The organism is Rubrivirga litoralis (assembly GCF_031846415.1).
In the GTDB taxonomy this organism is placed as follows: domain Bacteria; phylum Bacteroidota; class Rhodothermia; order Rhodothermales; family Rubricoccaceae; genus Rubrivirga; species Rubrivirga litoralis.
Genome location: NZ_JAVRHT010000008.1, coordinates 1 through 57671, shown reverse-complemented (window position 1 = coordinate 57671; position 57671 = coordinate 1). Strand labels below are relative to the sequence as shown.

The window sequence follows — 57671 nt, the reverse complement described above, 5'->3', positions numbered from 1 at the left end:
GCGTGCGCCCCGAGCGCCGCCGCGGCCACGTCCATCGACGTCCGCGTGCGCAGCGACGGGTTGAAAAAGAGGAGCCCCAGCGCCCGCCCCGCCGCCGCGCGCGTCCACGCGGGATGCGCCCGGTGCCACCGCGCGCGGTCGAGGCACGCCTCCCACACGGCGTCGGGCAGGTCGGTCCAGTCAGTCAGGTGGTTCAAAGCGGGTGACGGGTGACGGGTGACGGGTGACGGGTGACGGGTGACGGGCAAGATGCGCGGGCGGGGCGGGCGATGTCGTAGGGACACGGCTTGCCGTGTCCGGGCGGGGGGGTCGGTGAGGCCGGGGCGGTCAGGTCGAAGTCGTAGGGACACCATGCATGGTGTCCGCATTCCGGGCGGCGCGGCGCCACCCCGCCCGCGTCACGCGAGGACGGCGGCGAACCGTTCCAAAAAATCGTCGACCTCCGCGTCCGTCATCGTCAGCGGCGGCATGAGGCGGAGCGTGTCGGCCCGCCCCGAGCCCCCCACGAGCACGCCCGCCTCGCGGAGCGCGTCGCGAACGGGCGGGGCGGGGCGGTCCAGCGTGACGCCGACGAGGCCGCCCCGCCCGCGCACCTCCACCACCCCGCCCGTCGCGCGGAAGCCGGCGGCGAGGCGCTCGAACAGGGCGGCGGCCCGCGTCATCAGGTCATCCTCCACGAGCTGCGCGAGCGTGGCGCGGACGGCCGCCATGGCGAGCATCCCGCCGCCGAACGTCGTCCCCTGGTCGCCCGGCCGGACCGTCTCGGCGATGGCGTCCGACACGAGTACGGCGCCGACGGGGACGCCCGCGCCGAGGCTCTTGGCGAGCGTCACGAGGTCCGGCGTCACGCCGACGTGCTCGCCGTAGAGGAACGCGCCCGTCCGCCCGACACCCGTCTGGACCTCGTCGAAGATCAGGACCGTGCCGGTCCGGTCGCAGATCTCGCGGAGCGCCTGGTAGAAGCGCGGCGGCGCCTCAGTGATGCCCGACATGCTCTGGATCGGCTCCAGGATGACGGCCGCCACGTCCTCGCCGACGAGCGCTTCCTCGACGGCGCCCTCCCACCCGAACGGCACCCACGTCGTCTCCGGGAGGACGGACGCGTAGGGCGCGTGGTATTTCTCGCCCCAGGTCGCCGCGAGGCTCCCGAGCGTCCGTCCGTGGAAGCCGCCGGCGAACGCCACGACGCGGCTCCGGCCGGTCGTCGCGCGGGCCAGCTTGAGCGCCGTCTCGTTGGCCTCGGTCCCCGAGTTGCACCAGAACACGCGGCCGAGCGCGTCCGGCGCGAGCGCCACGAGCGCCGCCGCGGCCTCGGCGCGGACCGGGCTGTAGACGGCGTTCGAGTAGAACAGCAGCCGCCCCGCCTGCCGGCGGACGGCCTCGACCACGCGCGGCGGGCAGTGCCCGAGCAGCGCCACGCAGTGCCCGCCGTAGACATCGAGGTACTCGCGGCCGTCGGCGTCCCACACGCGCGTCCCCTCACCGCGCACGAGGGCCACGGGCGGCTTGGCGTAGGTCGGCAGCGTGACGGCGTCTTCGAGGGCGAGCCAGTCGGTCATGGGGGTGACGGGTTACGGGTGATGAGTGACGGGTAATGCGGGGCGAGCGGGCGGGGCGGTCTCCGGGTTCTGTTGCGTGTCGCGTGTCGCGTGTTCTGCGTGGTGCTGGATGCGCGACACGAAGCACGCCGCCGGCACCGCTACGCCGTTACCTCCACCGCCCCGCCCGGCAGCAGCCCCGCTGTCTCGGGCAGGCCGAGCGCGAGGTTCAGGTTCTGGACCGCCTGGCTCGCCGCCCCTTTAAGCAGGTTGTCGAGCGCGAAGCCGACCACGAGGTGCCCGCCCCGCTCGACCCAGCCCAGGTCGCAGAACGGCGTGCCGACCGTCGGGAGCAGTTCGGGCAGCGCGTCCGGCCAGAGGCGGACGAACGGGCGCCCGCCGTAGGCGGCCTCGAACGCCTCGGCCACGGCGCCCGGCGCGGGCGGGGCGGCGAAGGTGACGTGGGCGGTCCCCCAGATGCCGCGCGTCCACGGGCCGGAGGCCGGGACAAAGTGGACGGCCGCCCCGCCCTGCCCCGCCGGGTTGCGGTCCGCTGGGTTGCGACCCGCCCCGCCTAGCGTCTCGTCCACTTCGGCGAGGTGCCGGTGCGCGAGCACCTTGTAGGCGCGGACGTTCCCGTCGCGGCGCGGGAAGTGCGTGGTGTCGGACGGCCGCGCGCCCGAGCCCGAGGCGCCGGTGAGCGCCGTGACGTGGGCCTCCACCCCGCCCGCCCCGCCCAATTCCCGCAGCGGCCACAGCGCGAGCGTGATCCCGGTCGCGAAGCACCCCGGGTTGGCCACGAGCCGCGCGCCCGCCACGCGGTCGCCGTTGACCTCAGCGAGCCCGTAGACCGCCTCGCGCATCGCGTCCGGGGCGGGGTGGTCCAGGTCGTAGACCGCGCGGTAGGTGTCGGGGTCGTGCAGCCGGTGGTCTGCGCTGAGGTCGATGATCAGGCCGTCGAACCCGCGCGCGCGGAGGTCCAGGACGGTTTGGGCGCCCTGGCCGTGTTCGGCGCACACGAACGCGGCGTCGAGACCGTCCAGGTCGAGGTCGTCCGGCGCGGTGTAGGCGAGGTCCGTCTGCCCACGGAGGCGCGGGTGCGTGGTCCAGACCGCCCCGCCCGTCTGGCTCCGGCTGGTCACGGCGGCGAGCGCGACGGCGGGGTGGCCCAGGAGGAGCGCGACGAGCTCGCCGCCGGCGTAGCCGGCGCCGTGGAGGGCGGCGACTCGGGAGGGATGGGGAGGGATCAAGGGATGGAAGAGGGATGAGCAGAGGGCGGGGCGGCCGGGCGGGGCGGTTTGCCTTTCGTAGGGACACGGCTCGCCGTGTCCGGGCGGAGCGGGGCGGTCGGGACCGGCGGGTCTGCCCATCCCTCCATTTCCCTATCCCCCATCCCTCACCCCCACGAGAGGCCGGCGCGGGCCGTTGAACGAGGGGAGCGGGCTGGGCGAGGCCGCCCACGCCTTCGCGTCGCGGACGTCGTCGGCCACGAGCGCCGCCAGCGCGTCGGGCTCGGACCGCGCGTTGACGGCCGGGATGCCCAGCGACGTCTGGATGTAGCGGCGGCCCACGTCGGTGTCCGTCGCCGGCCCGACCACGACGCCGATGCCGGCCCGATAGCGCGAGCGGAACAGCTGGTCGCACGCCCACACGCCGGCGAGGTCGGCCGCCGCGAGCACGTGCGTGGCCGTGAGCCGCTGGAGCTCCATGTCCTGCAGGATCTGGTCGACCCCGTACGGCCCGATCACGCCGTCGCCCAGCTCGAGCACGAGCACGTCCGGCACCGCCCCGCCCTCGGTCTCCACCCCGCCCTCGCCTTCCGTGCCGTCGCGGAGCGGAGCGGGGCGGTTCAGGTGCGCGATGAGGCCCTTGGCGATCGGCACCATGTCGCGGCCCGTCGTGGCGACCGCGCCGGCCTCGACGAATGACGCGCTCGCCACCGCCCCGCCCTCGACCATCGCGCGGACGTCGCGCTGGAGCGCGGCGCCGGTCAGCTTGGCGGCGGCCACGCGGAGGCCGCGCGCCGTCAGGCCGGCGACGAGCGCGGCGGCGGCGTAGGTCTTGCCCGTGTTCATGGCCGTCCCGCTCACGAACACGAGCGGGGCGGAGGCCGCCAGCGTCTCGACCGGGTCGATGGCCGTGTCCTGGATGCGCGCGTGGCGCGGCGGGTCGCCCAGGAGGACCGCGCCGAGCACCTCGACGCGGAGCGCCGGCCCGAGGTCGGGGTGCGGCTGGGCCACGCGGCCCAGGATGCCGCCCATGTTCTGGACGTGGAGCGTGTCGCCCGGCGCGACGTGGCGCGGGATGCGCCCGGAGTAGCCCTTCAGCGCCTGCCGCTCGCCGAGCGCGCCCACGATCACCTCGCCGGCCACGACCGTGCGGAACACGCCGTCGGCGCCCTCGATCTGGTTGTACACCTCCTTCGTGTCGAGCGCCCTCGCGGCGAGGCAGTACCCCTCCTCGGCGACGACGTAGGGCGAGACGCGGACCTCGTGCCCCAGCGCGCAGGGGCCGGTGCTGGAGGCGACGTGGTCGGCGGTGAGCGTCGTGATCGTTTGCGTAGGCATGGCGGGTGACGGGTGACGAGTAAAGGGTGACGGGCGGGGTGGGACCGTGAGCACAGCGCGGGCGGGGCGGCCCATCACTCGTCACTCGTCGCAGCCGCCGCGAGGAGGCTCTGCAAGCCGTAGATCCGCGTAAAGCCCTCGGCGTCGCGGCCGTCCCACAGCGCCGTCTCCTCGCCGTACGTCGCCACGCCGGTGTCGAAGAGCGAGTGCGGCGACGAGACGCCGCGCACGCGGTGGGCGCCCTGGCGGAGCGCGACGGTCGCCACCCCGCTCACGCGGCGCTGCGACGAGTCGAGGAACGCTTCGAGGTCGCGCATGACGGGGTCGAAGTAGAGGCCCTCGTGCATGAGCGCGCCGTAGAGGTCGCCCAGCGCCGCCTTCTGCACCAGCTGGAGCTTGGTCAAGACCACCTTTTCCAGCTCGCGGTGGGCGTCGATGAGGACGAGCGCGGCCGGCGCCTCGAACGCCACGCGGCCCTTGATCCCCAGGATCGTGTCGCCCACGTGGACGCCCCGCCCGACGCCGTGCTCGGCGCCGATCCGGCCCAGCGCCTCGACGAGCGCGACGGGCGCCATCGCCTCGCCGTCGAGCGCGACCGGCACGCCCCGCTCGAACTGAACCGCCACCTCGCGCCCTGCGGGCGGGGCGGCGTCCGGGCTCGCCGTGTCCGGCCACGCCGACTCCGGCAGCACGCCGTCAGTCCGGTGCGTCTCCTTACCCCCGATCGTCGTGCCCCACAGGCCGCGGTTGACCGAGTAGTCCGTCGTCGCCGGGTCCACGTGGACGCCGCGCTCGGCGAGGTAGGCCGCCGACGCCTCGCGCGTGAGGCCCAGCGTGCGGATGGGCGCCATGACCTCGATCTCCGCCCCGCCCGTGCCGTCGCTGGCCGCCCCGCCCCGCCCGCTTGCGGTCTGCCCGGCGAGCAGGCGGAGCGCCGTGTCGAACCGGACTTGGTCGTTCCCGGCGCCCGTCGAGCCGTGGGCGACGGCCGTCGCGCCAATCTCGCGGGCGGCGCCGACGAGCGCCTGCGCCTGCACCACGCGCTCCGGCCCCACGCAGAGCGGGTAGACGCCGCCCCGCAGCACGTTCCCCTTGACGAGGTAGCTCAGCGCCCGCTCCCACAGGTCCGCCCGGGCGTCGACCGTCGTATGACCGGCGGCCCCGAGCGTTTTGGACCGAGCCTCCACCTCCTCCAACTCGTCGGCCGAGAACCCGCCCGTGTCGACGGTCACGGTCCACACGTCGCGGCCGGTCTCCTCCTTCAGGTAGGGGACGCAGAACGACGTGTCGAGGCCGCCGGAAAAGGCGAGGGCAATCGGGGAGGACATGAGGAGGAGGGGGACGAGAAGAAGCGGGGACGAGAAGAGGGGGCGTCTACCTCCTGACCTCTTCTCCTCGACCTCGGGCGGGGTGGAAAACGAAAAACGCCGACCCTCAACGAGAGTCGGCGCGACAAAACGGACGATCCGCTGGGCTCAGCGGGACCCGCAGGTCAACCCTCCTCTCGGCTGGCGAGCCGGTCGGCGTCGGAGACGTCGCAGGGAGGGGAGCGGGCGCATCGTGTTGGGAGGATAGGGGACGCCGCCCCGCCCGTCAATGCGTGGAGCGTCCGGGAGCGCTTCCAGACGTCAGAAAGGCGCCCGCCCCGCCCGATCCTCTACGGGGCGGGGTGGTCCTGGGCGGAGCGCTCCTGGGCGGGGCCGATCTGGGCGGGGCGGCCGAGGTGCTCGCCCAGGAAGTCCAGCACGCGGCGGCGGTAAGCGTCGGGCGCCGCCTCGTACAAGTCCTCGTGCTTCGCGCCGGGCACGATCCACAGCGCCTTCGGCCCGGTCGCCGCGTCGAACAGCGCGCGCGTCTCGGCCTCGGGCGTGAACGCGTCGTCCGCCCCGCCCATCACGAACGTCGGCGCGCGCACGCGGCCGACGGCGTCGACGGGGCGGAGCGAGTCGGCCGGCACGCCGATGCGGTCCCGCGTCTGCGCGAGGAGCGCCGCGGCCACGGACGGAGCGAGCGGCCCGAGCAGGCGCCGCGCGCGGTTGCCGACGGCGGCCTCGAACGTCGGGTAGACGGACTCCAGCACGAGCGCGTCCGCGTTCAGGGCCGGCCCGGCGAGCGCCGCCGCCGCCCCGCCCAGCGAGATCGCCACGACGCCGACGCGCCCGTGCGGCCGGCTCCGCCGGAGGAAGCCCACGGCCGCCGCCGCCGCGTGACGCTCCGGCCACCCGTAGCCGATGCGCTCGCCCGGGCTCTCGCCGTGGGCGGGGAGGTCGACCAGGAGCACGGCGTAGCCCGCGTCCGCGAGCAGGCGCGCGCGGGGCAGGAGGTCCACCCGGTTGTCGCCCAGCCCGTGCAGGAGGACCACGGCCGGCGCCTCGGGCGGGGCGGCGGCGATCCACGCGGCCAGCGGACCGCCTACGGGGATGGGCACGACGACGGCCTCGAAGCCCGGCGGCGGCGGCCCGACGCGGGCGGAGAGCGGGGCGGTCGCGATGTCGCCGACGTAGGCGCAGCCGCCGAGCAGGGCGGCCAGGACCGCGAGCAGGCCGCCCCGCCCGGACCTCACGACGACGGCGGGCGCGGCAGGTCGTCCGAGGGCGTGCGCGGGCGGAGGTCGGCCTCGTGGAGCCGGTAGGCCAGCGCCTTCAGGTGGTCGGCGTCGCGCTGGACGACCGAGAGGGCGAGCCCGTAGAGGTCGGTCGCCGTGCCGTCCACGACCACGCCCCGCCCCCACGCCTCGGGCGGGACGGCGGCGAGCGCCGTGCGGAAGTCGGCGCGGGCGGCGCGGAGGTCGGTGAGGAGGGCGTCGAGCGCACGGCCGTTGGCGCCCTCGACGCGCGGGAGCGGGTCGGGCGTCGCGACCTCGGGGGCGTCCTCGTCCTGGAGCCGGGCGAGCCACACGGGGTAGACGTCGCGGTCGAGGGCCGTGAGCGCGGCGAACGTTTCCTTGGCCGAGAGGTCCGTTTCGAGCGGGGCCTCGTCGACGGCCCACGCGGGCAGGTCGGCGAGGAGCGGGGCGAGCGCGGCGGCCTCGTCCTCCAGCCACCCGAGCTGGTCGAGCAGCGCCTCGCGACGCGTAGCCAGCGTGGCGGCGTCGCGGGGCGGGGCGGCGTAGCGGTCCAGGTCGGGCATGGAGAGATGCGGAGAGATGCGGGATGAGAAAAGGAGGAGGGAAAGGCGGAGCGGTCGGTTCTGCTCATCCCTCCATCCCCCGTCCCTCCATCCCTACACCGCGTCGACGTCTTCGGCGAGCGGCTCCTGCGGGTCGATGGCGTTGACCGTCGCCTCGGCGTCCTCCAGCCGGGCGAGGTAGTCGAGCCGGTTGCGGAGCGTGTGCACGTTGTTCTCGGGCTTGTGCTGCCAGTCGCCGGCGGGCTGCCCGTTCCGGCGGCGCTCCAGGAACTCCAGGCGGTCGACCAGGCGCTCCTTGGGGACGAGCAGCTTGTCCAGCCCGAAGTGGGCCTCGTCGCGGTGCTGGAACGTGAGGTCGTACTCCTTCGACATCACGATGGCCTCCTCGGGGCAGACCTCCTCACAGAACCCGCAGTAGATGCACCGGAGCATGTTGATCTCGAACCACTCGGGCTCGCGCTCCTTGATGTCGTCGGTGACCTCGTGGGCCTGCATCGAGATGGCGAGCGGCGGGCACGAGCGGGCGCAGAGCCCGCACGAGACGCACCGCGGGCGGCCCTGCTCCTCGACCAGCACCGGCCGGCCGCGGTACGAGTCCGGCGGGTACCACTGCTCCTCGGGGTACTCGAAGGCGTAGCTCTCGAGCGACATCTTAGAGGCCGAGTAACCCAGGCCCTTAAAGATCTCGGGGAGGTACAGGTTTTCCCAGAAGGTGAGCGTCCGCTCGTTGGGCGTGGACTTGACGACGGGCGTTCCGGGCATGGCGGACCCGCAGGGCGGGGCGGTTCGGGGGACCCGGAAGCTACGCCCGCCCCGCCCCTTGGGTCCGCCCCAGAGTTCGGCGCGCGGGCGGACCCAAAGGGCGGGGTGGCGGGCTCTCCGCACAACGGACCGCCCCGCCCCGCTCGCGCGCGGTGCCTGGGCGGGGAGGGACCGGCCGCGGCGCCGCCGGCCGGACACCCGGGCAGGCGATTGGTCCCGCTGACCGCCCCCGCGTCACCGAGCGGGGCGGCCAGCCTCGGCCTCGCCCGCCCCGCTCGGGCAGAGGCCGCCCCGCCCTACGCCCGCACCAGGCCGTTCTCCCACGCCCACGCCACGGCCTCGCGCGCCGAGCCCACGCCCAGCTTCGAATAAACGGCCGCGAGGTGGTTGCGGACCGTGTTCTCGGCGATCCGCAGGCGGTCCCCGATCTCGGCGTTGTCGAGCCCGCGCGCCATCGCTACCAGCACCTCGTGCTCGCGGCCCGTCAGCGGCGAGAGCGTCTCGGGCCGCTTCGGGATGGGCACGAACCAGCGCCCCTCGCCGCGGTGCACGGCCAGGACCGCCTCGCGCACGGCCGCCGGGTGCTGGTCCTTCGTGATGTAGCCGGCCACGCCGGCGTCGAGGAGCCCGTGGATCGTGGCCGAGTCGTTGTACGCGCTGAGCGCGAGCACGCGCGGCGCGTCGGGGTCGGTCTGGAGCGCCTCGGCCACGTCCAGCCCCGTCACGGCCGGCATGTTCATGTCGAGGAGCAGGACGTCGGGCCGCAGGCGGCCGACGAGCTTGAGGGCCTCGTCGCCGTCGGCGGCCTCGCCCACGACCTCGACCGCCCCGCCCTTTTCGAGCGCCCCGCGGATGCCGGCGCGGAAGGCGGGGTGGTCGTCGGCGAGCACGACGGTGACGGCGGAGCCGTCGCGGGGAGCGTCAGTGGGCATCGGGGCGGGGCGGGGCGGCCGGCTGGGGCGCGGCGAGCCGGTGGGCGGGGAGGGGGACGTCGAGGGCCACGCGCGTGCCGCCGAGCGGGCCGCGCGAGACGGCGAGGTCGGCGCGGAGCAGGACCGCCCGCTCGTGCATCCCGAGCAGGCCGTAGTGGCCGTCGGCCGCGTAGTCGAGGGCGTCGGCCTGGGGCGGCCCCACGCCGTCGTCGTCGACCGTCAGGCGGAGCGCCGCGCCGTCGAGCGCGAGGGCCACGTCGACGCGCCGGGCCGCCGCGTGCTGGACGGCGTTGTTCAGCGCCTCCTGGGCGATCCGGTAGAGGGCCAGCCGGCGCTCGTCGCTGAGGGCCGGCCCGTCGGCCGCCGCCCCGGCCGCGGGCTCGACGCGCAGGCGGACGTCGAGGTCCGCCCCGCCCTCGCGGTTTTCGCCCTCGGCCGCCCGATCTACGAGGCCCGCGAGCGCGGCCGCCAGCCCGAACGCGTCGAGCGCCTGCGGGCGGAGCTCGTCGCACAGCGCCCGGATCTCGCCGACGACCGCCGTCACGGCCCGCCGCGCGCCCTCCCCGCCCGGCTCGGCCGCGAGCGCCACCTGGACGGCGCACAGGTCCTGGACCGGCCCGTCGTGGAGCTCGCGGGCGAGGTGCGCCCGCTCGGCCTCGCGGGCCGCCGCCAGCCGCCGCCGGAACTCGGCCCGGAGCCGGCGCGCCCGCCGCGCGCGCCGCTCCCACACGACCGCCCCGCCCACGAGCGCGATGAGCCCGAAGCCGAGCACGCCCAGCGCGAGCGTCCCCACCGGGACGGCCGTCGCGAGGCGCACGACGGCTCGGTCGTCGACGGCGAGCGCGAATGGGAGCGACGACGGCCCGCGCAGCGTGTCGGGCGCGAGCGCCCCGGCCCGCGCCGACCGCCCGAGCACCTCGACGAACGCCGCGTACGGGAGCACGACGCGCGGCCGCCCCTCGGCGCCCTCGCCCAGCACGACCACGCTGTCGCGGACGACCTCGAAGTACGTCAGCCGTCCGCCGGCCTCGACAAAGCCCGACGCGCGGGCGTCCGCCCCGCCCGGGAGCGCCCCGCCCTGCGCCGCGGCCAGCGCGGGGAGGACGGCGAGGAGCAGGACGCAGCGACGGACCACGGGCGGGGCGGGGTGGCGCCGCCAAGCTAGGCCGTCCGCCCCGCCCCGCCCTGGTGCAGACGGACCAGCCCGGGGCCGCGCATCCGACCGCCCCGCCCGCAACGCACCGGGCGGGGCGGCGGCGAGGACCGCCCCGCCCAGATCGGACACGGCAAGCCGTGTCCCTACGGACGCCTCCCGTGGGCGGGGTGGAACAAATCCGGTGCGTCGAGGCCAAGCGGCCACTTTCCACTTTCCACTTTCCACTTTCCACTTTCCACTTTCCACTTTCCACTTCCCACTTCCCACTTTCCACTTCCCACTTTCCACTTCCCTCACTTCTGCTTAAAGCTCAGCGTCAGCGGGACGCCCTCGAAGCCGAACGCGGCGCGGAGCTGGTTCTCGAGGTACCGCCGGTAGCTCTCCTTGACGCCCTGCGGGTGGTTGGCGAAAAAGGCGAAGACCGGCGGCTCGGTGCGGATCTGGCTCGCGTATTTGATGCGGACGTAGTTGTTGCGGTAGCTCGGCGGGCTCTGCCGCTGGACCGCCTTCTCGACCACCTCGTTGAGCCGCGCCGTCGGCACGCGCTTGCGGCGCTCGTCGAACACGCGGAGCGCGATGTCGAGCACCCTCCCCGCCCGCTGGCCCGTCTCGGCGCTCGCGAACACGACCGGGACGTAGTCGAGCAGCCCCATCTTTTCCCGGATCCCGCGCTCCATGTCGCGGGCCGTGTTCGTCTCCTTGTCCTCGATCAGGTCCCACTTGTTGACGACGATGACGAGCCCCTTGCGGAGCGCCGCCGCCTCGCGGAGCACGCGGGCGTCCTGGCCTTCCAGGCCCTGCTCGGCGTCGACGAGCAGGACGGCCACGTCGCACGCCTGGAGCGCCCGCTGCGTGCGGAGCGTCGAGTAGAACTCGACGTTCTCCTTCACCTTCGCCTTTTTGCGGAGCCCGGCCGTGTCGACGAGGACCACCTCGCGCGGCTCCTCGTCCTCGCCCCCGGACGGCCACGCGACGCGGGCGTCGACCGAGTCCCGCGTGGTCCCAGCGATCTCGGTGACGATGGACCGCGTCTGCCCCAGGAGCCGGTTCGCCAGCGACGACTTGCCCACGTTGGGGCGGCCGATAAAGGCGATGCGGGGCGCGTCGTCGCTCTCGTCCCGCTCCGGCTCGTCGGGGAGCGCGGCGACGACGGCGTCGAGGAAGTCGCCCGTGCCGGTCCCGTTGACCGAGCTGAGCGGGAACATCTGATCGAACCCGAGGCCCCAGAACTCGGCCGCGTCGTTCTTGCGCCCCTCGGTGTCGGCCTTGTTGGCGACGACGATGACGGGCTGCTCGGCGCGGCGGAGCATCTTGGCCACCTCCTGGTCCGGCTCCGTCGTCCCCGTCAGCGTGTCGACGACGAACAGGATGACGTCGGCCTCGCCGAGCGTGAGGACCACCTGCTCGCGGATGGCCGCGTCGAACCGCTCGGCCGAGCGCGGCACGAGCCCGCCCGTGTCGACGAGGTCGAACGTCCGCCCCGTCCACTCGACCTCGCCGAACAGCCGGTCGCGCGTGACCCCGGGCTGGTCGTCGACGATGGCCCGGCGCTCCTCGGTGAGCCGGTTGAACAGCGTGGACTTGCCGACGTTGGGACGGCCGACGATCGCGACGAGAGCCATAGAGCTAGGGCGGGGGCGGGGTGGGCAGAACCGGGCGAACGGCCCCGCCCCGCCCGGGGGTCCACTGCGGGCGGGGCGGGGCGGACCGTACGTGTGGGCGGGGCGACCAGAGACGAAGAGGGCCGCCCCGCCCGTCCTACAGCTGACCCGCCCCGCCCACCCATGCGCACCGCCCCGCTCCTCGCCCTCCTGCTCCTCGCCCCGCTCGCGGCGTTCGCCCAGGCGGACACGCTCTACGTCGGCGTCCAGCGGCCGGACGGCGAGCCGGTCGTGGGCGCCACCGTCCAGCTCGGCGAGCGCGGGGCCTCAACCGACGCCGAGGGGCTGACCGCGTTCGAGGACGTCGCTCCGGGCGAGCACACCGTTCGCGTGTCGTTCGTGGGCAGCCTGCCGGTCGAGCTGGAGATCGAGCTGACGGCGCCCGGCCCGTGGGCGCTCGCCGTGAACCTGGAGGACGCGACGGGCCTCCTCGGCGGCGTCGTGGTCGAGGGCAAACAGCTCGAGCGCTCGCGGATGGCGCGCGACGGGTTCTTCCGGCGGCAGCAATCTGGGTTCGGGACCGTCCTCGACGCCGAGGACCTCGCGCGCCGGAACCCCATCGTCCTCTCCGACGCGCTCCGCGGCAGCGTGCCCGGCGTCCTCGTCCAGCCGGGCGCCTTTGGGACGGGCGTCGTGTCGACGCGCGGGCGGTGCCGGATGGGCGTCTACCTCGACGGGTCCTATTCGCCCGCCCTCACGGAAGACCTGGACATCGTGCCCGCCCAGGACGTCGTGGCCATCGAGGTGTACCGGGGCGCGCAGGTCCCGATCCAGTACCGGCCCGTCGGGCGACCCGGGGCCGCCTGCGGCGTGGTCCTCGTGTGGACCACGTTCAGCGCCACGAATCCTCGGTGAGACCCCGGGCGGGGCGGCGGGCGGCGAAAGAACGAGCGCCCTCTGCACGTCTTAGAACGTGAACCACCCCGCCCCGCCCGTGCGCCGACCGCTCCTCACGCTGTTCCTCCCCCTCGCGGCCCTCGTCGTGCTCGGCGCCGCCTGCGCGGGGTCCGAGCCCGCCGCCCCGCCCGTCGCGCTCGACATCGACCCGGCCGTCGCCGACACGGCCGTCTTTGCCGGCGGGTGCTTCTGGTGCATGGAGAAGCCGTTCGAGGAGCTCGACGGCGTGGCCGGCGTGATCTCCGGGTTCGCGGGCGGGACCGTCCCCAACCCGACCTACGACGAGGTCTCGTCCAAGACGACCGGCCACTACGAGTCGGTCGAGGTGATCTACGACCCGACGGTCGTGAGCTACGACACGCTCCTCCAGGTCTACTGGCACAACGTGGACCCGCTCGACGGCGGCGGCCAGTTCTGCGACCGCGGCTCGCCCTACCGCCCCGCCATCTTCGCGGGCACGCCGGCCGAGCGCGAGGCGGCCGAGGCCACGAAGGCGGCGCTGGAGGAGCGGTTCGGCCGCACGGTCGAGGTCCCGGTCCTCGACGCGGCCCCGTTCTACGCCGCCGAGGGCTACCACCAGGACTTCTACCGCACGAACCCGGTCCGCTACCAGAGCTACCGCGTCGGGTGCCGCCGCGACGCGCGCCTCGACGAGCTCTGGGGCGAGAGCGCCGGCGGCCTCGGACCCGCGCTCTAGCCCGCCGCCCCGCCCCGCTGTGGGCGGGGTGGTCCGTCTCCACCCGACAGACCCATGAACAAGATCCTCCTCGCCCTCGCCGGGCTCGCCGTTCTCGCCGCGGTCGGCTTCGCCGTTCTCCGCCCCGCCCCCGCCGCAGCCGGCTCCGACGACGCCGCGCTCCAGGACCGGCTCACGCGGATGCAGTACTACGTGACGCAGCAGGACGGCACCGAGCCCCCGTTCGCGAATGCCTACTGGGACAACAAGGCGCCCGGCCTCTACGTCGACGTTGTCGACGGGACGCCGCTGTTCGCCTCGACGACGAAGTACGAGAGCGGGACCGGCTGGCCCAGCTTCTGGGAGCCGCTGAGCGAGGACGCCGTCACGACGCAGCCCGACCACTCGCTGCTCATGACGCGGACCGAGGTCCGCTCGCCGTCGTCGGACTCGCACCTCGGCCACGTGTTCACCGACGGCCCCGAGCCCACCGGGCTGCGGTACTGCCTCAACTCGGCCGCCCTCCGCTTCGTCCCGGCCGACCAGCTCGACGCCGAGGGCTACGGCGAGTACGCCGACCTCTTCGAGTAGGGCGGAGGGCGGGGCGGTCCGTGTGGCCTCCCCGCTCCCGCCCCGCCCGCGCCTCCCCGCCCCGACATGCCCCGCCTCCCCGCCCTCCTCCTCCTCGCCGCACTCGCCGCCCCGCTCGCGCACGCCCAGTCCGACGCCGAGCTCCGCGAGCGGCTGACGCCCGTGCAGTACCGCGTGACGCAGCAGGACGGGACGGAGCCCGCCTTCCGCAACGCCTACTGGGACAACGAGCGGCCGGGGATCTACGTCGACGTGGTCTCGGGCGAGCCGCTGTTCTCGTCCCAGGACAAGTTCAAGAGCGGGACCGGCTGGCCCAGCTTCGTGCGCCCGATCACGAACGGCGCCGTCAAGAAGGTCGCGGACCGCTCGGCGGGCATGACGCGGACCGAAGTCCGCTCGGCCCGCGCCGACTCGCACCTGGGCCACGTCTTCCGCGACGGCCCCCGGCCGACCGGCTTGCGGTACTGCATGAACTCGGCGGCCCTGAGGTTCGTCCCCGCGAGCCGGCTCCGCGCCGAGGGCTACGGCGAGTACGCGGAGGCGTTCGGGGAGTAACCGCCCCGCCCCACCCTACCCGGCCGCTCCGAGCGCCGCCCTCCACCGGGGGCGGCGCTCGTCGTTGTCAGGGGCCTCCTGGGGCGGGGCGGCCCCGAACCTGCCTCGGGCGGGGCGGCGTACGCGCCGGGCACCCGCCCCGCCCCCATGCGCCGCGCCCCCTGGTGGACCCAGAACGACGTCCGGTTGAGCGCCTCCCCCGCCCTCGCGGCGGCACTCGCCGACCCCGCCGAGTGTCAGGGCGGGGCGGCCACCTCCCTCTGCCCGTGACCGCACAGTCTGCCCTCGACCTCCGCACGCGGAAACTCACCGACCGCTACATCATCTCGCGCGGACGCGACTACGTCCTGTGCTGGCTTATGCAGGCGCTCCGCGCCGACGAGAACCCGGCGATCGACGCGGCCGTCGCGCTGGGCAACGACCGCGGGCTCCCGGTCGTCGTGCTCCACACGCTCGACAACACCTACCCGTACGCCTCGCACCGGCTCCACCGATTCATCCTGGAGGCGAGCCAGGAGCTGGAGGGCGGGGTGGAGGCGCGCGGGCTCCGGTTCGTCCGCTACGTCCGCCGCGCGGCCGGGGCGCAGACCGCCGGGGCGCAAACCGCCGGGGCGCAAACCGCCGGGGCGGCGTCGGTGGACGTCGCCGCGCGCCTTGCCGAGCGGGCCGCGGCCGTCGTCGTGGACGACGTGCCCACGTTCGTGACACGCGAGTACGCGGACCGTCTGGCCGAGCGGCTCGACCGGGCTGTCCTCGCCGTCGACGCCTGCTGCGCGGTCCCCATGAACGCGTTCGAGGCGCCGCTCACGACGACCAAGGCGTTCCGCGCCGCGCACACCCCGCTCCGCGACGAGCACCTGGACACCGACCTCCGCCAGGAGCCCGCCGCCCCGCCCTTCGACGGCGACCTCGACGTGGAGCACGAGCCGCTGGACAGCGATCTCGACGCGATCATCGCCGCGTGCGGCGTCGACATGACCGTGCCCCCGGCGCCGGGCTGGGCGGGGCGGCGCTCGGCCGCGCTCGACCGGCTGCGCCACGCTGTCGAGCACGTGGTCCCCCGCTACAAGTGGACGCGCAACAACCCGGCGCTGGACGACGCGACGGCGGCGATCTCGCCCTGGATGCACTTTGGCGTGCTCTCGCCGCGCGAGGTGGCCCGCGCCGTGCTCGACGCCGAGGCCGCCGGCGACGTCCACCCCGCCGCCCGGTGGAAGTTCTTGGACGAGACGCTGACGTGGCGCGAAGTCTATCACCACCGCTGCCGCTGGGAGCCCGACTGGGCGGGGTGGTCCGGCCTGCCCGCCGACGCCCGCGAGACGCTGGAGGCCCACGCCTCGGACCCCCGCCCCGCCCTCTACTCGCTCGACGAGCTCGCGCGCGGCGAGACGGACGACGAAACGTGGAACGCGGCCCAGAAGCAGTTTTTGCTGGACGGCTGGATGAACAACAACCTCAGGATGTACTGGGTCAAGCAGATCCTGAAATGGCGCGAGACGCCGCAGGACACCTTCGCCACGGCGTGCTGGCTCAACGACCGCTTCAGCCTCGACGGCCGCGACGCCTCGACCTACGGCGGCATCCGCTGGGGCTTCGGCGACGCGAAGCTGTGGTCGTCGGAGCGGAAGATCTACGGGCACGTCGCCTCCAAGTCCGACCGCGCCCTCCGCAAGCGCGACGACGTGCCGGCGTGGCTGGCCGAGCAGGCGGCGCGCGAGGCGTTCCACCCCGCCCCGCCCGCCGACGAGGCCGCGGCCCTCGCACGCTATCGGTAGGGGCGACCGGCCGCCGCCCTGGGCGGGGCGGCCCGCCCGGTCAGCGAGGGCGGGGCGATCAGGGCGCTCTCGCCGCGTGCGCGGGCGGGGTGGGCCGGCCTCCGGACGGGGAGGTCAGGGCGCCGCCCGGCTCTCGCCGGCGACGGCCTCCAGGCGGAAGCGCCAGATCCGGTAGCCGTCCTCGCCCGTGGCGGGGTGGTAGTCCGTCACGCGGTAGAGGCCGTCGTAGCGGTAGCCCTCAGCGGGCGGGTCCCAGACGCGCCGCCCCGCCCCGCGGCTCACGCGCACGGGGAGGCCGCGGCGGGCGCTCTGGGCGAGCGCGAGGTTCGAGCGCGTCAGCGTCTGGTCCCCGATCTGGCGGCCCGTCTTCGGGTGGCGCGCGCCGGAGCCGGTGTAGAGGACGATGTCGCCGCGGTCCTCGTCGTCGACGAACGCGCAGTTGAGGATGACGGACTCGGCGCCCTCGGCCGCGCGCCCGCAGATGCCGGCCCGCCGCGGGCGGTGGACGCCGGCGACGGCGAGCGCGACGCGGTCAGGGAATAGGTCGCCGATGGAGACGCCGGGAACGTGGCCGAACATAGTGGGCAGAAGATGCACCACCCTGCCCGCGCCGGGGCAGCCGTCGTAGCGGCGTTGCATGCAACGCCGTCGGGCACACTGGCCGAGCCGTGGCACGTGGGCGGGGTGGCCGTCGTAGGGGCGACCGGCGGTCGCCCGTACGGGCGGGGCGGCGGTCTGGGCGCGGTTCGCCCGTGGCACCAGCGGTGCGTTCGATGTTGGGACCAACGGGGGCGGGGCGGCTGTCCTGCCCCCGGTCTACAGCCGCTCCTTCCGCTCCAGGTACAGCGCCCGGCTGAGCATGGCCGCCGCCTGCGCCGTCTGGTCGGTGAACCAGTAGTTCACGCCCGCCCCGACCGCCGCGCCCGCGATCGGGATCGTCTGGGCCAGCTTCTGCGCGCCCAGGTTCTTGGCGATCTCGCGGGGGACGTGCCCGAGCTGCTCGCGGAGTGTCCCGTCGGCGCGGCGCCCGCGGTAGCCGCCGCCGTCGACCGACGCCGCGGCCACGGCCAGCTCGCGGCGCACGTCGGACTTCGCCTCGCGGCTCCCGGACGCCGCCACGTTGAAGATGCCGACGACGAGCGGCAGGTAGCCCGGCCCCTTCAGCGGGAACCCATAAGCCGCCGCGACCTGCTGGATCAGGCGGAAGTTGACCGTGAACAGGACCGGCACGTCGGCCGCCAGCAGCAGGCCGCCGCCCAGGCCCGCCCCGCCCCCGGAGAGCGCGGCGAGAACCGCGTTCTGCGACGTGAACGACCGGGCCAGCGCGTCGAGCCGGTCGAGCGGCTCGTCGCGCAAGTCCTCGACGGACTCGGCTTCGATCCCGACCGCGCGCGCCTTCTCCAGAACCTCGGCCTCGTCGTAGGTCCAGGCGCTGGCGTCGTTGAGGGCCGCGAGCGCCTTCGTCAGCGCGTCCGTGAGCGCGTCGACCACGGCCTCCGGCACGAACTGGTCGAACGCCCAGTCGACCGGCCGCATGGCGAACCCGAGCGCCTGCTGGAGGAACGTCTCGCCCCGCTCCCAGCGGTCGATCTCGCGGAGGACGGTGCGATCGTAGTCGGTCAGGCGCATGGGTGCTGTTTCGTGTTGCGTAGGGTCGAGGTGCGCTACGCAGCACGAGACGCGCAACACGCACTATTCGGTCGAAATGTCGTACTTCTTGAGGAGCCGGTAGAGCGTCGCCCGGCCGATGCCGAGCTCGCCGGCCGCCCGCTCGACGTTCCCCTCGCAGATCGCGAAGGCCCGCTCGACCGCCTGGCGCTTGAGGTCGTCGAGCGGGACGATGAGGTCGTCCGGCGCCAGGGCCGCTATACCGTCCACCCCGCCCCCGGGTTGCGCCTGCGGCGCGTCCTGCGGCGTGGCTGACGAGTGCGCCTGCGGCACGCCCTGTTCCGCCCCGCCCCGCCCGTACACCTCGGCCGGGGGCGGGGTGGCGAACCCGGCGAGCGGGGGGAAGTCGCCCGGCCCGCCCTGGCCGTCGCCGGAGGGCGCGGGCGGGGCGGCCGGCTCGGCGGGCGCCGGGGCGGGAGACGGAACCGCGGGCGGGGCGGCGGGCGCGGGCGGGGCGGCGACCGGCGCAGCCCCGGCGCGCTCGGCCCACGGACGGATCGCGTTGGGGCCGTTGATGAGCAGGTCTTCCTCCTCGATCTCGTCGCCGTCGGCGATGAGCACGGCCCGCTCGACGGTCGACTTCAGCTCGCGCACGTTGCCCGGCCACCCGTAGTCCAGGATCGCGCGGACGGCCGCCCCGCTCAGCCGCTTCCCCTTAAACCGCGGGTACGCCTCGACGTAGTCCTCGAGGAAGCCCTGGGCCAGGAGCAGCACGTCGTTGCCGCGCGCGCGGAGCGGCGGGAGGGCGATCGGGAACTGGAAGAGCCGGTAGTAGAGGTCCTCCCGGAACGTCCCCTTGCGGACCATCTCGAGCACGTCCTTGTTGGTCGCCGAGATCACGCGGCACTCGAACGTGATGGTGCCCGCCCCGCCCACGCGCGTGATCTCGCGGTTCTGGAGCGCGCGGAGCAGCTTGGCCTGGAGCCCGAGGTCGAGCTCGCCCACCTCGTCGAGAAAGAGCGTCCCGCCGTCGGCCTGCTCGAACTTGCCGATGTGGCGGGCATGGGCGCCCGTGAACGAGCCTTTTTCGTGGCCGAAAAACTCGCTCTCCATGAGCTCGGCCGGGATCGCCGCCGAGTTCACGACGACGAACGGGCCGCGCTCGGGCTTGCCCGGGAGCGGGTCGGCGTTAAAGTGGATGGCCCGGGCGACGAGCTCCTTGCCGGTCCCCGATTCGCCCTGAACGGCGACCGTTAGGTTGCCGCGGAGCGTCTTCTGCACGAGCTGGTAGACGCGCTCCATCGCCGGGCTGTCGCCGACGATCTCCTCCATCCCATACTTTTTGGCGACCTCGGCGCGGAGCTGCTCGACCTCGCGGGCCAGCCGCACGCGGTCCTTCAGCCGCTTGACGACTGTGTCGAGCTTGACGAGGTCGTCCTGGCCCTTCGTGATGTAGTCCGTCGCCCCGCCCTTCATGGCCTCGACGGCCACGTCGGCCGTCCCCTGCGCCGAGATCATGACGACGGGCAGGTCGGGCTCGAACAGCTGGAGCCGGCGGAGCGTCTCCATGCCGCCCAGCCCGGGCATCATGATGTCGAGGAGCACGAGGTCCGGGCGGACCCGGTCGAGCGCGTCGAGCGCGTCCTCGCCCGAGTGGAACACGTGGACCTCGTGGTCCTTGGCCTTGTCGATCCGGTACGAGAGGAGGCGGGCGTAGTGCCGGTCGTCGTCGACGACGAAGAACCTGGTGGTCACGGGCGGGGCGGGGCGGTGGAGGCCCGGTATCGGCCGCCCCGCCTCCGAGTCAAGGGCGGGGCGATTTCCCGCGGCGTGGCGGCCACCCCGCCCCTACGGCTCTGCCATGCGGCTCCTGCCGGGCGGGGCGGACGCTGTCGTCGGCCGAGACGCCCCTCTTCTGGAGCAGGAGAGGCCAGGGGCGCTAGCCTGCCTCGTCGTACTCGGCCTGCGCGAGCGGGACGACCGTCTCGCCGACCGTCCGCGCGATGATCCGCTGGCCCTCGGGCGTCGGGTGGACGCCGTCGGCCTGGTTGAGGCGCGGGACGCCGGCCACGCCGTCGAGGAGGAAGGGGACGAACGCGGCGTCGTACTGCTCGGCGACGTCGGGGAAGACGGCCCGGAAGCGGTCGGCGTAGTCGGCGCCCATGTTCGGGAGCGCCTCCATGCCGGCGACCACGACGCGGGCGCCCGGAGCCGCCTCGCGGACGTGGTCGAGGATGCCTTCGAGGTTGTCGCGCATGGCCTCCGGGTCGATCCCGCGGAGCCCGTCGTTGGCCCCGAGCGCGAGCACGAACACGTCCGGCGTCGTCTGGCGGAGCGTCCACTCGATGCGGCCGAGCCCGCCGGCCGAGGTCTCCCCGCTGTTGCCCGCGTTGACGACGCGGACGGGCACGCCGGCCTCGGCGAGTTGGGCGCCCACGAGGGCCGGATAGGCGTCCTCGTCGGGGCGCGCGAGCCCGTAGCCGGCGGTCAGGCTGTCGCCGTAGAACAGGACGGTCACGGTGTCGGAGTCGGCACGGACGCCGGCGAGGGGGACGTCGGGCGTGGTCCGCGAGGGCGGCGTCGCGGTCGCGCCGGGCGGGGCGGGCGCGTCGATGGCGCGCGTAGGCGCGTCGTCCTGGCAACCGGCGGCGGCCAGGACGACGAGGGCGGCGAGGGCGGGGCGGAGGACCATGCGGAGGGAGTTTCGGAGTCCACCCGAACGGGCCGGGCCGGTTCCGCCGTGCGCGGCGGGCGGGCGGGGCGGGAGGAGAAGAGGAGGGGACGAGAGGAAGAAGAGAGGAGGAGAGGCGGAGTCCGGGCGGGGCGGGACCCGACCCGGGTGGGGCGGCCGGGAAACGCTCTGCCCTTCTTCTCCTCCCCGACCTCTTCTCCTCCGTTCTCCACGGGCGGGGCGGTGAACTCGGCGCGCAGGGCACCGTACGGACGGGCCGCGCGCGTTGCGTCGGCTCCTCGCCGCCCCGCCCGGCGCTCCCCCCACCCCGCCCTCTCTTGCCGTGGAAGGCCCCGTCCTCTCCGTCCGCGACCTTACCAAGACGTTCACGAGCGGCGGCCGTCCGTTGACGGTCCTCGACGGCGTCTCGTTCGACGTGGCCGCCGGCGCCACGTGCGCCATCGTCGGGCCGTCGGGGAGCGGGAAGACGACGCTGCTCGGGCTGGCCGCCGGGCTCGACCGGCCCACGCGCGGGACCGTCCGGCTCGTGGGCACCGACCTCGGGCCGCTCGACGAGGACGCCCGCGCCGCGCTCCGCTCGCGGTCGGTCGGGTTCGTGTTCCAGGGCTTCCGCCTGCTCCCCACGCTGACCGCGGCCGAGAACGTGGCCGTCCCGCTCGAGCTCCGCGGCGAGGGCGGGGCGGCGGCGACGGCCCGCGACCTCCTCGACCGCGTGGGCCTGGCCAACCGGGCCGGCCACTACCCGTCGCAGCTGTCGGGCGGCGAGCAGCAGCGCGTGGCGCTCGCGCGCGCCTTCGCCGGCCGCCCCGCCCTCCTCTTCGCCGACGAGCCGACCGGCAACCTCGACGCCGAGACGGGCGCCCGCGTCGAGGCCCTCCTGTTCGACCTCAACCGCGAGGCCGGAACCGCCCTCGTCGTCGTCACCCACGACCCCGAGCTGGCCGCGCGCTGCGAGCGGACCGTGAGCCTCCGGGGCGGCCACGTCGTCGAAGACACGGCCCGCCCCGCCCCCGACGTTCGCCCCGCCCGCGTCGCGTGAGGCGGGGGGGAACCCGTCGGGCGGGGTGGTCCCGCCCTGCCCCTCCTCGCTCCGCCCAACTGCGAGGGCGGGGCGGGGCACGCACTGACCGACCGATCGTCCTGACCCACTGACCCACCGACTGCGTGGCCCTCTCTCCGTTTCGATTCGCCTGGCAGGACAGCCGCGGGATGCGGCGCCGGCTCGTGCTCTACGTCTCCGCGATGGCGCTCGGCGTGGCCGCGCTCGTGGCCATCCGCTCGTTCGGGATCAACCTGGAGCGGGCCGTGGCCGAGCAGTCGAAGGAGGTGTTCGGGTCCGACCTGGAGGTCCGGCGGAGCGCGGCGTTCCCGGACTCGACGGCGGCGCTGCTCGACTCGCTCGAAGCCGAGACCGGCGCCACCGTCGTCCGCGAGGTGTCGTTCCCGTCGATGGCCCGGTTCCCGGCGTCGGCGGGCGGGGAGGGCCGCGCGCGGCTGGCCCAGGTCCGCGCGCTCGATGGGCCGTACCCGCTCTACGGCGAGGTCCAGACGACGCCCGCGGCGGCGGCCGAGCGGATCGGGCGGGGCGGCGGGGCGCTCGTCGACGCCACGCTCCTGCTCCAGATGGACGCCGCCGTCGGCGACTCGGTCCAGGTCGGCGGGCGGGCCTACCCCATCGTCGGGCGCGTGGACGGCGTGCCGGGGCAGGCCGAGATCGCGAGCCTCGTCGGCCCGCGCGTGTACCTCCCGCTCGCCGAGGTCGACTCGACGCTGCTCGGGTTCGGGAGCCGCGCGCGCTACGCGGTCGGGTTCCGGTTCCCCGACGCCGAGGCGGCCACGCCGGGCGTCGCCTCGCGGCTGGACGACTACGAGGTCCGCTACGAGACGGCGGGCGAGGAGCAGCAGGAGATCACCGAGGCGTCGGGGTACCTCACGCGGTTCCTGTCGCTCGTCGGGTTCGTGGCGCTCCTGCTCGGCGGAATCGGCGTGGCGTCGTCGGTGAGCGTGTACGTGGGCGAAAAGGCCGAGACCGTCGCCACGCTCCGGTGCCTCGGCGTGTCGTCGGGCCGCGTGCTCGCCGTGTACGCGCTCCAGGCGCTCGCGCTGGGGCTGGTCGGGGCCGTGCTCGGGGCGACGCTGGGCGTCGGCGTGCAGCGGCTGCTCCCGCTCGTGCTCCAGGGGTTCTTGCCCGTCGACGTGCAGAACGACGTCGTGCCGCGGGCGCTCGTCGAGGGACTGGGCGTGGGGCTCGTGACGGCGCTCCTGTTCGCGCTCCTCCCGCTCGTCGGCGTCCGCCGCGTGCCGCCGCTCCGGGCGCTCCGGGCCGACGCCCGCGCGGGCGGCGTAGACCCGCTCCGGTGGCTGCTCGTGGCGCTCTTGGTCGCGGCCGTGGGCGGGTTCGCCTACCTCCAGACGCAGTCGTGGGGCGGGGCGGCGGCGTTCGTGGGCGGGACGGCCGCCGTGTTCGCGCTCCTCGCGCTCGCGGCCGTGGCCGTCCGCGGCGTGCTCCGGCGCGTCGTCCGGCCCGGGCTCCCGTACGCGTGGCGCCAGGGGCTCGCGAACCTGTACACGCCGGGCAACCAGACGCTCGTGCTGCTGCTCACGATGGGGCTGGGCGTGTTCCTGGTCCTCGCGCTGGCGCTCGTGCAGCGGTCGATCCTGGAGCAGGTGGCGGTCCCGACCGGCGACGACCGGAGCCCCGACGTCATCCTGTTCGACGTGCAGCCGTCGCAGCGCGACAGCCTCCGCGCGCTCGTCGAGTCGCAGGGGCTCCCGGTGATCCAGGAGGTCCCGCTCGTCCAGATGCGGATCGCGGCGGTCGACGGGGTCCCCGTCGACACGCTCCTGGAGACGGCCGACGACTCGTTCGCGGGGACCGAGGGCGGGCCGGAGCGGTGGACGCTCACGCGCGAGTACCGCTCGACGTACCGGACGCACACGGTCCCGACCGAGACCGTCGTCGCCGGCGCCTTCGAGGGCACGGCGCCCGAGGACGCCGACGTCGTCCCGGTCTCGATCGAGGCCGAGCTGGCCGCCGACCTAGACGTCGGCGTGGGCAGCCGGATCACGTGGAGCGTGGGCGGGGCGGACGTCGAGAGCGTGGTGACGAGCCTGCGCGACGTAGACTGGGCGCAGGTACAGCCCAACTTTTTCGCCGTCTTCGCCGCCGGCCCGCTCGACGCGGCGCCGCAGACGGCGATCGTGCTCACGCGGGCGGGCTCACCGGAGCGGAGCGCGCGCGTCCAGTCGGCGGCCGTCGAGGCGTTCCCGAACGTGTCGGCCGTCGACGTGCAGCTGGTGCTGTCGCTGATCGACCGGGTCCTCGCGCGCGTGGCGTTCGTGCTCCGGTTCATGGCGCTGTTCGCGGTCGCGACCGGGCTCGTGGTCCTCGCCGGCGCCGTCCGCGTGGCGCTCGGGCAGCGGACGCGCGAGGTGGTCATGCTGCGGACGCTGGGGGCCAGCCGCGCGCAGGTCCGCCGCATCCTGGTCGCCGAGTACGCGCTGCTTGGCGTGCTCGCCGCGCTCACGGGCGGCGTCCTGGCGCTCGCTGGGGCGTGGGGGCTGGCCGCGTTCGTGTTCGAGATCCCGTTCCGGCCGGACCTCACGTGGCTCGGGTGGGCGCTCGTCGTGGTCCCGCTCCTGACGGTCGCGGTCGGGCTCTTGGGCAGCCGGGGGGCGCTGCGGCAGCCGCCGCTGGCCGTGCTCCGCTCGGAGTAGGCCGCCCCGCCCGCTTGGGGCGGGGTGGGGGCGGTGTCGGCTCTGGGGCGCCCGGGCTCGGGCGACTCGCCGTGCACCGCCCCGCCCTTTGGGGTTCCCTCTCCCCGTGGGAGAGGGACAGGGTGAGGGGCGTTCGGGCGGGGCGGACGGCGAATGCCAGACGAACCCGTGTTAGGCCGTCGGAGCGCCGTGCCTGCCCGTCCACCACCCCTGTCCCCTCCTGACCAGGAGGGGGACTCCTCCCACCCCGCCCCGCCCGGTTTGAATGCGGGTCACGCAGACGACCGCCCCGCCCAGACGCCCCGCCGTGCGCGGGCGGGGCGGCGTGTTTCGCGCGGCCTTGCCGGGGGCGGGGCTGTCGGGGCCGTACCCTCGGCGTCCACCCCGCCCCGCCTTGGGGCCTGCTTCCGTGCCCCTCACGTTCGAGCTCCAGGCCACGTGCCCCGACACCGGCGCCCGCGCCGGCCTCCTCCACACCGACCACGGGACGGTCGAGACGCCCCGGTTCATGCCGGTCGGGACCGTGGGCAGCGTGAAGGCGCTCGCCCCGCGGACGCTCCGCGAGCTGGGCACGCAGATCCTGCTCGGCAACACGTACCACCTCGCGCTGCGGCCCGGCCGCGAGACGCTCCGCGCCCTCGGCGGGCTCCACCGCTTTATGGCGTGGGACGGGCCGATCCTGACCGACTCGGGCGGCTTCCAGGTGTTCTCGCTCGCCGGCCGCCGCGACGTGAGCGAGGACGGCGTCACGTTCCGCAGCCACCTCACCGGCGACAAGCTGTTCTTCTCGCCCGAGACCGTCGTCGACGCGCAGCGCGACATCGGGTCCGACGTGATGATGGTGCTCGACGAGCTCACGCCGGCGACCGTCGACCGCGCCGAGGCCCGGCGCGCGAACGCCCGGACGGTCCGCTGGGCGGGGCGGGCGTTCGCGCACGCCCGGGCGACCGCCCCGCACTACGGGCACCACCAGGCGCTTTTCCCCATCGTCCAGGGCGCCGTCTACGCCGACGTCCGCCGCGAGAGCGCCGAGGCGCTGCTCGACCTCGACGCCGAGGGCTACGCCATCGGCGGGCTCTCGGTGGGCGAGGCCGCGCCGGTCATGTACGACATGGTCGAGGTGACCAACGAGGTGCTCCCCCAGAGCCGCCCGCGCTACCTCATGGGCGTCGGGACGCCCCAGAACCTGATCGAGAACGTGGCCCGCGGCGTCGACCTCTTCGACTGCGTGATGCCGACGCGAAACGCGCGGACGGGCTCGCTCTTCACGACGGCCGGGCTCGTCAACATCAAGAACGCCCGGTGGGCCGAGTCGGCGGAGGCCGTCGACGCCGGCCTCGACGGCTACCACAGCCGGACGTTCTCGAAGGCGTACCTCCGCCACCTCACGCTGGCCAAGGAGCCCCTGTTCATGGAGATCGCGAGCGCCCAGAACGTCGGGCTCTACCTCTGGACCATGCGCGAGATGCGCGCGGCGATCCTGGAGGGCCGGTTCCCCGCGTGGCGCCGCGAGTGGGCGGGGCGGCTGGCGGAGAAGGCGTAGGGCAGCGGAGGTCACCGCCCCGCCCACGCCACGGGCGGGGCGGTCGCCGTAGCGGCGTTGTATGCAACGCCGTCGGGCCGCAGCGTCCGGGCAGGGCGGCACCCACCCCGCCCACGGCACGGGCTGGGCGTGTTGAGACCGCCCCGCCCCGCCCTGGGCGCGGGCGGGGTGGGACACGCCGAGACCGCCCCGCCCGCACCGCGTAGGGGCGGGGTGGCGCGTTCTGCACGCCCGCCCGCGCCGCCAATTCTCTGCGGAGCCCGCCCCGCCCCGCCCGCGCGCAGACCCTCGGGCGGGGTGGGGCCGTTGGGCCGGGTACTTTGCCGACCCCGCCCGCTACCGGATGGCCCGCCAGTTCGACGTCCCCGACTTTTACCGCAGCCCCGTCGTCAGCCGCGTGAAGGCGGCGCGGCGGGCGGCCGACCCGCGCAAGCGCGACCTCTCACCCAGCGTGCTCGACTTCGGGCCGCTCCGCGTCAAGCTGGCCCGGCACTTCGGGTTCTGCTTCGGGGTCGAGAACGCGATTGAGATCGCGTACCGGGCGCTCGACGAGCATCCCGAGAAGGCCGCAGCCGGGCGCGTGTTCCTGCTGTCCGAGATGATCCACAACCCCCACGTCAACGAGGACCTGCAGGCCCGGGGCGTCCGGTTCCTGCGGACGACGACCGGCGAGCAGCTTATCCCGTTCGACGAGCTCGGGCCGGACGACCTCGTCATCATCCCGGCCTTCGGCGCCCCGACCGACGTCATGGACGCGCTCGCGGTGCAGGGCGTGGACCCGCTCGCCTACGACACGACGTGCCCGTTCGTCGTCCGCGTGTGGAAAAAGAGCGCGCACATCGGCGAGCGCGACTACACGGTCGTGGTCCACGGCAAGCGGAACCACGAGGAGACGCAGGCCACGTTCAGCCGCGCCGCCGCCCAGGCCCCGGTCGTCGTCGTCCGCGACGAGGCCGAGGCCGAGGACCTGGCCGCCGTCGTCGAGGGCCGCCGCGACGCGGCCTTTTTCGCCGAGCGCTTTGCCGGGCGGACCTCGGACGGGTTCAACCCCGCCCGCGACCTCGCCCGCCTCGGCGTCGTCAACCAGACGACGATGCTGGCGACCGAGACGGCCGCGATCGCCGAGCGCCTGCGGCAGGCCATCGTCGCCCGCGACGGCAGCGACGACGCGTTCGCCGACACGTCGGACACGCTGTGCTACGCGACCAAGGAGAACCAGGACGCCACGACGGCCCTTATCGCCGACGGCGCCGACCTCGCGATCGTCGTCGGTGGGTACAACTCGTCGAACACGTCGCACCTCGTCGAGCTGTGCGAGGACGCCGGCCTGCCGACGTTCTTCGTCCGCGACGCCGACGAGTTGGTGAGCCCGCGGCTTATCCGCCACTTCGACTGGCGCACCAAGCAGACCCGGGAGACGCGCGACTGGCTCCCGCTCGCCGCCGAGGGCGGGGCGGGGCGGGGCGGTGGGCGCCCGCTCGACGTGCTCCTGACCGCCGGCGCCTCGTGCCCCGACGCCCTCCTCGACGACGTGGTCCGCCGGCTGCTCGGGTGGTTCCCCGACGCCCGCCCCGCCGAGGAGGCCGTAGCCCCGTTCGCGGTCGAGGCCGCGTAGGGCACCTCCCCGCCCGCCGTTCTTGGGCGGGGCGGCCGCTAGCTTCCTGACCGCCTGGAGCCCTCGCCATGCCGACCGACCGGCCGTCCCCCCCCGCCCCGCCCGCCCCCTACGCGGCCCCGGTCGCCGCCGACCCGCTCGCCGACGCCGACCGGCTCGCGGCGCTCGCCGCGACGGGCCTGTTCGAGCCGGGGACCGACCCCGCCCTCGACCGGCTCGCGCGCGTGGCGCGGGGTGCCCTCGGCGGCGCGTCCGCGATGGCCTCGCTGCTCGGCGCCCAGCGCCTGATCGTCAAGGGCCACGACGGGGCGGACATCGACGTGGAGGCGGTCGTCGACACGATCTGCCAGCAGACGGTCGCACGGGGGACGCCCCTCGCCGTCTCCGACACGACGACGGACCCCGCCTGCCGCGACCTCCCTCCGGTCCGCGACGGCGGCGTCCGCGCCTACCTCGGCGCTCCGATCCGGGACGCGGGCGGGGCGGTCGTGGGGGTGCTCGCCGTCTACAGCGCCGAGCCCCGGGCGTGGACGGCTGCCGACGTGGGCTTGGTCGAGGACCTCGCCGGCGCCGCCGCGGACGTGATCGCCGCGCGGGCCACCGTGCAGGAGCGTGGGGAGCGCCACCAGGAGGCGCAGCGCCATAGCGAGGTCCTGTTCCGGTCCCTGTTCGACGGCGTCTCGCAGCTGACCGGGCTGCTCGCCGTCGACGGCACCGTCGTCGAGGCGAACAAGACGGCCCTCCGCTTTGCCGGAGTTCGGCGCCAGAGCGTCGTCGGCCGGCCGCTGTGGGACGTGCTCTCGCTCCCCGCCGGGACGGAGCGGCGCCACCGCGACGCCGTCGCCCGAGCGGCCGCCGGCGAGACGGTCCGCTACGAGGAGACGGCGTGGGACGCCGAGGGCCGCGAGCGCGTGCTCGACGTGACGCTCAAGCCGGCGCTCGGAGAGGCCGGGCTCCTCCTGCTCGAAGGCCGCGACGTGACCGAGACGGCCCTCGTCCGGCGGCTCCAGATCGCCATGATGGCCGGGCTGGCGGGGACGTGGGACCTCGACACCCAGGCGCGGACGGTCCGCGCGAACGGGGGGACCGACCTGCTGTTCGGGCTCGACCCGGCGCGGGGGCCGCACCCGCTGGCCGCCTACCTCGACCGCGTCCAGCCCGACGACGCGGCCACCGTCCGCAGCGCGATCGAGGCGGCCGCCGCGTCCGGCGGCGGGTACGAGGCCGAGTTCCGCGTCGTCCACGCCGACGGCGACGTCCGGCACCTCCACTCCCGAGGGGCCGCCGTGGCCGGCGCCGACGGCCGGGCGGGGCGGATCGTCGGGGCCGTCGTCGACGTGACCGACCAGCGGCGCGAGGCGGCGGAGGCGGCGCGGACGGCGGCCGAGCTCCAGATCGCCCTCGACGCGGCGCACATGAGCCGGTGGGAGCGCGACCTCGACGGCGGCCCGGTCCGCCAGGACGCCCAGGTCCGCGCGACGCACGGGCTCCCGCCCCGCCCCGCCCTGACGACCGTGGATGAGTTGGAGGAGATCGTTCCCCCCGATGATCTGGCCCGGATGCGGGCGGCGTACCGGGCCGTGGCCGAGAGCGGCGGCCGCCTGGACGAGGAGTACCGCGTGCGGCGCCCCGACGGCGTGCGGTGGGTCCGCGTGGTCGGCGAGGTGGTCGGCGAGGGCGGGGCGGGGCGGCTCGTGGGCGTGGCGTGGGACGCGACGGCGGAGCGCGAGGCGGCCCGCGCACGCCGGCAGGGCGAGGAGCGGAAGGCGCTGCTCCTCGACCTCCTCCAGCGGCAGCGCGGCGTGGGCGACCCCGAGGCCATCCTGGCCGCGGCGGCCGAGGCCGTCGGCCGGCACCTCGGCGCCCACCGCGCCGGGTTCTTCGCCGTGTCCGACGACGACACGATCGACCTCGTCGCCGGCGCGGCGTGGAGCGACGGGACGCTCGCGCCCCTCGCCGGCTCGTACCCGGCCGCCGGGCTGGGCGCGGGCTACCTCGCCCGCGTCCGCGAAGGCGAGGCGCTGGGCGTCGCCGACGTGGAGGCCGACCCGCTCACGGCGGACTCCGTGTTCCTGGAGGACGGCGTGCGGTCGGGGATCGGGGCGCCCGTCCTCCGGGCGGGGCGGTGGGTGGCCGGGCTCTACGCGAGCCACGCCGAGCCGCGGGCGTGGACCGACGACGAGGTGGCCCTCGTCCGTGAGGTGGCCGACCAGACGTGGGACGTCGTCGAGCGCGCCCGCGCGCAGCGGGCGCTCCGCGCGAGCGAGGCCCAGCTGAGCGCGGTCCTCGACGCGCTCCCCGTCGGCGTCATCATCGCCGACGCCGACGGGCAGATCGTCCGCGACAACGCCGCCAACCGCGAGATCTGGGGCGCCCCGCCCGAGACGCCGACGTGGGAGGCGTACGACGAGTGGGTCGGGTACTGGCCCGACTCCGGCCGCCGCCTCACCCCCGACGAGTGGGCCATGGCCCGGGCGCTCATCGGCGGCGAGACGGTCCGCGGCGAGCTCGTCGAGATCGCCCCGTTCGGGGGCGGGCCGCGCCGCCAGGTCCTCAACAGCGCGGCCCCGGTCCGCGACGGGGCCGGCCGCATCGTCGGGGGCGCCGTGGCCCAGCTCGACGTGACCGCGCGGCTGGCCGACCAGCGGGCGCTCCGCGAGAGCGAGGCCCGGTTCCGCGCGCTCCTCGACGCGACCAACGCGGTCGTCTTCATGAAGGACATGGAGGGCCGGTACACGCTCGTCAACCAGGCGTGGTCGGACCTGTTCGGCATCCCGTCCGAGGACGTCGTCGGGCGGACGGACCGGGACCTGCTGCCGGCCGGCGACGCCGAGGCGTTCGCGGCCAACGACCGCCGCGTGATCGAGACCGGCCGGCCGCTCCAGTTCGAGGAGGCGACCGAGGTCGACGGCGAGACCTGGACGTACCTCTCGGTCAAGTTCCCGCTCCGCGACGCGGGCGGGGCGGTCCGCGCGGTCGGCGGGATCTCGACCGACATCACCCCGCTCCGCCGGGCGACCGAGGCGCTGGCCGCGAGCGAGGCCCGGTTCCGGGGGACGTTCGAGAACGCGGCGGTCGGGATCGCCCACGTCGGGCTCGACGGGACGTGGCTCCGGGCCAACGACCGGCTCTCGGAGATCGTCGGGTACGACTCGGAGGAGCTCCTCGGCCGCACGTTCCAGGACATCACGCACCCCGACGACCTGGGCGCCGACGTGGAGCAGTTCGAGGCCCTCCTCCGCGGCGAGCTCGACCACTACCAGACCGAGAAGCGGTACGTCCACCGCGACGGCCACACGGTGTGGATCAACCTGACCGTCGCGCCGAGCTACGCGCCCGACGGCGCGATCGACTACGTGATCTCGGTGGTCGAGGACGTGACGGCCAAGCGGGCGGCCGAGGACGCGCTCCGCGCGCTCGCCGACGAGCTCGAGGACCGGGTCGAGGAGCGGACGGCCGAGCTCGCGCGCTCGAACGCCGAGCTCGACCAGTTTGCCTACGTGGCTTCGCACGACCTCAAGGCCCCGATCCGCGCCATCGACAGCCTGGCGACGTGGATCGCCGAAGACGCCGGCGACGTGCTCCCGGAGGGGTCGGCCCGGCACCTCGCGCTGCTCCAGGCCCGGGCGGGGCGGATGGAGCGGCTGCTCGACAGCCTCCTCGGGTACTCCCGGGCGGGGCGGTCGGAGGCGGCCCCCGAGTCCGTCGACACGGCCGCGCTCACGCGCGACGTGGTCGAACTGGTGGCCCCGCCCGGGGGCTTCGATGTCCGTCTCGAAGGCGCCTTCCCCGTCGTCTGGACCGCCCGCGCCCCGCTCGCGCTCGTGCTCCGCAACCTCGTCGGCAACGCGATCAAGCACCACGACCGGCCCGACGGCCGGGTCACGGTCTCGGCCCGCACGCTCGGCGGGGGCGGGGCGGGGTGGGCCGAGTTCACGGTCGAGGACGACGGGCCGGGCATCGCGCCGGAGTACCGGGACCGCGTGTTTGGCTTGTTCCAGACGCTCCGCCCGCGCGACGAGGTCGAGGGGAGCGGGATGGGGCTGGCGATCGTTAAGAAAACGGTCGAGAGCCGGGGCGGCCGGATCGTCGTCGAGGCGGCGGACGGCGGCGGTGCTAGGTTCCGGTTCACGTGGCCGCTCACGGCCATCCCCCACCCCGCCCCCTAGACCGTGGAAGTCAGCGGCGTCACCCTCCTCCTCGTCGAAGACGACCACGTCGACGCCGAGGCCATCCAGCGCGCGTTCCGGCAGCACCGGATCGCCAACCCGTTCGTCGTCGTCCGCGACGGGGTCGAGGCCCTGGCCGCGCTCCGCGGCGATCCCGGCGCGCCCGAGGTCCCGCACCCGCACGTGGTGCTCCTCGACATCAACATGCCGCGGATGAACGGGATCGAGTTCCTGGAGGCCCTGCGGGCCGATCCTGGGCTCTCGCGGACGGTCGTGTTCGTGCTGACGACGAGCGACCGCGAGGAGGACAAGGTGGCGGCCTACGACCACCACGTAGCCGGGTACATCCTGAAGAGCCGGGCCGGCGCGGACTTCCTCGAGGTCGTCAAGCTGCTCAAGGTGTACTGGCGGCTCATCGAGTTCCCGCCCGACGTCGGCGCCGCCCCGGCCGTGCCATGACGGACCCGGTGGACGTCCTGCTCATCGACGACGACGAGGTCGACCGGGCACGCGTGCGGCGGCTCCTCGACGGCGCCTACGCCGTGCGCGAGGCGTCGACGGCGGCCGAGGGGCGGGCGCTCGCCGAGGCCACCCCGCCCGACCTCGTGCTCCTCGATGTCCGGCTCCCCGACGCCGACGGCCCGACGCTGCTCCCGTGGTTCGTCGAGCGCGGGCTCCCGGTCGTGATGCTGACCGGCGTCGAGGACGCCGAGGTTGTCGTGGAGGCCATGCAGGGCGGGGCGGCCGACTACCTCGTCAAGGGGCGGATGGACGCGGGCACGCTGGGGAAGGCGACCCGGGCCGCCGTCGAGACGGCCGCGCTCCGGCGCGAGGTGGCGGCGCAGCAGGCGCGTCTGGCCGAGCAGGCGGCGGCGCTCGAGGTGGCCAACCGCGAGGCCCGCGAGCTGGCCGCCGCGCTCACGCTGGCCGAGCAGGCCGAGCGCCGGCGGATCTCGTCGCTGCTCCACGACCACGTCCAGCAGCTCCTGTTCGGCGCCCAGTTCTCGGTCCAGGCCCTCCGGCGCCTGGCGACGGACGACCGGGCCGAGGCCGACCTCGACCGGGCGCACGACGCGCTCGCGCAGTCCATCGAGGCCACGCGCACGCTCACGCTCGACCTCACGCCCCCGGTCCTCGACGACGAGGACTACAGCGTGGCCCTGCGGTGGCTGGGCGACCACGTCGAGCGCCAGCACGGGCTGGCCGTCGACGTGGTCGCCGAGGGCTCGGCCGTCGTCCGGCGCCGAGAGGTCCGCGTGCTGCTCACCGAGCTCGTGCGCGAGCTCTTGTTCAACGTCGTCAAGCACGCCGGGACGGACCGCGCGCGGGTCCGGCTCGACGGCCGCGATGGGACGATCGCGGTCTCGGTCGAGGACGGCGGCGCCGGGTTCGACCCCGCGCTCCTTGATGGGGCCGGGTTCGGGCTCTACAGCGTGCGCGGGCGGCTCGAGCTGCTGGGCGGCCGGCTCGACCTGGAGTCGGTGCCCGGCCGCGGCACGCGGGCGACGATCGAGATCGCCCAGGACCCCGACGCGTAGCGAGCGGCGAGCGGCAGATGCCCACCCCGCCCCACGGCGGGCGGCAAGATCCTGTAGCGGCGTTGCATGCAACGCCGTGGCGACGAGCGGGGCGGCCACGGGCGGGGCGGCGCCCGTCCAGACCGCCCCGCCCGCCCCTCGGCGCAGGCCGCGCGGGCGGGGCGGGGCGGCACCGCAGCGCGGGCGGGGCGTACGGGACGGACCTCTCCCCCACCCCGCCCCCGATGGACTCCGCCCTTCAGTACGCCCGCGACCACGCCGACCGCTTTGTCGAGGAGCTCAAGGCCTGGCTCCGCATCCCCTCCATCTCGACCGACCCCGAGCACGACGCCCAGACGCGGCGGGCCGCCGACTGGCTCGCCCAGAGGCTCCGCGACGCCGGGCTCAAGACCGTGGACGTCCTGGAGACCGGGTCGGCCGAGAGCCCGGGCCACCCCGTCGTCTACGCCGAGCACCACGTCTCCGACGACGCGCCGACCGTCCTCGTCTACGGCCACTACGACGTCCAGCCGCCGGACCCGCTCGAGCTGTGGGACCAGGACCCGTTCGAGCCCGTCGAGGTCGACGGCGACCTCGTCGCGCGCGGCGCGGCCGACGACAAGGGCCAGGCGTTCATGCACGTGAAGGCGGTCGAGGCGTACCTCCAGTCCGGCGACGGCCTGCCGGTCAACCTCAAGATGATGGTCGAGGGCGAGGAGGAAAACGGGTCGGTCCACCTGGCGCCGTTTATCGAGGCCAACCGCGACCGTCTCGCGGCCGACGTGGTCCTGGTCAGCGACACGGCCCTCTTCGCGCCGGGCGTCCCGTCGATCGCCTACGGGCTGCGCGGGCTGGCCTACGTCGAGGTCGAGCTCGAGGGACCGGCGCGCGACCTCCACTCGGGCGTCTACGGGGGCGGGGTGGAAAACCCGATCAACGCGCTCGCCCGGATGATCGCCGACCTCCACGACGACGACCACCGCGTCACGGTCGAGGGCTTCTACGACGACGTCCGCGAGCTGACGGACGAGGAGCGGGCCGGCTTCCGCGAGCTCCCGTTCGACGAGGCCCGGTGGCAGGAGGAGGCCGGCGTCGAGGCGACGAAGACGGAGGCCGGCTACAGCGTCTTGGAGGGCACGACGGCCCGGCCGACGCTCGACGTCAACGGCATCTGGGGCGGCTACACGGGCAAGGGCGCCAAGACCGTGCTCCCGTCCAAGGCGACGGCCAAGATCTCGTGCCGCCTCGTCCCGGACCAGACGCCGGACGACATCACGGAGAAGCTGCGGCGCCATTTCGAGACGCACGCGCCGGAGACGATGCGGCTCACGTTCCGCAACCTCCACGGCGGCCACGGCGCGATCGTCGACACGTCGGCGCCGGCGATGCAGGCGGCGGCCGAGGCACTCGAAGGCGTGTTCGGGCAGCGGCCGCACTTTACGCGCGAGGGCGGGTCGATCCCCGTCGTCGCCGACTTTAAGCGGCTGCTCGGGCTGGACACGGTCCTCATGGGGTTCGGCCTGGACTCGGACGCGATCCACAGCCCGAACGAGCGGTTCGGGCTCGACCGCTTCCACCAGGGGATCGAGGCGTCGGTGCGCTTCCTGGACGCCTACGCGCGGCAGGCGGAGGACCGCTAAGCCGCCCCGCCCCGCCCGCGGAGGGCGGGGTGGCGCCGCAGGTGTATTCTCATGAGGTGAGCGTGACCGCTGACCACATCGACACCGCCGCCCGCATCGCGCGGGACTTTGGGGCCACACGCGTGGTCCTGTTCGGGAGCGCTGTGGACCACCCCGCCCACGCGCGCGACCTCGACTTGGCCGTTGCGGGCGTGCATGGCTGGGCGTTCTACAAACTCGGTGCCCGCCTCGACCGGACCCTTGGTGTTCCCGTCGACCTCGTTGCCCTGGACCCCCCCACGCCCTTCTCGCGTCGTATCGAGGGGGCGGGGCGGGTCCTATACGACGGGCATATCGGGTGAACCGGGACCGCCTCATCGAACAGGTCGAGTTTGAGTTCGACGCCCTGCACGGCGTCGTGCGCGAGATCTAGGACCTGCTGGACGAGGCGCAGTCAGAGGATCCGGGCGTCCGCATGAGCACGGTCGTCGGAGCCTTCATGCAGCAGTTCTACAACGGAATCGAGAGCGTGCTGAAGCGGCTCTGTCAGTACCACGGTGTTCCTCTGCCCGAGGGCGAGCGGTACCACGCAGACCTCGTCAGTCTCTTCGGCCCAGATCACCCTCCCTCGTTGCCCCAGGTCTTGGACCACGACCTCTTTGCGGACCTGGAGCCCTTCCGCCAGTTCCGCCACGTGTTCCGAACGTCCTACGGTTTCCAGTTGGACTGGACCCGGTTCGCGCCTGGAGCCGCCGCCGCACCGGGCGTTCTAAAGCGGTTCGAGTCGGCGGTGCGATCCGTCCTCTAATACGGGATCGCTGAGTTGGTGAGGCGCTCGCCACCCCGCCCGGCCCGAGACCCCTCACCCTGGCTGCGCCGACGCTGCGCGGTGTCCCTCTCCCGCTGGGAGAGGGGACCTCGTAGGGCGGGGCGGCGCGAGACCGATGCGTAGCAAACTGTCAGAGCCGGTCTAACGGTGGAGCCGCGGTATTTCCACAGGACCACCACACGACGGTTTTACCGTCCTCCTCGCCGCGCGAAGTGATCCCGCACCGCCCGCTGAGGGCGGGGTGGCGCCGCCTGCTCTGCCGATCCCCCGCCCCGCCCGCTGACGTAGGGCCGCCCCTCACGCGCGGCTCCGGGCGGGGCGGCGAACGGTGGAGCCGGTGGGGCGTCCAACGGCCGCTCACCTCCCCCCGCCCCATGCCGCAGACCCTGCTAGCCTCGCCGTCCGCCCGGACCGCGAAGCGCCTCCCCGCCCTCGCCCTCCTGCTCGCCCTGACCGTCGCCGGCTGCCAGTCGGGAGGCGCCGACGTCGACCCGGCCGCCCCGCCCACGACCGACGAGCGGGGCGGGGCGGACGCCGCCGTCACGACGACCGGCGACGACACCGTGCCGACGGACCTCGAAACGTCGCGGTACGTCGGGCGGGGCCGTGCGCAGGCCGGCGTCGACACGACGGGGCAGGCGGACGCCGCGCGGTCGAACCCCGAAACGCTGGACGACGTGGCCTCGGCCGACTGGTCCGGCCCGCTCTACCTCCCGCTGGGCGGCGACGTCGAGGGGCCGAGCGTGGTCAAGCTCCAGGTGCTCCTCGACCGCGCCGGGTTCTCGCCGGGCCAGATCGACGGCCGCTGGGGCGACAACACCGAGCTCGCCGTCGCGTGGCTCCAGAAGGTCGAAGGCCTCAAGACGACAGGCATTGTCGACGCGGCTACGGTCGAGGCGCTCGCGCGCCGCGCCGGCTCGCCGTCCGAGCTCGCCACGACCCGGCAGCTGACGGCCGACGACGTGGAGGGGCCGTTCAAGACGATCCCCAGCGACGTCTACGAGCGGGCCGAGATGGACAGGCTGGGGTACGAGTCGCTGGGTGAGAAGCTGGGCGAGGAGTTCCACGTCGCGCCCGAGCTCCTCGCGCGGCTCAACGACGGCGCCGACCTCGACGGGCTGTCGGCTGGCGACGAGCTCCTCGTCCCGAACGTCCTGGACGAGCCCCGCTCCAGCGGCGACGTGGCGAGCCTGGAGATCTTCGGCGAGTCCGGCTACATCCACGCCCTCGATGCCGACGGCAACGTCCTGTTCCACGCGCCCGTCGTGGTCGGGTCGAGCTACGACCCGTCGCCCGAGGGCGAGTTCACGGTGACGAGCGTCACGCGCGACCCGTGGTGGCACTACCAGCCGTCGATCCTCGCCGGCGTCCCCGACGACCTCCCCGACGCGCGCCTGCCGCCCGGCCCGAACAACGCGGTCGGCGTGGTGTGGATGGCGCTCTCGAAGGAGCACTACGGCATCCACGGCACAAAGGCGCCGGAGACGATCGGGTACGCCTCGTCGGCCGGGTGCGTCCGCCTCACGAACTGGGACGCGAGCCACCTCGCCGGCCGGGTCTCGGACGGCACGCCGGTCCGGTTCCGCGACGAGTCCGCGCAGGGCGACGTGCCGAGCGTGTAGCCGCCCCGCCCGCGGCTCGGCCGCCCCGCCCATTTCCCGCGCGCCGCGGGCGGGGCGGGGACCCCGTCGCGCGGGCGCGGGGTACGGCGGCTCCACCCCGCCCCGCCCTCTGTGGACGCTGCCCCCTTCCCCACGCTCACCGACGCCCAGCTCGACCGGCTGCGCGCCGTCGGCCACGAGCGGGCCGTCGAGCCCGGCGACCTCCTGTTCCGCGAGGGCGACGACGCCTACGACTTTTTCGTCGTCCTGAGCGGGGCGGTCGAGGTGTTCGAGGACCCCGCGTGCGAGCGACCGCTGTCGCCGGAGCCGCTTGGGCCGGGGCACTTCCTGGGCGAGATCGGCCTGCTCTTGGGCGAGGCCGTCTACGCGACGGCCCGCGTAGACGAGGGCGGGGTGGTGCTCGAGGTGCCGGCCGAGCGGTTCCGCGAGCTCGTCGGGTCAGACACGGACCTCGCGGAGACCGTACTCGACGCGTTCACAGCTCGGCGCGGGATCGTCTCCGCGAGCGGGTCGGGACTCCAGATCGTCGGGTCGCAGACGAACCCTGATGCGGTTCGCCTGGCCGAGTTAGCGCGGCGGAACTACCTCCCGTACCGCTGGCTCGACCCCGAGGACGCGCCCGACGAGGCCGCCGAGGTCCTGGCCGAGCACGGGCGGTCGGTCGAGGATTTGGACGAGGGCGGCCCGCTCGTCTTCTGGGGGTCCGAGACCACGCTCGACAACCCCACGCTCCTCGAACTGGCCGACGCGGTCGGGATCGGCCGCGAGCCGCCCCCGGACAGCGTCTCCGACCTCGTGATCGTGGGGGCGGGGCCGGCCGGCTTGGCGGCGGCCGTCTACGGCGCGTCCGAGGGGCTCTCGACGGTCCTCATGGACGAGATCGGGGCGGGCGGGCAGGCGTCGTGGTCGTCGCGGATCGAGAACTACCTCGGGTTCCCGTCCGGCATCACGGGGACGGAGCTGGCCACGCGGGCGACGCTCCAGGCCCACAAGTTCGGCGCCCGGTTCGTCACGCCGCACCGGGCCGACGCGCTCCGCCGCGACGGCGACGGCTACGCCGTGTCGTTCGCCGAGGGCGGGGCGGTCCGCGCCCGCGTCGTCGTGCTGGCGACGGGCGCCAACTACCGGCGGCTGCCGATCCCGAACCTCCGCCAGTTCGAGGGGGCCGGCGTGTACTACGCGGCGACGGAGCTGGAGGCCCCGAGCTGCCGCGACCGGACGGCCGTGGTCGTGGGCGGCGGCAACTCGGCGGGGCAGGCGGCTATGTTCCTGTCCGAGCGGACCGAGCGCGTACTCCTCGCCGTGCGCGGCGGCGACCTGAGTGCGAGCATGAGCCAGTACCTCGCCGACCGCGTCGAGGCCTCCGACCGCATCGAGGTCCGCCTCCACACCGAGGTGGTGGGGCTCTGCGGCGACGGCGCCTCCAACGGCCGCGAGGCGCTGGGCGGCGTCGACCTGGAGGACACCGAGGCCGGCACGCGGGAGCACGTCGAGACGCCGGGCCTGTTCGTGTTTATCGGCGTCGAGCCGTGCACCGACTGGCTCCGCCCCGGCCAGGACAACGGCGCGCTCGGGCTCACGCTCGACGACCACGGGTTCATCCGCACCGGGTCCGACGTGGCCGACCTCGACGCCGCGGTCTGGCCCGACGGCCAGCGGCCGACGACGTTCGAGACCAGCCTGCCCGGCGTGTTCGCTGTCGGCGACGTCCGCGCGGGGTCGACGAAGCGCGTGGCCGGGGCCGTGGGCGAGGGGGCGGTGACGGTCAAGGCCGTCCACAGCCGTCTCGCCCCGCCCCGCCCGCAGGACTGAGGAGCGGGCGGGGTGGCCGCAACTTCCGCCCCGCCCCGCCCTCGTGCTCCGCCCGCCCTCGTGCAGGCGGACTACATCGCCATCCCGCCGTCGACGTGGAGGACGTGGCCGGTCACGTAGGAGGCGGCGTCCGAAAGGAGGAACAGGATGGCCGAGGCGATCTCCTCGGGCCGGCCCGTCCGACCGAGCGGGATCTGGCCCTGCATGGCCTCCATCGCCGCCCCGCCCAGGTCCGCCGTCATGTCGGTGTCCACGTAGCCCGGCGCGACGACGTTGGCGCGGACGCCCCGCCCGCCCAGCTCGCGGGCCAGGCTCTTGGTGAACCCGATGAGCCCGGCCTTCGAGGCCGCGTAGTTCGCCTGCCCCGCGTTCCCCGTCACGCCGACGACCGACGAGACGGCGACGATCGAGCCGCCGCGCTGCTTCATCATCGGCCGGTAGGCCGCCTTGCAGACGTGGAACGCGCCGGTCAGGTTCGTGTCGATCACGTCCTGCCACGCGCGCTCGTCCATGCGGATCATGAGCCCGTCGCGCGTGATGCCGGCGTTGACGACGAGCCCGTCGATCGTGCCCCACGCGTCCGTAACGGCGGCGACGGCGGCCTGGGCGTCCTCGGCGCTCGCAGCGTCGGCCTGGAAGGCGAGCGCGCGGTCCGCCCCGCCCAGGTCCTGGACGAGCTGGTCGGCCGTGTCCGAGGACGAGCGGTAGGTGAACGCGACGCGCGCGCCGGCGCCGGCCGCGGCCTCGACGACGGCGCGGCCGATGCCGCGCGTGCCGCCGGTGACGAGGACGTTCTTGTCGGTGAGGTCGAGGGTCATTTGCGAGGGCGGGAGGCGAAACGAGGAAGGCGGAAGATCGCGCGGGCGGGGCGGCGCGCTGGACCGCCCCGCCCACGTCGGGCGCACGTCGGTCGCGGAGGCGCCGCGGTGTGGCGCTTCGGGGCGAGGCCGCCCAGGGCGACGGCTCGGCCCCGCCCCGCCCGGGGTGGTCAGGCCAGACTCTCCAGGTCCGCCGCCGTCCCGACCTGGACCGTCTCGGCGCCCCGCCCGAGCGTCTTCTTGACCAGCCCCGAGAGCACGCGGCCCGTGCCGACCTCCACGAACCGCGTCGCGCCCTCGTCCGCCATCCGCTGGACCGACTGCGCCCAGCGGACCGGCGACGTGAGCTGCTCCAGCAGGCGCCGGCGGATCTCGTCGGGATCGGTCGTGGGCTCGGCCGTCACGTTGAGGACGACGGGGCACGACGGCTCCGAGATCTCCAGCGCCTCCAGCGTCTCGGCCAGGCCGTCGCGGGCGAACGCCATGAGCGGGCTGTGGAACGCGCCCGAGACCGTGAGCGGCACCACGCGGCGCGCGCCGGCCTCCTCGGCCAGCCGCCCCGCCCGCTCGACGGCGGCCTCGTCGCCCGAGATCACGATCTGGCCTGGGCTGTTGTAGTTGGCCGGGACCACCTCGCCCGCCCCGCCCCCGCTCGCCTCACGGCACGCGGCTTCGAGCGCGTCGTCGTCCAGCCCGAGGACGGCCGACATGGCGCCGGGGCGCACGTCGCCAGCCTGCGCCATCAGCTCGCCGCGGCGGCGGACGGCCCGGAGCCCGTCGGCGAACGAGAGCGCGCCGACGGCGGCGAGCGCGCTCCACTCGCCCAGGCTGTGGCCGGCAGCGAGGGCGGGGCGGAGGCCGCGCGCCGCGAGCACGGCGTTCGCCGCCAGGCTGTGCGCGTAGAGCGCCGGCTGCGTGACCTCGGTTGGCACGAGCGCCTCGGCGTCGTCGCCGAACATGACGTCGGTGAGGGCGAAGCCCAGCACGGCGTCGGCCTCGTCGAACAGGGCGCGGGCCTCGGGGTGCGCCTCGTACAGATCGGCGCCCATCCCGGGCGCCTGGGCGCCCTGGCCGGGGAAGAGGAAAGCGGTCACAGCGGGTTACGAGTAAAGAGTGACGAGCAAAGGGCGAAATGCGGGCGGGGTGGTCGAGACGAGCGGCGTGCTCCTCACTCGTCACCCCTCACCCTTTGCCCCATCGTAGGCCCACTTGATCCACGTCGCGCCCCAGGAGAAGCCGCCGCCGAAGGCGGCGAGGACGAGGTTGTCGCCGCGCCGGAGCTGGGGCTCCCAGTCAGAGAGGCAGAGCGGGATCGTGGCGGCCGTCGTGTTCCCGTACCGCTGGATGTTGACCATCACCTGGTCCGACCCGATCCCCATCCGCTTGGCCGTCGCCTCGATGATGCGGAGGTTGGCCTGGTGCGGCACGAGGTAGCGGATGTCCTCGGCGGCCAGGTCGTTGCGGTCCATGATCTCGGCCGCCGCCTCGGCCATGCCCACGACGGCCCGCTTAAAGACGGTCCGCCCGTCCTGCTTCAGAAAATGCATCCGGGCGTCGACCGTCTCGTGCGTGGCGGGGTGGCGCGACCCGCCGGCGGGCATGTTGAGCGCCTCGGCGTTCGAGCCGTCGACGTGCTGGACGCTGTCGAGCAGGCCCGTCTCGTCGGTCGCGGGTTCGAGGAGCACGGCGCCGGCGCCGTCGCCGAAGATGACGCACGTCGTCCGGTCGGTGTAGTCGATGATCCGGCTCATGGTGTCGGCGCCGATGACGAGCACGCGGTCGTGCATCCCCGACTCGACGAGCTTGGCCCCGGTCGTGAGCGCGAACAGGAACCCCGAGCACGCCGCCGAGATGTCGTAGCCCCACGCGTTCGTCGCCCCCAGCTGGTTCTGGACGAGGCAGGCCGTGGCCGGGAAGACCATGTCGGGCGAGACCGTGGCGACGAGGATGCAGCCGATGTCCTCGGCGTCGACGCCGGCCTTGGCGAGGCACTCGCGGGCCGCCTCCGTCGCCATGAACGACGTGGCCTTGGTCTCGTCGCGCAGGATGCGCCGCTCGCGGACTCCGGTCCGCGTTCGGATCCACTCGTCGCTGGTGTCGACGATCTTCTCGAGGTCGGCGTTCGTGAGCCGGTCCGGCGGGAGGTAGTGACCGACCGACGTGATGGCGGCGGTCCGGCGGGGCGTCTCGGCCATGGGGTTGGGGGGCGAGGGGCGGGGCGGGCGGGGCGGGCCACCCCGCCCCGCGTGCCGCCCCGCCCGGGGTGGGATTACGGGTGGGGCGGGGCGTCGTCGTCGGCGAGGGCGCGGGCGATCCGCGACGTCAGGTTCTGCTCGACGAGCCGGGCGGCGGAGAGCACCATCTGGCGGATGGCCCGGGCCGTCGAGCCGCCGTGGCCGATGACGACCGTCCCGTCGATGCCCAGCATGGGGACACCCCCGTGGGCCTGGTAGTCGAACGGGGCCAGCATGCCACGGAGCACCCCGCCCACGGTCCGGGCGTGGTCGGCGCCGAGCCCCTGGCGCCCGATCTCGGCGCGGACGAGGTCGGGGAGGATCGTCGAGACGGACTCGGCCAGCTTGAGGACCACGTTGCCCACGAACCCGTCGCAGACGCAGACGTCGGCCCCGTGGCGCAGGATGTCGCGGCCCTCGACGTTGCCCACGAAGTGGATGGCGCCGCGGTCGCCGAGCGCGCGGAGCGCCTCGTAGACCTCCTTTACGGTGTCGGTCCCCTTGCCCGGCTCCTCGCCCACGTTCACGAGCCCGACGGTCGGGTCCTCGCGGTCGAGGAAGAACTCGCCGAACACGGCGCCCATGCGCGCAAACTGGACCAGGTGCTCGGGGCGGACCTCGACGTTGGCGCCGACGTCGAGGAGCACGCACGTCCCGGTCGGCGTGGGGAGGTAGCCCGGGAGGGCGGGGCGGAGCACGCCCGGCAGCCGGCCGAGCCCGAAGAGAGCCGCCGCCATGACGGCGCCCGTGTTGCCGGCCGACGCGAAGGCGTCGGCGCGGCCGGCCTTGACGGCCCCGATCCCGCGGTGGATCGACGAGTCCGGCTTCCGCTTGAGGGCCTCGGTCGCGGCCTCGCCCATCCCGATGACCTCGGGCGCGTCGACGACGCGGAGCCGGTCGTCCTCCGCCCCGCCCCGGTTCTCGACCTCGGCGCGGATCTCGGCCTCGCGGCCCACGAGCAGGACGGCCAGGCGGTCGCCGGCCTCGGCGACGGCCTCGAGCGCGCCCTCAACGACGACGCCCGGCGCGTGGTCCCCGCCCATGGCGTCGACGGCGACTCGTACGGGCATGGGCAGACGGGGCGGGGCGGGAGAGGGGACCGATAAGATACCCCGGCCCGAACGCGGGGCGCCCGCGCAGCGCCCCTACCAGAGGCCGCGCGGGCGCGGGGCGGGGCGGCGGCTCGGGGCGCCGGCGCTAAACGTAGTCCGGGCGCTCGACGACGGCCCGGCCGCGGTAGTGGCCGCACGTGGGGCAGGCGCGGTGCATGAGCTTCGCGTTGCCGCAGTTGGGGCACTCGTGCGGGGTCGGCACGTTTTTGACCTTGTACTGGGAACGGCGCTTGGCGGTGCGGGCCTTGGAGTGCCGGCGTTTGGGGTTGGCCATGGGGCGGGGGGTCTGGAGAGCCCCGGGCGGGGCGGTGGTCTAGTCGGTGTCGGCGTCGTCGGCGCGGAGCGCTTCGAGGGCCGCCCAGCGGTCGTCGGCCGGCTCGCCCTCGGCCGGTCCGCCGAACGCCGTCGGGATCTCGGCGTCGCGGGCCTCGGGGCACACGCGGCGGAGCGGGAGGGCCAGCAGGAGCGTGTCGCGGACGGGGTCGGCCACGTCCACCTCGACGGCGTCGTCGGTCAGGGGCTGAACGTCGTCGTCCTCGTCGTCGGGAGCGTCGGCCGTGAACAGGACAGCGTGCGCGGCCTCGACGGGCTCGTCGTACATCGCGAGCGTCCGGTCGCACTCGAGGCGGGCCGTCGCCCGCGCCGTGTACGCCACGAGCACGCGGCGCTCAGCGACGTCGAGGTGGACGTCCACCTCGATGCCAGAGAACACGTCGGGGTCCAGGCCGAGGTCCGCGGCCGTCGGCCGGAGCGTCTCGTCGTGGAGGCCGTCGGGGAGCGGGGCGATTCGGACCCGGAGCATCGGGGCGGGGCGGGCGGTGAAAGAACGGCGCCGCGGGGGCGCGCGGGCGGGAGCCAGGGAAGGTAGAGGGCGCCCGGCGGGCGCGGCAAGGGCCTCACGGGATGTTGGCAAACGGGGCCGTTCCCCGCCCCGCCCGGTCACCAGGAAAACGCTGTGCCGTGTCGTAAGGACTTTCCCACCCGGCCCGGCAAGGCGATCCGCCCACGCGCCTCGCGCAACGGTCGAGGGGCCGCGTTTACAAGCTGTGGAAAACGAACGGGCACCGCGCCCACCCCGCCCCGCGCACCTCGCTCCACTCGCGCCGTTTGGCCGTGCCGGATCTTATCCGATCCGCACATCTCGTTGCGGGACAACGCGCAAGTCGCCCACTCCTCAGCCGTGCACTGCCTGTGGATAGCGTAGGCCACTGGCGCGCCGGACGCGATGATTCTCGTCGAAGCCGGCGTCACGGACTGTGGACAACTCTGGGCGAAGAGCCCGCCCCCCGCCCCGCGCGCAGCCGGCCGTTCCGATATTCGGAGCCCCGTCACCACCCCGCCCACCCCAGACCCCCGCCGATGGACCGCTCCCGCGACGAGGTCTGGACCGAGTGCCTCGGCATCATCCGGGACAACATCAGCCGGCAGAGCTTTCGGACGTGGTTCGAGCCGCTCCGCGCCGTCGGGCTGGTCGAGGAGGGCGGGGAGGTCAAGCTGACGGTCCAGCTGCCCAGCCGGTTCTACTACGAGTGGCTCGAGGAGCACTACTTCGGGCTCCTCCGCAAGACGATCACGAAGGTCTTGGGGCCGGGCGGGCGCCTGTACTACGACATCGTCATTGAGCGCGACGAGCCCGCGGGCGCCGGGCACGGGCGGGGGTCGTCGATGGAGCTCCCGGCGCGGCAGCCGGCGAACGTCCCGCCGCCGGCGTCCGAGCGCCCGCCGCCGGCCGACCTCCCGGCCGGCGTCACGCCGCCCCGCCCGCCGGCCGAGGCGCGCCCCGACGCCGGCCGCCCGTACCGGGCTGACGCGGGGCGAGGAGCCGCCCGCCGCCCCGCCCCGGCGGCGCCGGCCGCCGCCGAGGCCGCCCACCCCGCCCACCCGTTCGCGATTCCGGGCGTGCGGCCCATCGAGGTCGACCCGCACCTCAACGACTCGTACACGTTCGAGCGGTTTATCGAGGGCGACTGCAACCGGCTCGCGCGGGCCGCGGCGTGGTCGATCGCGCAGGCGCCCGGCGCCACGAGCTTCAACCCGTTCATGATCTACGGGGGCGTCGGGCTGGGCAAGACGCACCTCATCCAGGCCATCGGCAACTACGCCCGCGCCAACGGCCACGCGCGGACCGTCCGCTACGTGTCGTCGGAGATGTTCACGGCCGAGTTCGTGCAGTCGATCCAGACCAACCGGATCAACGAGTTCAGCCAGTTCTACCGCGGCATCGACATCCTGATCGTCGACGACGTCCAGTTTTTCGGGGGCAAGGAGAAGACGCAGGAGGAGTTCTTCCACATCTTCAACGAGCTCCACCAGCAGGGCAAGCAGATCGTGCTCTCAGGCGACCGCCCGCCCCGCGACATCGCCGGCATTGAGGACCGCCTGCTGTCCCGGTTCGGGTGGGGACTCACGGCCGACGTCCAGCCGCCGGACGTCGAGACGCGCATCGCCATCCTCAACCGGCGCGCGACCGACGACGGCACGCGCGTGCGCGACGAGGTGATCGAGTACGTGGCGACGCACGTCAAGAGCAACATCCGCGAGCTCGAAGGCGCGCTCATCCGGCTCCAGGCCCACGCTGCGCTCACGTCGCGCGAGATCGACCTCGACCTGGCCCGCGACGTGCTCAAGGACCTCATCAAGGAGTCCCGCCCGCAGCTGACGATCGAGTCCATCCAGTCGGTCGTGTGCGACTACCTCGCCATCCCCGAGGACCTCGTCCGCGCGCGGACGCGGAAGCGCGAGGTGGTCCAGGCGCGGCAGGTGGCCATGTACTTCTCGAAGGAGATCACGAAGCACAGCCTCAAGACGATCGGGCTCCACTTCGGCGGCCGCGACCACTCGACCGTCATCCACGCCGTGCGGTCGGTGGACGACCAGATCGAGACGGACCCGAGCTTCCGCGAGATGGTCGTGGCGGTGCGCAAGAAGCTGGAACTGCACCAGCGGTAAGGGCGGGTGACATGCGCGGGCGGGGCGGGGTGGTGCTCGCGTCGAGCCGCCCCGCCCTGGCACCCGTAGGGACACGACTTGTCGTGTCCGCGCTCGGGCGGGGTGGCGCGTTTTCGTGCTCGGGCGCCGCGCGTGTTGCTGAGGACGGGCCGCCCGTGGGCCTCGGCCGGGCGGGGTGGGCATCCAGGAGAGACGGCGTTGCGTGCAACGCCGCTACGGGTCCGCAGACGACCGGCCGCCCCGCCCCACTTTTCGCGGGCGGGGCGGACCGCCGGGGCGCCGTCGCCGTTTACCTTCCCAGGTCTCCCCGACCCTGAGGCCGCCCCGCCCCGCATCCACCCCGAGCCATGAAGTTTACCGTCTCCAGCGCCGACCTCCTCCGCGCGCTCTCGACCGCCGGCGGGGCCGTCCCGTCGAAGAGCACGCTGCCCATCCTCGAGAGCGTCCTGTTCGAGCGCGACGGGGACGCGCTCCAGATCGCGGCGACCGACCTCGAAATATCGATCGTCCAGCGCGTGGCCGTCTCGTTCGAGCAGAACGGGACCGACGAGAAGCAGCGGATCGCGGTCCCCGCGCGGCGCCTGCTCGACACGCTCCGCGCGCTCCCCGACTTGCCCGTGACCGTCGCCACCGACGGCGAGTTCAACGTCGAGCTGACGACGGACCAGGGCCGGTACAAGATGGTCGGGTACGATGGCGGCGACTACCCCGCCCTCCCCGCCCTCGACGACGCCAAGGTGGTCACGGCCGACGCCGCGCTCGTCAAGCGGGCCATCGACAAGACCGGGTTCGCGGCCTCGAAGGACGCGCTCCGCCCCGCCATGATGGGCGTGCTGTTCCAGATCCGCCCCGACAAGTCGACCGTCGTGGCGACGGACGGCCACCGCCTCGTCAAGCTCATGCTCGACGGGCTGACCGCCGAGGAGCCCATCGACGTCATCGTGCCCGAGAAGGCGCTGTCGCTGGCGGGCAAGGCGGCCGGCGACGGCGAGGCCACGATCCGAGTGGCGCAGGGCTACGTCGGGTTCGACTTTGGCGACACGCAGGTGATCGGGCGGCTCATCGAGGAGCAGTACCCGAACTACGAGGCCGTCATCCCGGTCGAGAACGAGAAGCGCCTGACGGTCGGCCGCGAGGCCATGCTGGCGGCCGTCCGCCGCGTCGCGCTCTACTCGTCGTCGATGACGCACCAGATCCGGCTCGCGCTCGAGTCCGACGCGCTCGTGGTCTCGGCCGAGGACATCGAGCGGGCGTCCGAGGCCAAGGAGCGCGTGCTCGGCGACTACGACGCCGACCCGATGGAGATCGGGTTCAACTCGCAGTACCTCCAGGAGGTGCTGGCGAACGTGGACGGCGAGGACACGGTCTTCGAGTTCTCGTCGCCCAACCGGGCCGGCGTCGTCTCGCCGGCCGACCCGGCCGACGGCGAGGAGCTCCTGATGCTCATCATGCCGGTCATGCTCAACACCTACGCCTGACGGCGGCGGGGGCCGCCCAGCCCGCGCGTCAGGCCGTCGGGCGCACGGGGCGGGGCGGTCGCCCCAGGCGCGTCCCGTGCCGCTCCGCCTGCATTCGCCGCCCCGCCCTCCGCCGAGGGCGGGGCGGCCCTGTTCGGGCTCAACCCGCGGAACTCGGCGGGCGGGGCGGCTCTATGCCCGCGCGCCCTGCGCCGCGGGCGCCCACTGGTGGCCCGCGGCGGCGCCGGCCTGGCCGTCCCCGCGAGGCGCCTCCCAGCCGACGCCCATCGGCTGACAGAACGAGAACGGCGGGGCGAGGTCGAACCCGAACCGCCGGTACTTGTGCGCGAGGTCCATCATGTACCGGGCCTGCTCCGCCTTCGGGGCGCCCAGGCCGAAGTCGCCCTCGTGGCCGTCGAGCGCGAGGAGCATGGACTCGGCCATGCAGGCGTAGGCCGCCTTCGACCCCTTCGGCAGCCCGACGTCGGCGCGGATGTCGACGTCGACCATCGCCATGACGCCGCCGTCGACGACGGACACGTCCGGGCGCTCGGTGAGGATCGAGGGCGAGGTGTTCCGGGGCTGCGTGTCGTCGAGCACGACGGCCCCCTCCTTCAGGTGCTCCGGCCCGAGGATGGCCCGCGCCGCGCTCGTCAGCAGGACCACGAGGTCGGCGTCGCGCGCGCGCTCGATCGTCGTCTCGGCCGTGACGTCAAAGCCGGGGCGAGAGACCTCGGCGGCCAGGCGCTCGACGTTCGTCTTGGTCCGCGCGATGACCGAGAGGCGCGAGACCGTCCGCCGCTCGGCGAGCAGGCGCACGACGCACGACCCGACGCTCCCCGTCGCCCCGACGATCGCGACGCGGGGGTCATCGGAGGGGCACCACGGGAGCAGGCGCTCGATGGCCTGGACCGTCGCCGCGGCCGTGAACGCGTTTCCGGTCGTAACGCCGAGGTCCGGCCGTCCGCACACGAGCCGCCCACCCCGAGTCACCGGCGACGTGAGCGCCCCGAGCGTGACGGTCTTCACGCCGCGCTTGGCGATCGAGTCCAGCGCGCCCTTGATGCGGCCGACGACGTAGGAGCGGTCCAGCGTGAGCATCTGTTCGGCCCCGATGGGGAGCAGCATCACCCACCCCGCCACGGTATCGGGGTCGTCGGCGTAGGAGACAGACCCTGCGGGGATCGGCGGGATGGGAAGCGTAGCCGCTCGGTCGACCAGGCGGAGAGGCACCTTCCCCAGCGGGGGCCACGCTCGTGCGAGGTCTTGGCGGACGTCGGCGCGCGGGTGGACGAGGAAGGCGAACGGGTGGCGGGGCATGCAGCCGGGGATGGTGGAGGCGCGGCCCTCCCTCTGGAGAGGGACCGAACCTCACGACATGAGCAAACGAGTCCCGAATATGGAACGCCGTCGCGCCGCAGGTCCAGGCCTAAATGACGCGCGCCACGTTGTGCGTCCAACCCCGTGCAAAGGGCGAGCCAGAGCAGGACAGCCGAAAACGTCGCCGCCCCGCCCCCGCTGCCGTAGTAGCTGCGCGGCCCGGGTGGGGCAGTCCCAATGCGTTGGCCCTGCCCACCCCTGCCAGGCATCGGGGCGGGGTGGCCGCCCCCGACTGCTCTGCCCCCGCTGCTGTACGGCCGCCCCGCCCGGAAACCTCGTCAGGGCAGGAGGTCCCACGTGGACTGAAAGCGGCTCCGCGTCTGCCGCTCAGCCCCGAGGTCCTGGGCGACGCGGGCGACTTCGGCCTCCGTCTCAAAACGGACGGCCCAGTCATGCGCCCGTCGCCGGCGGACCCAGAGCACGCGGTCGCTCTGGACGACGGCGGCCACGGTGCGCCGCGACGTGCGCCGCACCTCGCCCCCGCCCTCGAACACGAGGTGCGTGTCCGTGACGCGGACCGTCCCCCGCCCGTCCCACGAGTCCTCCGCCCCGCCCAGCGCGCGCGCGACGGCCTCGGGGCGGGGCGGCACGCGGCGGCGGAAGAGCCACCACCCCGCCCACGTCGCGCCCGCCTCGGTAGCGGCCCGGATCTCGGACGCGAGCGCCTTCCTCCACCGCCCGGACGCCGCGGCCTGTCAGTCGGGGGCTTCGGGGCGGGCGGGGCCGCCGGTGAGGGCGTCGACGAGCGCGTCGGCGCGGCCCTCGACGTCGACCAAGACGGCGTGCCGCCGCGTCACGGGCACGAGGACGCCGTTGAGGAACCGGCGGGGCGGGCGCCGCGCCGAGAGCCGGACCTCCTCGCGCTGCCCCGCCCACGACAGCGTGAGCGTCCCGCCTCGGACGGCGACGCGGCCGCCGGCCCGCCGGCCCGTGAGGGCGTCGCCGGTGACGCGGAATCCGGCCGTCTCGCCCCGGTCGAGGGCGCTGCGGAAGGCGGCACCTCCCGACGTGCGGAGCGCCCTCAGGTCGACGTCCTGCCACCGCCCCGCCTCGCGGAACGGGGCAGAGCGAACGGGCACGGCCGCCCCGCCCACGGGGCGGGCGGGGCGGCGAGGTAGGCCGCTTGGAGAGCCGTTGCCGCCCGCCGCCGCCTCCCACCGCGCTGCGGCCTGCGCGATCCGATCCGCGAGGTCGCGCGGCACCTCGACGCTCAGCGCCCCCTCGATGCGCTCGATCTCGTCCACCTCGTCCGGCGACACCACGCCGTCGGCCAGCGCGTGGGCGGCGACCTGGAGCAGGCGCCGCTGGGCGAACACGTCGTAGGCGCCGCCCGCGACGGCGGGGTCGAAGCCCAGCGTGTGCTGGAGCGTGTAGAGCAGGTCGCGCTCCTCGTCCGAGAGCGCGCCGTCGGCGACCGCGGCCTCGACGGCGACGGCGAACGCGCGCTCGTGGGCGGGGCGGAGGTCGGCGTCCGTGAGGGCGAGCGTGTCGGCGACGTGGGCGAGCAGCGCCCGCTCCTCCCCGCTCAGGTCGCCCGACGCGAGGGCGTCGTCGAGGAGCGTCTGGTAGAGCGCGAGCCGCTCGGCCGGGAACGACGACGCCAGGTCGACGGCCCAGCGCTCCGAGATCCGGTCGCGGTCGGACGGCCCGAATTCGAACGGCCGCTCGGCCGCCGCGATGAGGTTGTGGAGCTCGACGTAGGCGTTCCGCGGCGGCGGGCCGCCCCACGGCGGGGCGGGCTCCGGCGTGAGCAGGTCGAGCGGTCCCATGCGGCGGAAGCTAACGGCGCCACCCCCGTTTCAAGGTGCTGACGGCGAACGGGGCGTTCCAGTCGCACCCCGGCACGGCGAAGATGCGCAGGACCAGGAACGCGAACGTCCACGCGGCCGCCGGCGCGGCGACGCCGGAGAGCGGGCGGGGCCCGCGTCGAGCTCCGCTCGCTCGGCCGGGGGGGCGTCGGTGGCGGCCATGCGCGACACCTACACCGGCGGCGCAAAGCTCAGCGCCGACTCGGTCTATCTCCCGCGTCGCCCACTCCGCCCGCTGGGGCGGGGCGGAGCGGTCCGTGCCTTCTACTTGTAGGCCTGAGCCGCCCGCTTCCGCTCGTGGGGCGGCTACGGTACAATCTGCGCCTCGACATGCCGAACCAGTTCGGCCACGTCGTCTGCCAGGACCGACCGGCTCTCTACGGGGGTGCCCGGGCCGGGGCTCTCGTACCGAAATCGGACCGCGAACACGTTCAGGCGGACGAGAGAGCGAAACGGATCGACATCACAGCCCATGGACTCCAGCATACCAAGAAGGGCGCTGAGATCGTGCGTCCGCCCGTACGCCGCCCCGCCCGCTGCGAGCCACGCCTTCAACGCTTTCTCCGCTGCCTGCTGAGCGTGGAACCCGACGACCTCGTCGGCGAAGGCGGGGTCGTCTCCCATCGCTCGGACGGTTCGGAAATCCCGCCGGGCGAGGTCGAGGAGGGCCAGCCCGTGCTCGTGGTCCGTCACGGCCGCTCGTACACGACGGTCCCCTCGCGGAGCGCGTGGGCGACGGCGTGGTTTGTCGTCGCGCCCCACTGGGCCACCTCCTCCTCGGTGTAGACGAGGATGTCCGCTGGCACGCGGAACGGGGCCAGCGCCTCCCACAGCCGGACCATCTCATCCGCCCGGCCAGCCTCATCGAGTGGCCCGTCCTCAATCACGAGCAGGTCTACGTCTGAATCCTCGCCCGCCCCGCCCGCCGCGTGTGAGCCGAACAAGACCACGCGCCGAGGCCTAACGGCCTCGGCAACGGCGGCGATCATCTGGCGGAGGGGCGGGGTGGCCACAGCGCGAAGATACCCACCCCGCCCGCCGGGGGCAGGGCGGTGCCTAGGCGGGGCGGCCTACGCCTCCTGCTTGCGGGCCTGAGCCGCCCGCTTCCGCTCGTGCGGGTCGAGGTGCCGCTTGCGGAGCCGCATCGAGGCCGGCGTGATCTCGATGAGCTCGTCCTCGCGGATAAACTCGATGGCCTCCTCCAGGCTCATCTTCTTCGAGGGGTTCATCTTCAGGAAGTTGTCCGAGCCCGACGCGCGCATGTTCGTCAGCTTCTTCTCCTTGGTCGCGTTGACCTCCATGTCCTCGTCGCGCGCGTTCTCGCCGACGATCATCCCGTTGTAGACCTCGTCGCCGGGCTCGACGAACAGCTGGCCGCGCTCCTGGAGGTTGACGATGGTGTACGGCGTCACCTTCCCGTTCCGGTCAGCCACGATGGCGCCCGTCGCGCGGTGCGTGATGGGGCCGGCCCACGGCTTGTAGCCGTCGAAGATGTGCGTGAGCAGGCCCGTGCCCTTGGTGTCGGTCAGGAACTCGGTCCGGTAGCCGATGAGCCCGCGCGCCGGGATCTCGAACGTCATGCGGACGCGGCCCGACCCGTTGTTCTTCATCTCCACCATCTGGCCCTTGCGCGTGCCCAGCGTCTCGATCACGACGCCCATGAACTCCTCGGCCACGTCGACCGTCGCGCGCTCGTACGGCTCGTGCGTCTTGCCGCGGACCTCCTTCGTGATCACCTGCGGCGTCCCGACGGCGAACTCGTAGCCCTCGCGCCGCATCTGTTCGATGAGGATGGCCATCTGGAGCTCGCCCCGCCCGAAGACGAGGTAGCGGTCGGTGCTCTCGGTCTCGTCGATGCGGAGCGCGAGGTTGGCCTCGCCCTCCTTCATCAGCCGGTCGCGGAGGTTGCGCGACGTGACGTACTTGCCGTCCTTGCCCACGAACGGCGAGTCGTTGACGCGGAACTCCATCGACAGCGTCGGCTCGTCGATGTCGAGCGCGGCGAGCGGCTGCGGGTCGTCGGCGTCGGTGACGGACTCGCCCAGGCCGATGCCAGTCAGCCCGCCCACGTAGACGATGTCGCCCGCGACGGCCGTCTCGGTCTCGACGCGGTCCAGGCCCTCGCTCACGAACAGGCTCGTCACCTGCGTCGCCTTCGTCTCGCCGGTCCGGTGGTACATGAGCACGCGCTGCTTCACGGCGAGCGTGCCGTTGACGACGCGGCCGATGGCGATGGGGCCGAGGAAGTTGTCGGGCTTGACGTCCGTGACCAACAGCTGCAGCGTCGCGTCGGGATCGCCGGCGGGGGCCGGGACCGTGCTCACGATCGTCTCGAAGACCGGCTTGAGGTCGGTGAGGTCGGCCTCCAGGTCGAGGGTGCACTCGCCGTCGCGGGCGACGGCGTAGATGACGGGGAAGTCGAGCTGGTGCTCGTCGGCGTCGAGGTCGATAAACAGGTCGTAGATCTCGTCCAGGACCTCCTCGGCGCGGGCGTCGCCCCGGTCGATCTTGTTGATGACCACGATCGGCACGAGCCCCAGCGCGAGCGCCTTCGAGAGCACGAACCGCGTCTGCGGCAGCGGCCCCTCGGCGGCGTCGACGAGCAGCATGATGCCGTCGACCATGCGGAGCGTCCGCTCGACCTCGCCGCCGAAGTCGGCGTGGCCCGGCGTGTCGACGATGTTGATCTTGACGTCGTCGCCGGCCTCGGTCGTGTAGCGGACGGCCGTGTTCTTGGCCATGATCGTGATGCCCTTTTCGCGTTCGAGGTCCATCGAGTCCATCACGCGCTCGGTGACGGTCTCGTGGGCGGCGAACGTCCCGCTCTGCTGGAGGAGCGCGTCGACGAGGGTGGTCTTGCCGTGGTCGACGTGGGCGACAATCGCGACGTTACGGATCTGCATAGGGGAGCGCTAAGCGGGGGACGACGGCGGGGCTCGGTCCCGGAGACCGCCCCGCCCCGCCCTTTGGGTCTGCGAGGGCGGGGTGGCGAAACGCATAAGGTCCGCCCCGCCCCGTGCGGTCCCGACCGGGGCGGGGCGGATTCGGGGCGAAGACGGGCGGGGCGGCCGAGCCGTCTTTCATCTCCCAAAAAAGATCGCGTCCCTCGTTACCTCAACAAACAGCGTCTCCTCCAAGGCCGCGGCGATCTCGCTGAAGACGGGGAGCAGGAGCACCTCGAGATCCGGCGGGGGAGCTGAGCGTCGACGAGCGCCCTCACGCTGCAAGCGAGCGTGTTCGGTGCGTCCGTGTCACTTCCGCGGCGTACGCGAGGACGGCGCGGAGGTCGTCGGCCTCCAGGTCGGGGTAGTCCTCCAGGACCTCGTCCGTCGTCATCCCGCCGCTGAGCAGGTCGAGCAGCATGTCCACGGGGTAGCGGAGGCCGCGTACGCAGGGACGGCCGTGGCACACGGCGGGATCGATCGTGATGCGTTCGAGGAGGGCCATGAGGACAGGATACAGCCGCCCCGCCCGGGCGGGGCGGCTAGCCCACGGCCGGGTTCGTCGTGTACGTCCCCACGATCTCGGCCTGCGCGAGGACGTGACCGTCGAGGGCGGCCTCCACGTCGTCGCCCGTAAAGTCGCCGTCGTCGCCAAGCCCCAGGCTCTCGGTGTCGAGGGCGTAGACGGTGAAGTGGTAGTGGTGGAGCCGCTCGTCGTTCCACGGCGGGCACGGGCCGTCGTAGCCGCCGTAGGTCCCTTCCATGTCGCTCCCGGCGAGAAAGTCGGTGAACGTGTTGGTGCCGGCGAGCCCGAGCGACGTGCGGCCCGGCGCCTTGCCGTTCGGCGTTACGCCGTCCGAGGCGGCGCCCTCGGCGATCTCGGTCGTCGAAGCGGGGATGTCGACGAGGAGCCAGTGGTAGAACGGCGTCCGCTCGGCGTCCACGGGGATCGTCTTGCCCTCCTGGTTCGCGTCGCTCGCGTCGGCCGGCACGTCGGGATCGCGGACGACGACGGCGAACGAGCGCGTGCCGTCGGGGGCGCCGCTCCAGGCGAGGTGCGGGCTCCGGTCGCCGCCGGGCTCGGTGTGGCCGCTGGCGGCCGCCTTGCAGAAGGCGTACTGCGGGTCGATGGGCGCGCCGTCGGTGAGGGAGGTGCTGGTCAGGGTCATGGGTCGGGGTGCGAGGAACGGGCCGCCCCGCCCAGGCGGGCGGGGCGGAGCGGGGCGGGGCGGGGCGGGAGAAGAACGGGCCGCCCCGCCCGAAGCTCCGGGCGGGGCGGGGCTAGCTCGCCGGGACCGCCGCGGGGTCGGAGTGGCGCTGGAACCGGAGGGTGAGGACGCCGGCCGGCTCCTGCTGGACGTCCTTCGGCGCCTTCTTGCCCGGCATCCCGTGGACGATCGTCGTCGCGCCGTCGACGAGCCAGAGCGCGCCGGTCACGTAGCTGGCCTGGTCCGACGCCAGGAAGGCGTAGACGTTGGCGATCTCCTCGGTCGTCGCCCGGCGCCCAAAGGCCGTCGACTGCGTCACGGTCTGCTCGGCGTCCTTGTCCATCGGGCCGTCCTCCTTGTGCGTGAACGACGTGTCGACGGGGCCGGGGCAGACGCAGTTGGCGCGGACGCCGTGCGCCCCCTGCTCGCCAGCGACCCCCTTCATGAAGGCGTGGTTCCACGCCTTCGTCCCGCCGTACGGCGTGAACCGGGGCGACCCGTTCCACCCCGCCTCGGACCCGGCCGTGACCACGTTCCCCTTGGTCTTCTGGAGCTCGGGGACCGCGGCGCGCGTCATGAAGAACGTCGTCTTGACGTTGTTGTGGAGGAGCTTGTCGAACGCCTCGACCGGGTACTCCGGGAGCTCAGCGAGTGCGGGGAGCGACCCGGCGTTGTTGACGAGCACGTCGAGCCGGCCGAACGCGTCGACCGCCTTCTGAACGCAGGCCTCGGCGTGCTCCGGCTCGCCGACGTCGCCGGCGAACGTCTCGACGCGCGTCCCATACTGGTCGCGGACGTCGGCGGCGACTTGGTCGAGGGGGTCGCCGGGGAGGCCGGCGAGGACGAGGCCGCCCGCGCCCTCGTAGGCGAACTTGTGGGCGATGGCCTCGCCGATGCCTTCGGCGGCGCCGGTGACGATGGCGATCTTGTCCTGGACGAGGCCGGGGCGCGTGGGCTGGGAGTCGGGCATGGGAGCGGGGTGGAGAGAGGGCAGGTTGGATCGGCGCCCCGCCCCGCCCGTTCCGCAGATCCGCGCCTCCGGCCGAACTCAGGCTCTCCCCCACCCCGCCTTGCTCACGAGCACCACGGCGCGCTCGGATGGCGGCGGGGTCGCGTTTGTCGGCCGGCCTCGGGAGGCCGCCCCGCCCGCGGCAGACCGCCCCGCCCCAGTCAGGCGGGAAGACGGCACGTACGGCGAGCGCCCCGGGTCCGCCCACTGGCGGACACCCGGGGCTCTCGGGGTCCCGCCCGGCGACGGCGGTCGCGGGGCGGGGGCAGAAGTACCAGCCTGCGGCGCGTGGACGAGAACCTTGCTCGTCTGACAATGTGGAGGCCCTCTGGACCCTCTCTACTTCCGCGGCCCGGGGCCGGAGCCCCGGAATCCCGCCGGAGCGGGACGCGGTCTGATGGTCAGGTCCGAAGCGGGACCCCCGCGGTTAACGCTGTTCAGGTTCCCATGCGGTGGCCACAAGCCGGTAAGCACCGGGCGGGGCGGGTAGCCCCTCCCGGGCGCATCAGGGTATCGGCGGGAGGCGGCGCCTGTTCCACCCCGCCCCTCGAATTTCGCTTGAGCGGGGCGGCTCCCCGCCCCCTAGGACACGCGGGCGGGGCGGGCTACGCCGCCGGGCGGGGCGGCGGCCCGTCGCGCCGCGGCGACCGGAACAGGAGCACGCTCCAGAGCGCGGCACCGAACACGAGGACGGCCAGGAGGCCCCAGAGCCCCGGCCCCGCCTCCGGCGGTAGTCCCCCGAGGACGACGAGCGTCCCGACGACCGCGAACGCCTGATTGCCTACGACGATCGGCCGGCCGTAGATGCCGCCGAGGAGAGCGCCCCGCCCCGCCCAGCACAGGGCGGCAAATCCGAGGAGGGCCGCGCCGAAAAGCTGGGCGGCGAGGGCCGCTGGGCCGCCGGCGCGCGCGTCCGGGAACACGATGTCGGGCACGAAGAGGAACACGGCGCCCGCCGCCGCCAGCAGCACGGCGTAGGCCGTCACCCACGGCGAGACCGACGTCACGGGTCGGGCCTCTCCCCCGCCCCGCCCGCCGACGCGCCGTCGCCGCCGAGCGGGGCGGTGAGCGCGGCGTCGAGTCGGTCGGCGAGGGCGGCCGACTCCAACTCGACGCGCGCCCGCAGGCGGTCGGTCTCGGCGCGGGCGGCGTAGAGCTCCTCGGCGAGCGCGAGCGCCGCGAGGACCGCGTGCGTCAGGTCGGGCTGCGACGGGAGCTGCGCCCGGAGCCGCCGGAGCCGCTCGTCGACCCGCTGGGCCAGGTGGAGCGTGTAGTCCTCGTCGCCCGGCGCCACGCGGAGCGGATAGTCGCGGTCCAGAATGCGGACGCGGATCGAGACGGGCTGCGACGCGCTCATTCCTCTCCGGGCGTCTCGGGCACGGCGTCCGCGGTGCCGTCGCCGCCCGTGCGGAGGGCGGCGTCGATGGTGTCGATAAAGCCCTGGACGCGGCTGCGGAGCGCCTCGGCGTCCTCCTCGTCTCCGCCGAACGAGAACGACGGCGCCCGGTCGTCACGGGCGTCCTGGAGCTCGAGCACGCGCTGGGCGAGCGCGGCGTTCTCGGAGCGGAGCCGCTCGATCTCGCGGGCCGCCGTCTCGACGCGGTCGCGGAGGGGGCCGAGCGCGCGCGCCTCCTGCCGCGCCGCGCTGGCGCGGCCCGCGTCGTCGGGCGGGGTGGGGGCGTCGGGCTCCATGAGCGGCGAAGGAGACAGCGTCAAGATAGGCACCGAGCGCTCCGGGTGTCCCCCAGCCCTCGGTTAGAGCCGCCTCCGCG

Annotated in this window: 51 protein-coding genes and 2 pseudogenes (1 of these 53 running past the window's edge); 20 read left to right on the top strand and 33 right to left on the bottom strand. The window is 74.2% G+C overall.

What is annotated here, in order from left to right:
- The 11 genes from RM540_RS05060 to der form a co-directional block, all read right to left on the bottom strand.
- Window positions 1–197, bottom strand: partial view of an N-acetylornithine carbamoyltransferase gene (locus RM540_RS05060; RefSeq protein ID WP_311662455.1) — the beginning only. The gene continues 865 nt to the left of window position 1, outside the view; only the first 197 of its 1062 coding nucleotides appear in the window; it begins with the start codon at window positions 195–197; the stop codon falls past the left edge of the window.
- A gap of 201 nt (window positions 198–398) precedes the next feature.
- Entirely contained in the window at window positions 399–1559 is a 1161-nt protein-coding gene (locus RM540_RS05055; protein ID WP_311662454.1) for an aspartate aminotransferase family protein, read from the bottom strand.
- A 140-nt stretch (window positions 1560–1699) separates the two neighbouring features.
- Window positions 1700–2788: an N-acetyl-gamma-glutamyl-phosphate reductase gene (argC, locus tag RM540_RS05050; RefSeq protein WP_311662453.1), complete on the bottom strand. Its 1089-nt coding sequence runs from the start codon at window positions 2786–2788 to the stop codon at window positions 1700–1702.
- Window positions 2789–2920: 132 nt separating this feature from the next.
- Window positions 2921–4105 carry a hypothetical protein gene (locus tag RM540_RS05045; RefSeq protein WP_311662452.1) on the bottom strand — a complete coding sequence of 395 codons (1185 nt, stop codon included), beginning with the start codon at window positions 4103–4105 and terminating at the stop codon, window positions 2921–2923.
- A gap of 74 nt (window positions 4106–4179) precedes the next feature.
- Window positions 4180–5433, bottom strand: coding sequence for an argininosuccinate synthase (gene argG / locus RM540_RS05040; protein WP_311662451.1), 1254 nt, complete (start codon window positions 5431–5433; stop codon window positions 4180–4182).
- A gap of 329 nt (window positions 5434–5762) precedes the next feature.
- Window positions 5763–6668, bottom strand: a complete 906-nt coding sequence (locus tag RM540_RS05035; protein ID WP_311662450.1) for an alpha/beta hydrolase — start codon at window positions 6666–6668, stop codon at window positions 5763–5765.
- On the bottom strand, window positions 6665–7234 hold the full coding sequence (locus RM540_RS05030; protein WP_311662448.1) for a hypothetical protein: 570 nt from the start codon (window positions 7232–7234) through the stop codon (window positions 6665–6667). Before RM540_RS05030 ends, RM540_RS05035 begins: the two co-directional genes overlap by 4 nt.
- 93 nt (window positions 7235–7327) lie before the next feature.
- Window positions 7328–7996 carry a NuoI/complex I 23 kDa subunit family protein gene (locus RM540_RS05025; RefSeq protein ID WP_311662447.1) on the bottom strand — a complete coding sequence of 223 codons (669 nt, stop codon included), beginning with the start codon at window positions 7994–7996 and terminating at the stop codon, window positions 7328–7330.
- Window positions 7997–8292: 296 nt separating this feature from the next.
- A complete protein-coding gene (locus tag RM540_RS05020; RefSeq protein ID WP_311662446.1) occupies window positions 8293–8928 on the bottom strand; it encodes a response regulator in 636 nt (211 codons plus the stop codon).
- Window positions 8918–10063: a sensor histidine kinase gene (locus RM540_RS05015; protein ID WP_311662445.1), complete on the bottom strand. Its 1146-nt coding sequence runs from the start codon at window positions 10061–10063 to the stop codon at window positions 8918–8920. Before RM540_RS05015 ends, RM540_RS05020 begins: the two co-directional genes overlap by 11 nt.
- A gap of 314 nt (window positions 10064–10377) precedes the next feature.
- Complete coding sequence (gene der, locus RM540_RS05010; protein WP_311662444.1) at window positions 10378–11706, bottom strand: ribosome biogenesis GTPase Der; 1329 nt, start codon at window positions 11704–11706, stop codon at window positions 10378–10380.
- 162 nt (window positions 11707–11868) lie between these two features.
- On the opposite strand from der, the gene RM540_RS05005 reads away from it, so the two are divergent.
- The 6 genes and pseudogenes from RM540_RS05005 to RM540_RS04980 all read left to right on the top strand — a co-directional run bounded on the left by RM540_RS05005 (window position 11869) and on the right by RM540_RS04980 (window position 16239).
- Window positions 11869–12600, top strand: a complete 732-nt coding sequence (locus tag RM540_RS05005; protein WP_311662443.1) for a carboxypeptidase regulatory-like domain-containing protein — start codon at window positions 11869–11871, stop codon at window positions 12598–12600.
- Window positions 12601–12679: 79 nt separating this feature from the next.
- Entirely contained in the window at window positions 12680–13339 is a 660-nt protein-coding gene (gene msrA, locus RM540_RS05000) for a peptide-methionine (S)-S-oxide reductase MsrA (RefSeq protein ID WP_311662442.1), read from the top strand.
- 150 nt (window positions 13340–13489) lie between these two features.
- Window positions 13490–13909 (top strand): annotated as a pseudogene (gene msrB, locus RM540_RS04995) (peptide-methionine (R)-S-oxide reductase MsrB); the annotation flags it as partial.
- A gap of 132 nt (window positions 13910–14041) precedes the next feature.
- Window positions 14042–14464 (top strand): annotated as a pseudogene (gene msrB, locus RM540_RS04990) (peptide-methionine (R)-S-oxide reductase MsrB); the annotation flags it as partial.
- Between the two features lie 147 nt (window positions 14465–14611).
- On the top strand, window positions 14612–14734 hold the full coding sequence (locus RM540_RS04985; protein WP_311662439.1) for a hypothetical protein: 123 nt from the start codon (window positions 14612–14614) through the stop codon (window positions 14732–14734).
- Entirely contained in the window at window positions 14731–16239 is a 1509-nt protein-coding gene (locus tag RM540_RS04980) for a deoxyribodipyrimidine photo-lyase (RefSeq protein WP_311662438.1), read from the top strand. Before RM540_RS04985 ends, RM540_RS04980 begins: the two co-directional genes overlap by 4 nt.
- 114 nt (window positions 16240–16353) lie before the next feature.
- Here RM540_RS04980 and RM540_RS04975 read toward each other — a convergent pair whose 3' ends face one another.
- The 4 genes from RM540_RS04975 to RM540_RS04960 all read right to left on the bottom strand — a co-directional run bounded on the left by RM540_RS04975 (window position 16354) and on the right by RM540_RS04960 (window position 20539).
- Complete coding sequence (locus RM540_RS04975) at window positions 16354–16818, bottom strand: YDG/SRA domain-containing protein (RefSeq protein ID WP_311662437.1); 465 nt, start codon at window positions 16816–16818, stop codon at window positions 16354–16356.
- Window positions 16819–17055: 237 nt separating this feature from the next.
- The gene (locus RM540_RS04970; protein WP_311662436.1) at window positions 17056–17868 is read right to left on the bottom strand and encodes an EcsC family protein; all 813 of its coding nucleotides are present in this window, start codon (window positions 17866–17868) and stop codon (window positions 17056–17058) included.
- 63 nt (window positions 17869–17931) lie between these two features.
- A complete protein-coding gene (locus tag RM540_RS04965) occupies window positions 17932–19602 on the bottom strand; it encodes a sigma-54-dependent transcriptional regulator (protein ID WP_311662435.1) in 1671 nt (556 codons plus the stop codon).
- Between the two features lie 184 nt (window positions 19603–19786).
- A complete protein-coding gene (locus tag RM540_RS04960) occupies window positions 19787–20539 on the bottom strand; it encodes an arylesterase (protein WP_311662434.1) in 753 nt (250 codons plus the stop codon).
- A 322-nt stretch (window positions 20540–20861) separates the two neighbouring features.
- Here RM540_RS04960 and RM540_RS04955 point away from each other — a divergent pair, with 322 nt between their 5' ends.
- The 12 genes from RM540_RS04955 (at window position 20862) to RM540_RS04900 (ending at window position 38982) form a co-directional block, all read left to right on the top strand.
- Complete coding sequence (locus RM540_RS04955) at window positions 20862–21578, top strand: ABC transporter ATP-binding protein (RefSeq protein WP_311662433.1); 717 nt, start codon at window positions 20862–20864, stop codon at window positions 21576–21578.
- Window positions 21579–21703: 125 nt separating this feature from the next.
- The gene (locus tag RM540_RS04950; protein WP_311662432.1) at window positions 21704–24256 is read left to right on the top strand and encodes an ABC transporter permease; all 2553 of its coding nucleotides are present in this window, start codon (window positions 21704–21706) and stop codon (window positions 24254–24256) included.
- Window positions 24257–24665: 409 nt separating this feature from the next.
- A complete protein-coding gene (gene tgt / locus RM540_RS04945; RefSeq protein ID WP_311662431.1) occupies window positions 24666–25799 on the top strand; it encodes a tRNA guanosine(34) transglycosylase Tgt in 1134 nt (377 codons plus the stop codon).
- Window positions 25800–26142: 343 nt separating this feature from the next.
- Window positions 26143–27414: a 4-hydroxy-3-methylbut-2-enyl diphosphate reductase gene (locus RM540_RS04940; protein WP_311662430.1), complete on the top strand. Its 1272-nt coding sequence runs from the start codon at window positions 26143–26145 to the stop codon at window positions 27412–27414.
- A 68-nt stretch (window positions 27415–27482) separates the two neighbouring features.
- Window positions 27483–31583 (top strand): PAS domain S-box protein, encoded by a 4101-nt coding sequence (locus RM540_RS04935; RefSeq protein ID WP_311662429.1) that lies wholly within the window; start codon window positions 27483–27485, stop codon window positions 31581–31583.
- Window positions 31584–31586: 3 nt separating this feature from the next.
- Window positions 31587–32042: a response regulator gene (locus tag RM540_RS04930; RefSeq protein WP_311662428.1), complete on the top strand. Its 456-nt coding sequence runs from the start codon at window positions 31587–31589 to the stop codon at window positions 32040–32042.
- A complete protein-coding gene (locus RM540_RS04925; RefSeq protein ID WP_311662427.1) occupies window positions 32039–33121 on the top strand; it encodes a hybrid sensor histidine kinase/response regulator in 1083 nt (360 codons plus the stop codon). Before RM540_RS04930 ends, RM540_RS04925 begins: the two co-directional genes overlap by 4 nt.
- A gap of 224 nt (window positions 33122–33345) precedes the next feature.
- Window positions 33346–34740, top strand: a complete 1395-nt coding sequence (locus RM540_RS04920) for a dipeptidase (RefSeq protein ID WP_311662426.1) — start codon at window positions 33346–33348, stop codon at window positions 34738–34740.
- 62 nt (window positions 34741–34802) lie between these two features.
- Window positions 34803–35081: a nucleotidyltransferase family protein gene (locus RM540_RS04915; RefSeq protein WP_311662425.1), complete on the top strand. Its 279-nt coding sequence runs from the start codon at window positions 34803–34805 to the stop codon at window positions 35079–35081.
- 113 nt (window positions 35082–35194) lie between these two features.
- Window positions 35195–35527 carry a ribonuclease toxin HepT-like protein gene (locus RM540_RS04910; protein WP_311662424.1) on the top strand — a complete coding sequence of 111 codons (333 nt, stop codon included), beginning with the start codon at window positions 35195–35197 and terminating at the stop codon, window positions 35525–35527.
- A 395-nt stretch (window positions 35528–35922) separates the two neighbouring features.
- A complete protein-coding gene (locus tag RM540_RS04905; protein ID WP_311662423.1) occupies window positions 35923–37170 on the top strand; it encodes a L,D-transpeptidase family protein in 1248 nt (415 codons plus the stop codon).
- 111 nt (window positions 37171–37281) lie between these two features.
- On the top strand, window positions 37282–38982 hold the full coding sequence (locus RM540_RS04900; protein WP_311662422.1) for an FAD-dependent oxidoreductase: 1701 nt from the start codon (window positions 37282–37284) through the stop codon (window positions 38980–38982).
- Between the two features lie 71 nt (window positions 38983–39053).
- Here RM540_RS04900 and fabG read toward each other — a convergent pair whose 3' ends face one another.
- The 6 genes from fabG to RM540_RS04870 all read right to left on the bottom strand — a co-directional run bounded on the left by fabG (window position 39054) and on the right by RM540_RS04870 (window position 43948).
- Window positions 39054–39800: a 3-oxoacyl-[acyl-carrier-protein] reductase gene (gene fabG, locus RM540_RS04895; protein ID WP_311662421.1), complete on the bottom strand. Its 747-nt coding sequence runs from the start codon at window positions 39798–39800 to the stop codon at window positions 39054–39056.
- Window positions 39801–39970: 170 nt separating this feature from the next.
- Entirely contained in the window at window positions 39971–40894 is a 924-nt protein-coding gene (gene fabD, locus RM540_RS04890) for an ACP S-malonyltransferase (RefSeq protein ID WP_311662420.1), read from the bottom strand.
- Between the two features lie 81 nt (window positions 40895–40975).
- Window positions 40976–41995, bottom strand: a complete 1020-nt coding sequence (locus RM540_RS04885; RefSeq protein ID WP_311662419.1) for a beta-ketoacyl-ACP synthase III — start codon at window positions 41993–41995, stop codon at window positions 40976–40978.
- Between the two features lie 74 nt (window positions 41996–42069).
- A complete protein-coding gene (gene plsX / locus RM540_RS04880) occupies window positions 42070–43104 on the bottom strand; it encodes a phosphate acyltransferase PlsX (RefSeq protein ID WP_311662418.1) in 1035 nt (344 codons plus the stop codon).
- Between the two features lie 127 nt (window positions 43105–43231).
- The gene (gene rpmF / locus RM540_RS04875) at window positions 43232–43420 is read right to left on the bottom strand and encodes a 50S ribosomal protein L32 (RefSeq protein ID WP_311662417.1); all 189 of its coding nucleotides are present in this window, start codon (window positions 43418–43420) and stop codon (window positions 43232–43234) included.
- Between the two features lie 39 nt (window positions 43421–43459).
- Window positions 43460–43948, bottom strand: a complete 489-nt coding sequence (locus RM540_RS04870; RefSeq protein WP_311662416.1) for a YceD family protein — start codon at window positions 43946–43948, stop codon at window positions 43460–43462.
- A 557-nt stretch (window positions 43949–44505) separates the two neighbouring features.
- On the opposite strand from RM540_RS04870, the gene dnaA reads away from it, so the two are divergent.
- Window positions 44506–46095 carry a chromosomal replication initiator protein DnaA gene (gene dnaA, locus RM540_RS04865; protein WP_311662415.1) on the top strand — a complete coding sequence of 530 codons (1590 nt, stop codon included), beginning with the start codon at window positions 44506–44508 and terminating at the stop codon, window positions 46093–46095.
- Between the two features lie 347 nt (window positions 46096–46442).
- The gene (gene dnaN, locus RM540_RS04860; RefSeq protein WP_311662414.1) at window positions 46443–47573 is read left to right on the top strand and encodes a DNA polymerase III subunit beta; all 1131 of its coding nucleotides are present in this window, start codon (window positions 46443–46445) and stop codon (window positions 47571–47573) included.
- 171 nt (window positions 47574–47744) lie between these two features.
- On the opposite strand, the gene RM540_RS04855 is transcribed toward dnaN, so the two are convergent.
- The 12 genes from RM540_RS04855 to RM540_RS04800 form a co-directional block, all read right to left on the bottom strand.
- Window positions 47745–48872: a saccharopine dehydrogenase NADP-binding domain-containing protein gene (locus RM540_RS04855; protein WP_311662413.1), complete on the bottom strand. Its 1128-nt coding sequence runs from the start codon at window positions 48870–48872 to the stop codon at window positions 47745–47747.
- A gap of 338 nt (window positions 48873–49210) precedes the next feature.
- Window positions 49211–49522 (bottom strand): hypothetical protein, encoded by a 312-nt coding sequence (locus RM540_RS04850; protein ID WP_311662412.1) that lies wholly within the window; start codon window positions 49520–49522, stop codon window positions 49211–49213.
- Window positions 49523–49627: 105 nt separating this feature from the next.
- Complete coding sequence (locus tag RM540_RS04845) at window positions 49628–50701, bottom strand: hypothetical protein (protein ID WP_311662411.1); 1074 nt, start codon at window positions 50699–50701, stop codon at window positions 49628–49630.
- A gap of 345 nt (window positions 50702–51046) precedes the next feature.
- Window positions 51047–51433, bottom strand: coding sequence for a HEPN domain-containing protein (locus tag RM540_RS04840; RefSeq protein WP_311662410.1), 387 nt, complete (start codon window positions 51431–51433; stop codon window positions 51047–51049).
- Entirely contained in the window at window positions 51430–51753 is a 324-nt protein-coding gene (locus tag RM540_RS04835; protein ID WP_311662409.1) for a nucleotidyltransferase domain-containing protein, read from the bottom strand. Before RM540_RS04835 ends, RM540_RS04840 begins: the two co-directional genes overlap by 4 nt.
- A gap of 57 nt (window positions 51754–51810) precedes the next feature.
- Window positions 51811–53643, bottom strand: a complete 1833-nt coding sequence (gene typA / locus RM540_RS04830) for a translational GTPase TypA (protein WP_311662408.1) — start codon at window positions 53641–53643, stop codon at window positions 51811–51813.
- 313 nt (window positions 53644–53956) lie between these two features.
- Window positions 53957–54187, bottom strand: coding sequence for a DUF433 domain-containing protein (locus RM540_RS04825; RefSeq protein ID WP_311662407.1), 231 nt, complete (start codon window positions 54185–54187; stop codon window positions 53957–53959).
- 37 nt (window positions 54188–54224) lie between these two features.
- Window positions 54225–54851 (bottom strand): YbhB/YbcL family Raf kinase inhibitor-like protein, encoded by a 627-nt coding sequence (locus RM540_RS04820; RefSeq protein ID WP_311662406.1) that lies wholly within the window; start codon window positions 54849–54851, stop codon window positions 54225–54227.
- A gap of 112 nt (window positions 54852–54963) precedes the next feature.
- Window positions 54964–55860: an SDR family NAD(P)-dependent oxidoreductase gene (locus tag RM540_RS04815; protein WP_311662405.1), complete on the bottom strand. Its 897-nt coding sequence runs from the start codon at window positions 55858–55860 to the stop codon at window positions 54964–54966.
- A 644-nt stretch (window positions 55861–56504) separates the two neighbouring features.
- The gene (locus tag RM540_RS04810; protein ID WP_311662404.1) at window positions 56505–56906 is read right to left on the bottom strand and encodes a hypothetical protein; all 402 of its coding nucleotides are present in this window, start codon (window positions 56904–56906) and stop codon (window positions 56505–56507) included.
- Window positions 56903–57256: a cell division protein ZapA gene (locus RM540_RS04805; RefSeq protein WP_311662403.1), complete on the bottom strand. Its 354-nt coding sequence runs from the start codon at window positions 57254–57256 to the stop codon at window positions 56903–56905. The genes RM540_RS04810 and RM540_RS04805 overlap by 4 nt, the downstream gene beginning before the upstream one ends.
- Window positions 57253–57615 (bottom strand): hypothetical protein, encoded by a 363-nt coding sequence (locus tag RM540_RS04800; protein WP_311662402.1) that lies wholly within the window; start codon window positions 57613–57615, stop codon window positions 57253–57255. The genes RM540_RS04805 and RM540_RS04800 overlap by 4 nt, the downstream gene beginning before the upstream one ends.
- Window positions 57616–57671 lie beyond the last annotated feature (56 nt).

Coding starts and splice junctions, on each gene's coding strand:
- dnaA (WP_311662415.1), top strand. CDS start 44,506: ATGGACCGCTCCCGCGACGAGGTCTGGACCGAGTGCCTCGGCATCATC.
- dnaN (WP_311662414.1), top strand. CDS start 46,443: ATGAAGTTTACCGTCTCCAGCGCCGACCTCCTCCGCGCGCTCTCGACC.
- RM540_RS05025 (WP_311662447.1), bottom strand. CDS start 7,996: ATGCCCGGAACGCCCGTCGTCAAGTCCACGCCCAACGAGCGGACGCTC.
- RM540_RS04935 (WP_311662429.1), top strand. CDS start 27,483: ATGCCGACCGACCGGCCGTCCCCCCCCGCCCCGCCCGCCCCCTACGCG.
- RM540_RS04845 (WP_311662411.1), bottom strand. CDS start 50,701: ATGGGACCGCTCGACCTGCTCACGCCGGAGCCCGCCCCGCCGTGGGGC.
- RM540_RS04985 (WP_311662439.1), top strand. CDS start 14,612: ATGCGCCGCGCCCCCTGGTGGACCCAGAACGACGTCCGGTTGAGCGCC.
- RM540_RS04920 (WP_311662426.1), top strand. CDS start 33,346: ATGGACTCCGCCCTTCAGTACGCCCGCGACCACGCCGACCGCTTTGTC.
- RM540_RS04975 (WP_311662437.1), bottom strand. CDS start 16,818: ATGTTCGGCCACGTTCCCGGCGTCTCCATCGGCGACCTATTCCCTGAC.
- RM540_RS04960 (WP_311662434.1), bottom strand. CDS start 20,539: ATGGTCCTCCGCCCCGCCCTCGCCGCCCTCGTCGTCCTGGCCGCCGCC.
- RM540_RS05030 (WP_311662448.1), bottom strand. CDS start 7,234: ATGCCCGACCTGGACCGCTACGCCGCCCCGCCCCGCGACGCCGCCACG.
- der (WP_311662444.1), bottom strand. CDS start 11,706: ATGGCTCTCGTCGCGATCGTCGGCCGTCCCAACGTCGGCAAGTCCACG.
- RM540_RS04925 (WP_311662427.1), top strand. CDS start 32,039: ATGACGGACCCGGTGGACGTCCTGCTCATCGACGACGACGAGGTCGAC.
- fabG (WP_311662421.1), bottom strand. CDS start 39,800: ATGACCCTCGACCTCACCGACAAGAACGTCCTCGTCACCGGCGGCACG.
- RM540_RS04970 (WP_311662436.1), bottom strand. CDS start 17,868: ATGCGCCTGACCGACTACGATCGCACCGTCCTCCGCGAGATCGACCGC.
- RM540_RS05045 (WP_311662452.1), bottom strand. CDS start 4,105: ATGCCTACGCAAACGATCACGACGCTCACCGCCGACCACGTCGCCTCC.
- RM540_RS04855 (WP_311662413.1), bottom strand. CDS start 48,872: ATGCCCCGCCACCCGTTCGCCTTCCTCGTCCACCCGCGCGCCGACGTC.
- RM540_RS05055 (WP_311662454.1), bottom strand. CDS start 1,559: ATGACCGACTGGCTCGCCCTCGAAGACGCCGTCACGCTGCCGACCTAC.
- argG (WP_311662451.1), bottom strand. CDS start 5,433: ATGTCCTCCCCGATTGCCCTCGCCTTTTCCGGCGGCCTCGACACGTCG.
- RM540_RS04910 (WP_311662424.1), top strand. CDS start 35,195: ATGAGCACGGTCGTCGGAGCCTTCATGCAGCAGTTCTACAACGGAATC.
- RM540_RS04815 (WP_311662405.1), bottom strand. CDS start 55,860: ATGCCCGACTCCCAGCCCACGCGCCCCGGCCTCGTCCAGGACAAGATC.
- RM540_RS05005 (WP_311662443.1), top strand. CDS start 11,869: ATGCGCACCGCCCCGCTCCTCGCCCTCCTGCTCCTCGCCCCGCTCGCG.
- RM540_RS05020 (WP_311662446.1), bottom strand. CDS start 8,928: ATGCCCACTGACGCTCCCCGCGACGGCTCCGCCGTCACCGTCGTGCTC.
- RM540_RS04940 (WP_311662430.1), top strand. CDS start 26,143: ATGGCCCGCCAGTTCGACGTCCCCGACTTTTACCGCAGCCCCGTCGTC.
- RM540_RS04820 (WP_311662406.1), bottom strand. CDS start 54,851: ATGACCCTGACCAGCACCTCCCTCACCGACGGCGCGCCCATCGACCCG.
- typA (WP_311662408.1), bottom strand. CDS start 53,643: ATGCAGATCCGTAACGTCGCGATTGTCGCCCACGTCGACCACGGCAAG.
- RM540_RS04885 (WP_311662419.1), bottom strand. CDS start 41,995: ATGGCCGAGACGCCCCGCCGGACCGCCGCCATCACGTCGGTCGGTCAC.
- RM540_RS04870 (WP_311662416.1), bottom strand. CDS start 43,948: ATGCTCCGGGTCCGAATCGCCCCGCTCCCCGACGGCCTCCACGACGAG.
- RM540_RS04825 (WP_311662407.1), bottom strand. CDS start 54,187: ATGGCCCTCCTCGAACGCATCACGATCGATCCCGCCGTGTGCCACGGC.
- rpmF (WP_311662417.1), bottom strand. CDS start 43,420: ATGGCCAACCCCAAACGCCGGCACTCCAAGGCCCGCACCGCCAAGCGC.
- RM540_RS04905 (WP_311662423.1), top strand. CDS start 35,923: ATGCCGCAGACCCTGCTAGCCTCGCCGTCCGCCCGGACCGCGAAGCGC.
- plsX (WP_311662418.1), bottom strand. CDS start 43,104: ATGCCCGTACGAGTCGCCGTCGACGCCATGGGCGGGGACCACGCGCCG.
- RM540_RS04805 (WP_311662403.1), bottom strand. CDS start 57,256: ATGAGCGCGTCGCAGCCCGTCTCGATCCGCGTCCGCATTCTGGACCGC.